Origin of the sequence: Microcoleus sp. S13C4, assembly GCF_036700865.1 — a bacterium.
GTDB lineage: Bacteria > Cyanobacteriota > Cyanobacteriia > Cyanobacteriales > Microcoleaceae > Microcoleus.
Window position 1 is genome coordinate 57,672 of record NZ_JAUBPS010000010.1, and the last position, 51,282, is coordinate 108,953.

30 protein-coding genes (1 of these 30 cut by a window edge) are annotated in these 51,282 nt (G+C 42.8%); 21 read left to right on the forward strand and 9 right to left on the reverse strand.

The genetic code is table 11. The features are described from left to right. Positions 1 to 342, forward strand: partial view of a DEAD/DEAH box helicase gene (locus QT996_RS06780; protein ID WP_333045413.1) — the 3' end only. Its footprint begins 1,086 nt before the window's first position; the window shows 342 of its 1,428 coding nt (coding positions 1,087–1,428); the start codon falls outside the window, past its left edge; the stop codon is at positions 340 to 342. Positions 343 to 806: 464 nt separating this feature from the next. Here QT996_RS06780 and QT996_RS06785 read toward each other — a convergent pair whose 3' ends face one another. Next, positions 807 to 1,025 carry a hypothetical protein gene (locus QT996_RS06785; protein WP_333045414.1) on the reverse strand — a complete coding sequence of 73 codons (219 nt, stop codon included), beginning with the start codon at positions 1,023 to 1,025 and terminating at the stop codon, positions 807 to 809. Between the two features lie 22 nt (positions 1,026 to 1,047). Here QT996_RS06785 and dnaN point away from each other — a divergent pair, with 22 nt between their 5' ends. The 3 genes from dnaN to holA all read left to right on the forward strand — a co-directional run bounded on the left by dnaN (position 1,048) and on the right by holA (position 5,523). Then, entirely contained in the window at positions 1,048 to 2,445 is a 1,398-nt protein-coding gene (gene dnaN, locus QT996_RS06790; RefSeq protein WP_333045415.1) for a DNA polymerase III subunit beta, read from the forward strand. 709 nt (positions 2,446 to 3,154) lie between these two features. Continuing rightward, complete coding sequence (gene dnaX, locus QT996_RS06795; protein WP_333045416.1) at positions 3,155 to 4,570, forward strand: DNA polymerase III subunit gamma/tau; 1,416 nt, start codon at positions 3,155 to 3,157, stop codon at positions 4,568 to 4,570. Then, positions 4,567 to 5,523 (forward strand): DNA polymerase III subunit delta, encoded by a 957-nt coding sequence (holA, locus tag QT996_RS06800; protein ID WP_333045417.1) that lies wholly within the window; start codon positions 4,567 to 4,569, stop codon positions 5,521 to 5,523. Before dnaX ends, holA begins: the two co-directional genes overlap by 4 nt. A gap of 353 nt (positions 5,524 to 5,876) precedes the next feature. Here the strand turns inward: holA and QT996_RS06805 are convergent, their stop codons facing one another. Beyond that, a complete protein-coding gene (locus QT996_RS06805) occupies positions 5,877 to 7,358 on the reverse strand; it encodes a transposase (protein ID WP_333045418.1) in 1,482 nt (493 codons plus the stop codon). Between the two features lie 67 nt (positions 7,359 to 7,425). Here QT996_RS06805 and QT996_RS28590 point away from each other — a divergent pair, with 67 nt between their 5' ends. The 5 genes from QT996_RS28590 to QT996_RS06825 all read left to right on the forward strand — a co-directional run bounded on the left by QT996_RS28590 (position 7,426) and on the right by QT996_RS06825 (position 18,014). After that, positions 7,426 to 7,569, forward strand: a complete 144-nt coding sequence (locus QT996_RS28590; protein ID WP_199300937.1) for a transposase — start codon at positions 7,426 to 7,428, stop codon at positions 7,567 to 7,569. A 174-nt stretch (positions 7,570 to 7,743) separates the two neighbouring features. Next, a complete protein-coding gene (locus QT996_RS06810) occupies positions 7,744 to 10,377 on the forward strand; it encodes a DEAD/DEAH box helicase (protein WP_333045419.1) in 2,634 nt (877 codons plus the stop codon). Between the two features lie 226 nt (positions 10,378 to 10,603). Next, a complete protein-coding gene (locus QT996_RS06815; protein WP_333045420.1) occupies positions 10,604 to 11,785 on the forward strand; it encodes a hypothetical protein in 1,182 nt (393 codons plus the stop codon). 194 nt (positions 11,786 to 11,979) lie between these two features. Beyond that, on the forward strand, positions 11,980 to 14,868 hold the full coding sequence (locus QT996_RS06820; RefSeq protein ID WP_333045421.1) for a CHAT domain-containing protein: 2,889 nt from the start codon (positions 11,980 to 11,982) through the stop codon (positions 14,866 to 14,868). A 1,070-nt stretch (positions 14,869 to 15,938) separates the two neighbouring features. Then, the gene (locus QT996_RS06825) at positions 15,939 to 18,014 is read left to right on the forward strand and encodes a CHAT domain-containing protein (RefSeq protein ID WP_445304544.1); all 2,076 of its coding nucleotides are present in this window, start codon (positions 15,939 to 15,941) and stop codon (positions 18,012 to 18,014) included. A gap of 115 nt (positions 18,015 to 18,129) precedes the next feature. Here the strand turns inward: QT996_RS06825 and QT996_RS06830 are convergent, their stop codons facing one another. Beyond that, complete coding sequence (locus QT996_RS06830) at positions 18,130 to 18,921, reverse strand: IS4 family transposase (RefSeq protein ID WP_333045423.1); 792 nt, start codon at positions 18,919 to 18,921, stop codon at positions 18,130 to 18,132. Between the two features lie 646 nt (positions 18,922 to 19,567). Between QT996_RS06830 and QT996_RS06835 the strand changes: the two genes are divergently transcribed. The 7 genes from QT996_RS06835 to QT996_RS06865 all read left to right on the forward strand — a co-directional run bounded on the left by QT996_RS06835 (position 19,568) and on the right by QT996_RS06865 (position 32,860). Continuing rightward, positions 19,568 to 22,561 (forward strand): CHAT domain-containing tetratricopeptide repeat protein, encoded by a 2,994-nt coding sequence (locus QT996_RS06835; protein ID WP_333045424.1) that lies wholly within the window; start codon positions 19,568 to 19,570, stop codon positions 22,559 to 22,561. 47 nt (positions 22,562 to 22,608) lie between these two features. Beyond that, positions 22,609 to 25,272 carry a metallophosphoesterase gene (locus QT996_RS06840; protein ID WP_333045425.1) on the forward strand — a complete coding sequence of 888 codons (2,664 nt, stop codon included), beginning with the start codon at positions 22,609 to 22,611 and terminating at the stop codon, positions 25,270 to 25,272. Positions 25,273 to 25,406: 134 nt separating this feature from the next. Next, positions 25,407 to 26,513 (forward strand): hypothetical protein, encoded by a 1,107-nt coding sequence (locus QT996_RS06845; protein WP_333045426.1) that lies wholly within the window; start codon positions 25,407 to 25,409, stop codon positions 26,511 to 26,513. Beyond that, positions 26,498 to 27,448 carry a MoxR family ATPase gene (locus QT996_RS06850; protein ID WP_333045427.1) on the forward strand — a complete coding sequence of 317 codons (951 nt, stop codon included), beginning with the start codon at positions 26,498 to 26,500 and terminating at the stop codon, positions 27,446 to 27,448. The genes QT996_RS06845 and QT996_RS06850 overlap by 16 nt, the downstream gene beginning before the upstream one ends. Beyond that, positions 27,445 to 28,656, forward strand: coding sequence for a hypothetical protein (locus QT996_RS06855; protein ID WP_333045428.1), 1,212 nt, complete (start codon positions 27,445 to 27,447; stop codon positions 28,654 to 28,656). Before QT996_RS06850 ends, QT996_RS06855 begins: the two co-directional genes overlap by 4 nt. Continuing rightward, on the forward strand, positions 28,644 to 32,498 hold the full coding sequence (locus tag QT996_RS06860) for a CHAT domain-containing protein (RefSeq protein WP_333045429.1): 3,855 nt from the start codon (positions 28,644 to 28,646) through the stop codon (positions 32,496 to 32,498). Before QT996_RS06855 ends, QT996_RS06860 begins: the two co-directional genes overlap by 13 nt. A gap of 8 nt (positions 32,499 to 32,506) precedes the next feature. Continuing rightward, positions 32,507 to 32,860: a hypothetical protein gene (locus tag QT996_RS06865; protein WP_333045430.1), complete on the forward strand. Its 354-nt coding sequence runs from the start codon at positions 32,507 to 32,509 to the stop codon at positions 32,858 to 32,860. 331 nt (positions 32,861 to 33,191) lie between these two features. Here the strand turns inward: QT996_RS06865 and QT996_RS06870 are convergent, their stop codons facing one another. After that, positions 33,192 to 37,517 (reverse strand): ATP-binding protein, encoded by a 4,326-nt coding sequence (locus tag QT996_RS06870; RefSeq protein ID WP_333045431.1) that lies wholly within the window; start codon positions 37,515 to 37,517, stop codon positions 33,192 to 33,194. Positions 37,518 to 38,296: 779 nt separating this feature from the next. Here QT996_RS06870 and QT996_RS06875 point away from each other — a divergent pair. The 4 genes from QT996_RS06875 to QT996_RS06890 all read left to right on the forward strand — a co-directional run bounded on the left by QT996_RS06875 (position 38,297) and on the right by QT996_RS06890 (position 42,607). Beyond that, positions 38,297 to 39,481, forward strand: a complete 1,185-nt coding sequence (locus QT996_RS06875; RefSeq protein WP_333045433.1) for a caspase family protein — start codon at positions 38,297 to 38,299, stop codon at positions 39,479 to 39,481. Between the two features lie 49 nt (positions 39,482 to 39,530). Further along, on the forward strand, positions 39,531 to 40,997 hold the full coding sequence (locus QT996_RS06880; protein ID WP_333045434.1) for a hypothetical protein: 1,467 nt from the start codon (positions 39,531 to 39,533) through the stop codon (positions 40,995 to 40,997). A gap of 79 nt (positions 40,998 to 41,076) precedes the next feature. Further along, positions 41,077 to 41,772 carry a hypothetical protein gene (locus QT996_RS06885; RefSeq protein ID WP_333045435.1) on the forward strand — a complete coding sequence of 232 codons (696 nt, stop codon included), beginning with the start codon at positions 41,077 to 41,079 and terminating at the stop codon, positions 41,770 to 41,772. Positions 41,773 to 41,929: 157 nt separating this feature from the next. Further along, complete coding sequence (locus tag QT996_RS06890; RefSeq protein WP_333045436.1) at positions 41,930 to 42,607, forward strand: response regulator transcription factor; 678 nt, start codon at positions 41,930 to 41,932, stop codon at positions 42,605 to 42,607. Positions 42,608 to 42,952: 345 nt separating this feature from the next. Here QT996_RS06890 and QT996_RS06895 read toward each other — a convergent pair whose 3' ends face one another. Then, positions 42,953 to 44,116, reverse strand: a complete 1,164-nt coding sequence (locus QT996_RS06895) for a hybrid sensor histidine kinase/response regulator (protein WP_333045437.1) — start codon at positions 44,114 to 44,116, stop codon at positions 42,953 to 42,955. Continuing rightward, positions 44,113 to 46,167 (reverse strand): type IV secretion system DNA-binding domain-containing protein, encoded by a 2,055-nt coding sequence (locus QT996_RS06900; RefSeq protein ID WP_333045438.1) that lies wholly within the window; start codon positions 46,165 to 46,167, stop codon positions 44,113 to 44,115. Before QT996_RS06900 ends, QT996_RS06895 begins: the two co-directional genes overlap by 4 nt. An 84-nt stretch (positions 46,168 to 46,251) precedes the next feature. On the opposite strand from QT996_RS06900, the gene QT996_RS06905 reads away from it, so the two are divergent. Further along, positions 46,252 to 47,316, forward strand: a complete 1,065-nt coding sequence (locus QT996_RS06905) for a DUF5895 domain-containing protein (protein WP_333045439.1) — start codon at positions 46,252 to 46,254, stop codon at positions 47,314 to 47,316. Between the two features lie 3 nt (positions 47,317 to 47,319). On the opposite strand, the gene QT996_RS06910 is transcribed toward QT996_RS06905, so the two are convergent. The 3 genes from QT996_RS06910 to QT996_RS06920 all read right to left on the reverse strand — a co-directional run bounded on the left by QT996_RS06910 (position 47,320) and on the right by QT996_RS06920 (position 50,983). Beyond that, entirely contained in the window at positions 47,320 to 47,955 is a 636-nt protein-coding gene (locus QT996_RS06910) for a hypothetical protein (RefSeq protein ID WP_333045440.1), read from the reverse strand. Positions 47,956 to 48,352: 397 nt separating this feature from the next. Then, complete coding sequence (locus QT996_RS06915; protein WP_333045441.1) at positions 48,353 to 50,440, reverse strand: hypothetical protein; 2,088 nt, start codon at positions 50,438 to 50,440, stop codon at positions 48,353 to 48,355. A gap of 321 nt (positions 50,441 to 50,761) precedes the next feature. Next, positions 50,762 to 50,983: a hypothetical protein gene (locus QT996_RS06920; protein ID WP_333045442.1), complete on the reverse strand. Its 222-nt coding sequence runs from the start codon at positions 50,981 to 50,983 to the stop codon at positions 50,762 to 50,764. Between the last annotated feature and the right edge of the window lie 299 nt (positions 50,984 to 51,282).

The window sequence follows — 51,282 nt, forward strand, 5'->3', positions numbered from 1 at the left end:
AAAGAAAAGCTAAAGAGTGCTAAACGCAATGGATTTCTTTGGAGGAAATATTACTGGTTCAAAGATGACTTGTTTGCTGAAATTAACAATTGCTTTGCTCTGACTATTCACAATTCGCAAGGCAGCACTTTTGATGAAGTTGGCATTGACGGAAGCGACCTTTTCAGCAGATTGTTAATCGGTCAAGATTTGAGCAGTCAACAGAAACTTAAAGAGTACCATCGACTTTATTATGTCGGTGCAAGCCGCTGCCGATATCGGATATTATTTGTTGCCCCCAATGACTCGTACTCAAACAATAAAATTCTCAAGTACAATGTAAACTTCTCAACCAAGAGGTAAAGTCTTCAACCAAGAGGCACATACGTTTGTAGAAAACAGTCAGTAACACTCAACTTTCAAAAAGCTTCTCCATCGGGACTTAGGCTGCATAAATCAATTTTTACACTATCTGTAGTAGTAACGTGTGCCATCAGCACCTACAAGTACAGTCCTGGGCGCAACTGGCACAATTAGTAAGGTGCGCTACTATCCCAAACCCTCGATAATCGCCTTATAACGAAAGTCTGACGCACCCTACAAATCGATTGGACTATGCCAGTTGCGTAATTCCTAAAGTAGAGTCTGTGCGTAAGTCCTATTTATAAAATAAGGCGAACAAGGAAACGAAAGGGCAAGGGGAAAGAGAAGATAAAGATGGAGAAAAAAACTTTAGTTGTGGGTTGATAGCAACGCTCAAAAAATCAATAATTGTATCGATACCCACCGAGTTAGATACAAAATGTCTACCCTTCAATCCTATGTTTTTAAGCGTGGGTTCCTTCTCTTTCTCCTTTTCCTTCTCTTTCTCCTTCTCCTTCCCCTTCCCACTCCTCTTTCTCAACAACCTGAATAAGTGCTGCTACCGCAGCGGCCAATCGCACCCCTGACACCAGACTAATTATGGCAAAATCTCGACTAACAGGAACACCCCCTAAAGAGGAAAATTTGGAGAGAACAGTTAAGAAAAAACGCTCGAGTGCCACAGCACATAATTCTGCCAAAACTGTGAAGAAATCAGTCAAAGCAACAACTGAAACTGACTCGGTTTGCGAACCCTTAACAATCTCTCCACAAAAAGTAGAAGCCTCGCAAACTTGCACAAATTTTGCAGCACTTCCAGCCGTCGATGCTCCTTCTCTAGAAACATTGTCAAATGAGGCAATATTGCCTTCCCCTTCTACTCTCCCATCAGCTATTGAAGTTGCCTGCAATTCAAGAGAATTCAACGATTATATACAAGCCCTGAAAGGCATCATTCCCAGCAATAGCAGCCATCCCATTTTGTCCAATATTTTGATTGAAGCTGATGCAGAAACTCAACATTTGCATCTAACTGCCTACAACTTAGAATTTGGAATGCAAGTGAGCTTTGGTGCGAATGTCAATCAATCTGGAAAGCTTACCCTCCCCGCACCCATACTTGCTGACATTCTGGGAAAATTTCCTAACGGCAGCCTTACCTTAAAGAGTTCTTCTGAAATTATTAAAGGAAGCCACGTTCCATCAGTCAGTGCCACTCTGAGTGCGTCAAGAAGCAAGCACGCCATTCGCGGGCTAGCTGCGGACGAATTTCCGGCTATCCCCAGCGTTCAACAGAAACTTGTAACGCTTCCTGCTAGCGTGTTAATTTCTGTCCTAAAAGCTAGCTTATTTGCTGTAAGTTCTGAGGAAAACAAACGCATTTTAACAGGAGGGAATTTTCAACTCAGTCACGACGCAGACAGAGGACTCGATCAACTGAGAGTTTGGACGACAGATGGGCATCGGATAGCAATGGTTTTAGGATTGAACGAAAGCGGCAATTCCTATCTTTTGAGCCGTCAAGTAGTTAATTTTACTGTCCCTGCTAAGGTACTCCGGTTATTGGAGCGTTCTTTGAATTCTGCTGACAAAGTTACGATTTACTATGAAGGTTTGCCAGAGGAACCTAGTAATTTTGTCGCATTCGAGTGGAATAATTGGCGGTTGACAACGAAGTTGCTAGAAGGGCAATATCCAATTTGTGACCAAATTATCGCTCCCTATCGGCATCAATTTAGCCATCAAGTGGTGGTTGAGAGGCTGAGCTTTTTAAAAGCCTTAGAGAGGTTAGCTTCTCACAGCGACAAGTCTCACCTAACAGCTATTTTAGAATTCGATTTAGATGCCCAACAAGTGCGAGCATCACTCAACAATACTCTCAGTTCAGGAACTGAGACAGTTGATGCCAAGCTATGGGGTTGTGAGTTTTGTCTCAAGTGTGACATCCGCTATTTGATTGATACAGCCAAAGCAATTTCCAGCTCTGATTTGCGGGTGTTAATGGCAACTCCTACCGCTCCCCTACTGATTGCACCGTTTGGAACGCCTGCGTCGGGTACAGAGGCTTTAGAGTGCGAATATATTGTCGCTCCGCAAGAATAGTCGTGCATGTGGGAGTGGCATCTATATTTGATGCCCTCTCCTGCAAAAATTCGGAGCCTATTGCTGTAAGTAGTTGGACAGAATTAATTACACAAAATAAAATCTAAAATTTTCTTCCTGTGAGCCTTACAAAATTATATCTGGGTAAATATTTCTGTCCAACTACTTATAAATTAGGAGGGTTTAAGTGGTTTTTGCCCATACCACAGTAAATTGTCTACAAACACCACATATATTTTACTACTTTTTTTTTAGCTAAGCAACGATTTTGCTGGTAAATTAGTGAGTTTTAATGTCTCTCTCCATTGGTTTAAATAAGCTCGCGACAGCCGACAATTGGCATCTTTAAAACTCCCTACATCGCAAGTAAGCGGGGTGTAAATTGCCCCAGTATTGGGATCTGGAATCAGTTTCCACTCGCTCAAACCTTTTGCTTTCGATTTTTCCTTCATGCCGTGCTTTTTTGCTGTATCTCAGCAGCAGATGGTTTAGCAATTTTTTCTTGCGGTAGTGTGTTCGGCGCGCCAACGCCAACAACTGAGCCAGGACTTACGCAAAAAATACTTGGTAACACTATTGGTAGCGGTAAAATGCACAATTTTTATACTACAGATAGAGCTTATGCGTAAGTCATATGAGTTTAACTTCAGGCACGGCTCACGGCTCCCCTATCGGGGAATAGTTACCAGAAGTATTCTAACGACTCAAAATGTACCAACCACTGCACCTCAAATACCGCCCCAAAAACCTACAAGAATTAGTGGGTCAAGACACCATCAAAACAACCTTGACCAATGCCATCACCTCCGACAAAATTGCTCAAGCTTACCTATTTACTGGCCCCAGAGGAACAGGCAAAACTTCAACCGCTCGCATTCTTGCTAAATCCCTCAATTGTTTGAATAGCAAAAAGCCAACCGCCACTCCTTGCGGAGAATGTTCAAGCTGCAAAACCATTGACTCCTGTTCAAGCTTAGACGTAACTGAAATCGATGCTGCCTCTCACAATGGCGTGGATGATGCCAGAGAATTAATACAACACAGCAACTTTGCTCCAGCGCTGAGCCGCTACCGCATCTGGATTTTAGACGAGTGCCACCAACTCAGTACCAGCGCTCAAAATGCTCTCCTCAAATGCCTTGAAGAACCTCCGGCTCATGTGGTATTTATTCTCTGTACGACTGAAGCACATAAAGTGTTGCCGACAATTATCTCCCGCTGCCAAACTTTTAACTTCCGAGCCTTGTCAGTTGATGCTATTGTCGGACAATTGCACAAAATTAGCTCCACTGAATCTATTGAGATCGCAAGTGAGGCCATGCGGGTGATCGCTCGCACCTGCGACGGAGGGTTAAGAGATGCCTTGCAATTACTCTCTCAGCTTTCACTGCTAAACTCAGAGATTACCCTAACTCAAGTTGCAGAAGTATCTGGCAGCATCAGCGAGCAAGACTCGATCGCCCTTCTCAAAGCCATTCATTCTGGCGATACCTTAAGCGTACTGCAATCTTCGAGAACGATCATTGACAGCGGCAAAACCCCTAAACTTATTCTCAGCAGCTTGCTAGCAGCAATGAGAGATTTGCTCATTGTCAAATCAACGCGCCACTGCCAGAATTTAATTGCAGGGCCAGTAGGCTACTCACAACTGCGCTCGCTCGCTCTTCATCTCGATTTTGAAACAATTGATGCGGCTTGTACACAATTGCAAAAATCAGAATTTCAATTGAGAACTAGCACCAATGCTGCTACTTGGTTAGAAGTCTGTCTGCTGAACTTGATGCTGTCAAGCAAACCCGCTGCCCCCGAAACGCGATTGCCGGCAACTTTCCCATCTAATCAGCCTGACAATTTTGATAAAACCCCTCAAAAAATAGAGGCAGATTCTCCTGACTTTGAGACAACTTGGGCGCAAGTAGTAGCAGCAGCGAAACCAGGCAATCGTAGCCTCTTAAACCGCGCTCAAATTGCCGAACTTTCGGCTGATTCATGTGTGTTAGCAGTAGAAAGAAAATACGCGAACAAGTTTCAGAGTCACCTTGAATCCGTGCAGCGGATCGTTACTAAAGCTTTAGGCCGCTCTGTTACTGTAACTGTCAAACAACAGGAGGAATTAGCAGCATGATTAGCATCCTAATTGGGAATGATACCTACGCAATTGAACGAGAAGTTGAAAATTTTAAGACTCAAACTCATCCTCTATGGCGAGATTTCAACATCCACCGCTTCGATGCTTCTTCCCTGGATGCAGCCCTCTCTGCTGCTGCTTCAGTTCCTTTCGGCGGTGGAAACAAACTTATTGTCGTTGAAAATTGCGATTTCAAGCAATTTGGAGAAATGGGGCTAGAATTGCTGCAAATTTTGCCCCAATTACCTGTTACAACGCACTTAGTCTTCACTGCTGCTGTTATCGACAAACGGCTCAAGGTAGTCAAGCATTTATTGGTGTTTGGTAAACTTAAGGAGTTTACTCTCATTCCCCCTTGGCGTACTGATTTGATTGAAAGTGCGATCGCTACTACTGCTAAACAAAAGAATCTCTCAATTGCCAGAGATGCTGTCAGCTATCTAGCAGTAGCAATTGGCAACGATTCTGCTAGAAGAGTCAGTGAACTAGAGAAATTAGCCATTTATGCAGCAGGCGCTCGCATTACGAAAGAAGCTGCTAAAATCCTCGTTCCAGCTACCACAGCCAACTGTTTCCAACTTGCCGAAGCTCTTTTAAAAGGTCAAGCAGTGGCGGTAATTAAGGTGCTTGATGAATTGCTATCTCGGGCCGAGTTTCCTTTAGCAATTATCGCGACTCTTCAAACTCAGTTTAAAACTTGGTTGTGGGTAAAAGCTACTCTCAATTCCGACCAACAACGTTCTGATAGCGAAATTGCTAGTATGTGCGGAATTAGTAACCCCAAACGGCTGTATTTCCTTAAGCAGGAGGTTAAGGAAGTATCTGCGAACTTCTTAAGTCGATCGCTCTCCATTTTGTTTGATTTAGAAATCGCTCTCAAAACAGGAGATAAGCCTGACTCGATGTTGCCTGCTTTGCTCAGCATCACTCAACTCACTCACCTTAAATAACAGGAAAGCGCTGCCGAGTTAATTCGGCAGTCTTTCATTAACAATCTTGGAGGCAAAAACTGCTTTGCAACACTATTGGTAGCAATAAGGTGTGCGGCGTACCCTACAGATAGACTTTATGCGTAAGTCTTAATTAACTGTAGTGATAAAGAAGTTGTTTTTCTCATTAATTTATCAAAGAAGTTTTTGAGTTTATTTATCGCACTAGGTCGCTATTTTTGTTTAATAACAGCTCATCTTTCCTGCATCATCCAAACGAGAAAGCCCAAGATTTGCTCAACAGGAGGTAGTGGATAATCTGTAAGTTGACACTCCCACCGCTAAAGGGGATGGGATTCTTTAGAGATTTCGCTCTAAATATCCCAAAGAGACAATTGCTTGCCCTGTGGGTTCTCGCCCACACGCCGTTTGCCTTTTAAAGGCAGCGTGTTAACTGACGAGCGTTCGTACAATTCAACCTCAAAGAGATTCAACTGTACTGGTTTCGACGAGTCCCGCCGTACCATTTTCGATTTAATCTTTTTGACAATATTCAACTTGTAGGTTTCTATCGCCTTAACTTTCACATTCCTTGCAGCTTGCAAATTTGCATCATCAATATGCCCACAATTGGTACAGATAAACTTTTCACCATTGCGGCTATCTTTATCAATATGCTTACACTTGCTACAAGTTTGACTGGTATGCCTTGGGTTAACTCGGTACAGCTTCTTGCCTGACTTCACAGCCAAATATTCAAGTTTTTGAGTTAACGCATACCAACTCGCATCAGCGATAGAACTATTTAAACCACGTTTAGCCGATTGACCGTTGGGGAGAAATCTACCAGATTCAGATTTAACAGGTTTGCACCGCTTCATCATGTTTTGTATCTGTAAATCTTCAACTACAACTGCATCGGATCTTTTAATAATCCGATTAGCTACATCCCACTGGTAAGATTCGCGACGCTGTTGAATTTTATTGTGCAGCTTGCTCACTCTAAGTTGAGCTTTACTGCGATTCTTACTACCTTTTTGCTTACGGCTAACCCGTCGCTGTCTGATTCGCATCAAACGCTTAGCTTTCTTGTGGGTAGCAAATCGCGGATTATCAATGGCGCTGCCATCAGAGAGATAAACCAATTTACCTAACCCCATATCGCAGCCAGTGATAGTTTTGATTTCACTATCTGGAATTACTGGGAAGCCTGGTATATCTTTGTTTTCTATCCTGACCGAGATATACCATCCATCAACTTTCTGTCTGATGGTTACGGTTTTAATCTCAAATCCTTCGGGGATAACGCGAGAGTTGTAGAAACGCAGCCACCCAATTTTAGGGAGGTAAACTTTGTTACCTTTAATCTTGATTCTTCCTGGTTTGTAGCTAAACGATTTGAAATCGTGACGGCGCTTAAACTTCGGAAACCCTGCGCCCTTAAAAAACTTATTAAAGGATTCATTAACTCTGGCTGGAATTGACTGCAATACTCCAATATCAATACTTTGATACCAAGGTCTTGCCTCTTTTAACTCTTGCAGATTTGCATCTTGCATTAATGATGCTGACCGCTTAGGAGATGTATCTTTATATCCTTCTTTTTGGGCTTTACCGCCGCCCTCCTTCCAGGGGTTGGCGAGTTGGGTTCCTTTAGTAATACCGCAAGTCAAAGGCGTTATTTCTACCTGAGTCCTCAAGTCGCAATAATCACCGCAAATAAACTGCTGATGCCAACCATCAATCCTGTCACGCAAGCACCAATTGTAATTCGCTCTCAACATATCGAGCCACTGGATTAGTTTTTGGGATTGCTGCTGATTAGGTCTAAGTTTGTATTTGAAGCTTAAAAGCAAATTGCACCACCTCCTTAAATTATTGTACGAGGTTATTGTAGATGTTGACGACTTAACGACAATCAATATGCAAGATAAATACAGACTAAAGATTACATCAGTAACGCTTATTAGATACCATTTTGTTTGGATTCCAGCTAGACGCAAGAAGGTGTTGATTGGTGCAGTGTCCGAACGCTTAAAACAACTACTGACAGATAAGTGTAATTAGCTTGTTGTAATCGCGCAGTGAGGTGGAAGTCTACCGCTTTGTTGGTTCCTGAACCCAAACCCATAATTGCCACCAAATTCAGTCCGACTCCCAGTTTTTTTATTAATTTCCTCTCTCGTTCTTTTTCCTACCTATCGGTAGTAAAAGAGAAAAGATTCATTCTTAGAGTGACAAATGCCTCCCAATTATATCAACCTTCTTTCCCAACTAATAGCCAGACATGATTTTCACCCAAATAACTTTCCAGAAGCAAGCCATTTGCAGCCAACTGCAACAGCCGATTTGTGTGAGTTTTTAGGCGAAGAGGTTATTTATCAGACAATCGCGACTGCTACAACTCCTAAGCTCTACAAAATTCCTCAAGACTTGCCGCCTTCAATAATTTCTGCTTTGCACAGCCAAGGCATTCAACGGCTTTATTCGCACCAAATTAAAACACTCAAAGCCGTGCGCCAGGGCAAAGATGTCATCCTCAGCACAGCAACAGCTTCTGGCAAATCTTTAAGTGCGTACTTGCCTATTTTAGAGGGCATTCTCCAACATCAATTTACGGCACTCTCTATTTATGGCTTGAAAGCTTTAACAGCCGACCAAAGTCAAAAACTTGCCGATTTGCTCCAACTGATTCCTGAGCCTGCGCGCCCGCGCCTTGCCCTTCTAACTGGAGATACTCCTCCCAAAACCCGAGAACAATTATTAGCTGCAAATCCTAGCATAATCAGCGCCACACCAGAGTTAATTCACTATGCGCTGAAAGGCGTTCACTGGAGTCAGCCTTGGCAGCACTTTTTAAGTCGCCTCCGCTATATTGTCCTAGATGAAGCTCACACTTTTAACGGAGTTTACGGAGCTAACATGGCTAGCTTAATTCGCCGCTTAAAATTGGCAGTAGACGAGCGCGGGGGTTGTTCTCAAAAACTGCAATTCCTGATGTTGAGTGCTACCGTTGGCAATCCCGTTAAATTAGCGAAGTTACTATCTGGTAGAAGTCGAAAGCGAAATATCAATAAACCCGAGCGGTTAGTTTGGATTAACTCTAGCGGAGCTGCTGTCCCAGAACGGCAATTAATTGTTACTAAACCGACTCATGATGCTAATTCCGATGTTGCTCGCATCATTATGTTTTTGTTGCAGCAGGGGCAAAGTGGAATTTGCTTCGGTAACGGCAGACAAGCAATTAAGAACTTGTGGGCAACTTTTAAGCAAGAAGCTGTAACTCAAACTAACTCGGTAATTGAGTCGCAAGTAGCAATTTTCTACGGCAGTTTAACAAGCGAGCGCCGCATGGAAATTATTAACTCTTTGCAGTCAGGAACAGTTAAGTGTATCCTCAGCACTAGCGCTCTCGAAGCAGGAATTGATTTGCCTCAACTTGACTTTGCTATTATTAGGGGATGGCCGGGAAGCTTGCAAGCTTTTAGGCAGAGGGCTGGCAGGGCTGGTCGCGCAAACTCCGGTTTAATTGTCTTCATTCCTATTGCACAATCACCTTTGGATAACTATTTTGCCGAGCGCCCTGAATTGTTGGTGTCAGCCGAATCTGAATTGGTGAGCTTTAATGCCAATTATCCCATAGATATTGCCAAACATTTGATGTGCGCGGCTGTCGAAACAGGCATTCGGGCCAGTAAGCTCAAGCACTACTTTGGCAAGAGCGCTCCTCAAATTGCAACGGCTTTAATTGAGCAAGGTGTTCTTCACAAAAGTCGGGATAAATTATGGGCCAAGGGCTTTCCCCATAAAGATGTAAACTTTCGAGGGGGAACGGGTGCTAGCACGATACAACTGGTGGATGCGGATACTCAAGAAGAGATTGAAGTCCTCAGTGCGGAGATTGCTTATCGAGAGGTATTTCCTGGTGCTATTTACCGCACGCAAAACTCAGACGGCTGTTTGGTGACTTATACTTCCCGCTCGCTCTTGAATGGCAAAGCTATTTTGCAAAACACCCCTGAAACTCGACTGTTTACTGTAGCGATTAGCTACACTGATACCAGCCTCAAGCAGAATTTGAGTTTGCCTCAACAAATCCCGTTGATCATTCCAGAAATTGAAGGAAATGTTCAAACCAATTCAACGGATAGTAAGGCAATTCCAGCTCAAGCTATTCTGGAACTGGTTTGGGGAGAAATTAGCCAACTCGTCACTGGTTATCAATTATTAACTCGCAATTACGAGTTAACTTGTCTCAATAGAAAGTGTGTCAATTACAAAGAGCATTTACCAAAATGTACTGCCTGTCCTGTTTGTGGCAAGAGAACTCGCTCTGCTGAGCTAACATCGGTTCTTAATGAGGTAAACTTTGAGCAACCTTACGAAATAAAATTTGCGACTCCTGTACTGCAAATTAGTTTTAATTCCCCGGTTGAATGTTATCTGCAACAGGTAGTAACAGCTACTCGCCAGGAATTGCTTCAATCTCAACAGCAGATGGAGCCCGGATATCAGCAGTTGTGGGAGTACCCCGCGAATTTGTTGGCTATTCACAGTTTCGGCCATCAAATTTTAGCAGCTTTACCTCTGACTATTTTGGCTTCACCTAATGATGTGAATTTTCTGGTAGAGAAGAGAGGTGCAAATGACTATGCAGGACTCTTTTACGATTTAGCAGAAGGGGGTTCGGGAACCTCGGAAGCTATTTTTCGTTCTCTCCCTCAATTAGCTCATGCGGCTGCTGAGTTAGCCCGCAGTTGTTCTTGCAGTTCTGGCTGTCCTAAATGTTTGATTCAGTCGGGATGCCCTGATGGTAATAAAGCTTTACTCAAGCAGGTGGGGCTGCTGCTGTGCGAAGCATTTTCTACTCCTTAAATATCAAAAAATTGGTGGAATAGACGGCTGAGAAAGGGGAATAGGGAGAGAGAAATAGGGAAAATGGGAGCGGGGAATACAGTGTAGGTTTTTTCAAACAAAAAAGCTACACTGTATTCCCAATTTTTTTTACTGTTTTTATTAAACAAGACGCTGCTTGCATCAACATAGAATTGTGCGAACCGCTACTGCGGTTTTTAGGGGTGCATTTTTCGGACTTGTACTCATGAAAAACCAGCTTTTATTACCAGTTATTGACTCCAAAACTAGAGAGTCAACGCTGTTACATTTCAGAAAGCAACCCTATAAACCAAAGAAAAAGCAAGCTTTAATTCCTAACCTCAAACGAGATTTAAAGCATGGCTGGCTTTTAACAATTCTCGCACAAATAGACCGATGTTTATGGGGAAGGTGGGATTATTGGGCTTTGTGTCAAGCTGTCCCCGCTCATGCCTGGATGCGGTGGAAGATGGAACCAATGCTAGCCATTCTGGAGAACAGAAAACCAGAAATTTTACCCAAATTTGTAATTGAGGAAACTTTGCCAGCAGAACCGATTCCCCAAATCGAATGGCAGCATTCTCCTACCGCAGAAGCCATGCTAGATAACACTCTCAATTGCATTCCTCAACATGGAGAATGGAAAACTTGGTCAGCTTGGGACTATTTGGAGTTTTTCTTGGACTGGGTTTTGTTCGCATTCGGACATCCAGCTTACAAGATTTTACCCAAAGAACCGGCCGGCTGTGAAGGTGCATCAATGCGTCTCTATCAGATGTTTGACCTGTCAATTCTCATGCTGTATCCTGAAGATTACATGGGCCGGCTGCTACCCCAAATCTGCGGAAAGAGTGCTCAAAAAAGTTCAGGCTTTTATCCGACACCTTTAGCTTTGTGTCAGTTGATATCTAAGTTAGTCAGTGGTGATAAGACAGAGCGAATTTCCAGCTTCAATGAACCCGCTTGCGGTACGGGAGCTTTAATGTTAGCACAGTCAAATTACTGTTTGAGCGGTGTCGGTCAAGATGTAGATCGTACTCTATTAAAATGCGCTCTGTTCCAATTTTATATGTTTTCACCTTGGCTGGCTGTTCCGATTTGGTGGTTGGGTCAAACTGATTTGCTCCTTGGCAATACTTTAAGTAGTGATCGACCCCAATCAATGAACGTCACTTATTGGTACAATGAGTGGTTTGAACCTGTTGATTCACTAGCTAAAAATCATACTAATTGCCCAGGTGAATGTGAAATAATTTCAGGAGAAAGTTCAGAAGTTATTGAGTTGAATGAGATGATATCAATTCCTTCAAATCCAGTCGTTCAAGAAGTTTTAAAGGGCAAACGCCGACCCAAAAAGAAGACAACATCACCTCACCAATTGACGCTGTTTAATTGGGACGATTTTTAGCACAAATCTAGCACCCTATATAATTTGCTAATTTAGGGTGCAAGACCGATCGCATACTCCGCACACATTGAGTCAATACACCCTAAACTAATAGAGTGCAAGGAGGCTGAAGTTTTTACCAAAGCCTTATGTCTTGTACAATTTTTAATATTAGCTTATTAAATCGCTATTTTATTGGGTACCATAGGTTAATTATGAACTTTAAACTACCTTCTAATCCCGAAGCCTATCTTGACTTCCTCCAGTTGATTCTCAAAACTGTGCAAGAGAGCGATCGCAACCCCCAGATCATCTACTCCCTGTTGCAAGCAAATTTGGATAAACTGGATGAGTTTCTAGCACATATCTTGCAAGCTTGGGCATTGTCAACCTTGCCTCAAGCAGACCCAGAGATTGCCAGAGCTATTACTGAAGTAATCGTCAGCTTTTGTATCTTGCTCAGGCAGTTTCCGTTAGGTGACAAAGCCAGCCACCTAGAAATTATTATTACCGGACACGAAATTGCGAGTAATGTCTTTACCCGCAGGGAATTTCCCCGGGATTGGGGAATTGCTCAAAACAATCTGGGTAACGCCTACCTCTACCGCATTCACGGCGATCGCGCTGAAAACTTAGAGATGGCGCTCGCTTACTTTCGTAGGGCGTTGCAAGTCCGCACTCCAGAGGCTTTTCCCACAAGTTGGGCAATTACTCAAAACAATTTAGGTGAAGCTTACCGCAATCGTATTCTAGGCGACACCGCAGAAAATTTGGAAGTGGCGATCGCGGCTTTCCAATCTGCGTTGCAAGTCTTTACTTTAGAGGAATTTCCCCTGGATTGGGCAACCGCTCAAAATAATTTGGGAAATGCCTATCGCAACCGCATCTTAGGCAACCTGGAAGAAAACCTCGCTCAAGCAATACAATGCTTCCAGCACGCCTTACAGGTGTTTACCCCAGAAACCGCGCCTCAAGATTGGGCGATGGTTCAAAATAATCTGGGAAATGCTTACCTCTACGGCGTTCGCGAACACTACAGGCAAGATTTGCCAAAAGCGATTCGGTGCTACGAGCAAGCTTTAACTGTTTACACCGAAGAGGATTTTCCTTTGGGTTGGGCGCTTGCCTATAACAATCTAGGCATCGCTTATCTCTGTAACTCCGAAGGGAATTTAACTGAGAACCTAGAGCAAGCCATCCATTGCTTTCAACAAGCCCTCCGAATTCGCACTCCAGAAGCATCTCTCAAAGACTGGGCAATGACTCAAAATAATCTGGGGGCTGCTTATCGAGATTTGGGTAAGGTTGACGAGGCGATTCACTGCTTTGGGCAAGTTCTGGAAGTCTATCAACCCGGTGATTTTCCGGTTGAGTGTTTGACAGCAGGGCGTAATTTGGGCAATTTGGCGTTTGGGGCGAACCGATGGAAGGAAGCGATCGCAGGTTATAGTGCTGCTATTGAGGCTGTAGAACAAAGTCGCAGTTGGGCGAATACCGACAAACGCAGGCAGGAAATTTTGTCGGCGGCGATCGATGTCTATGCCAAGATGGTGCAAGCGTGCATCAATACCGACCAGACCGATCTCGCTTTGGAATATGTCGAACGCAGCAAAGCCCGCAATTTAGTTGAACTTCTAGCTGCACGCGACCTGTACCCTAAAGGTAACGTTCCGCAAACAGTCATTGAGGAATTGGATCGGCTACGGCGAGAGATTGTGACGGAACAACGCCGGATTGAAATGCGATCGGGAGTCGGTGAGATAGCCAATCTGGAGACGTTACCCGCTCTAGCTGCGTTTCGGGAGTCTCGCACCTACCTGAACCAACTCCAACAAGAACTGGATGAACTGATTCATCGGGACATCCAGCCCTATGACCCCACCTTCAACCTAACTCAAAGAGTTGAACCTGTCACCTTTCAGCAAGTACGAGATTTGCTCCCCAATTCCCAAACGGCACTAATTGAGTGGTATATCGCTGAGGAGACATTTCTTGCTTTTATTGTCGCACCGCACAGTCAAACTCCCTTTGTCTGGCAGTCATCCACCCAAGACTATCAAGCACTGATGGTGTGGATTAGCACCTATCTGACGACATACTACGATAACAAGCAGCAGTGGCAAAGCACTCTAAATGAGCAACTTCAGCAACTTGCTACCATCCTGCACTTGGATTATCTCCTGTCTGTTATCCCCTCGGACTGTTCTCAACTCATTCTCATCCCCCACCGATTTTTGCATCTGTTTCCGCTTCATGCCTTGCCTGTAGGCGAGGGGCAATCGCCAGTGGTAAGTGAGAAGCAACCTTCTGACACTCTGTGCTTGCTTGATAAGTTTCCCGGCGGCGTGCGCTATGCTCCCAGTTGTCAGCTATTGCAGTTAACTCAAAGCTGGAACCGCACCAACTTCAGCCATCTGTTTGGGGTGCAAAACCCCACCCTGGATTTGACATACAGCGATATCGAGATGGCAATTGTCCGACAGACTTTTCATCCCCACGCGGAGATTTTGGTGAAAGCAGAGGCACGCAAAGAGGCGATCGCCAACCAGCGTTTGCAAGCTGCTCATTGCGTCCATTTTGCCTGTCACGGCATTTTCGATCTAGAATCTCCTTTACGCTCTGCCCTGGTGCTGGCAGGTGTGGATCTGAAGGCTCTTGAGTTAGAAAGTTGTCTGACGCTGGGGGAAATTTTTGGACTAAATCTGAGTCAGTGCCGTTTGGTCGCGCTTTCGGCTTGCGAGACAGGTTTGACCGATCCGACTTCCCTCAGCGATGAGTACATTGGTTTACCCAGCGGGTTTCTGTATGCAGGAAGTCCCAGCGTCGTCAGTTCGCTCTGGACGATTAGCGATATATCTACGGCATTCTTGGTAGCCAAGTTTTACCAGAATTTGCAACAGGGGTCATCTGTGGCAGTAGCACTCAATCAGGCTCAACGCTGGTTGCGAGATGCTACTGGCGATGAGTTACAACAGTGGATGGAGGAACAACAGTTGCCGTTGGCTCCAACGCTGAAGATTTCACTGGCACGACGGTTCCGGCAGAATCGACAGCCGTTTCAATCTCCTTTTTATTGGGCAGCCTTTTGTGCGATAGGTCGGTGATTATGGATGAAAAACGGCGAGAAGATTACTTAAAGTTGATTAATGCGCTACGGGCTTGTTCCAGCAGTCAAGTGTCAGAAATTTTGAACGCTAATCCAAGCTTGATTGATGCCGGGTTAGTGAAAACTATAGAACAGGTAGTAGATGTACTGGTAGAGCGAGGCGATCACAACGTTGCTGATTTTTTATTAAAAATATCTAGTCAGCTAGCTGAACATCTGGGACTATCAGTATCTTATAAGACTATAGCCAAAAGAACAAAAAAAGCCAATTCTTCAGAAACTCCGCTAATAGAGACTGCTAATTTTTTAAGGCATGCACTAACTTTAAGTAGTAACAGTGATGCTAACACACAAAAATTGCATCTTCTACTGCAAGAAAACCTAGATAAACTTGATGAACAGTTAGCAAGATTTTTAAATAACTGGCTGACACCTACCTTGTCAGCAATGGAGCCAATACAAGCACAAAGCATGGCAGGATATCTTGCTAATTTCAGTAACCTAATTCGGAATTTCCCACTGGGAAGTAGAGCAGATAATTTAGAAATTGCCATTACCGGTTATGAAATAGCTGCAAACGTTCTTACTCAAGAAGCTTGTCCGGAGAAATGGGCAGCGCTCCAAAACAATCTGGCAATTACTTACTGCGATAGGATTCGTGGTACTCGATCTGAAAATATAGAGAGGGCAATTGCAGCTTGCCAGTTAGCTTTGCAAGTTTATACCAAAGAGGCTTTTCCGGAGCAATGGGCAACAGTTCAAAACAATGTGGGATCTGGATACTATGACCGAATTCGCGGCGATCGCGCCGAAAATATAGAGAAGGTAATTTCAGCTTGCCAGTCAGCTTTGCAAGTTTACACTCAAGAAGCTTTTCCGGAAAAATGGGCTACGCTGCAAAATAATTTGGGTGATGCTTACCTTGACAGAATTAATAGTGACCGAGCAAATAATCTGGAGTTAGCTATAGCAGCTTATAAGAGAGCTTTGCAAGTTCGCACTTGTGAGATGCTTCCTCAAGATTGGGCAACAACTCAAAATAATCTAGGTAATGCTTACCGCAACCGTATGAAAGGCGATCAGAGCGAAAACATAGAGGATGCAATTCACTGCTACAAAAATGCACTGCAGGTGCGTACTCAAGAAACTCTTCCAGAAAAGTGGGCTGTAACTCAAACTAATCTGGGTAATGCCTATCTTTATCGAATTAAGGGCGACAGGCGACAGAATCTGGAAAAAGCCATTTTAACTTACCAAGTTACTTTGCAAGTTTACACCCGTAAGGCATTTCCTCAAGATTGGGCTACGCTCCAAAACAATTTAGGCTTTGTCTACCTCAATCTAGGGCAGGCAACCAAGGCAATCACTTGTTGTAAATTAGCTCTGGAAATTCAAACATCTACTGACTTTCCTATAGATTGCCTGAGAAATGGACGTAACCTCGGTGATGCTGCTTTACTTACAAGGCAATGGGCAGATGCAATTGAGGGTTATAGCATTGCTATCGAAGCAGTAGAACAAAGCCGTGCCTGGGCTATTACAGATGCAAGGCGTCAAGACATTATTTCAGCAGCGATTGATGCTTACGCTAGCGTAGTCCAAGCCTGCATTAATAATAACCAGTCAGACAAAGCACTTGAATATGTCGAGCGCAGCAAAGCTCGGAATTTAGTTGAACTTCTTGCCAGCCGTGACATTTACCCTAAAGGTGATATTTCTGAAACTGTCCTCAACGAACTAAAGCGATTGCGTCGAGAAGTTGTAGCAGAACAACGTCGCCTAGATATAGCCGAGCACAATCGTTCAGGCGACATAATTTCTGGTACTGGTGAACCGACGCTGGATTCAGCAGCTTGGCTAAAAGACCGCGACCGCCTCAATGAATTGCTTCAACAGCTAGATAATTTGATTGCTACCGAAATCGATCCTATAGACCCCAACTTTAGAGCTACCCGACAAGTTAAACCTATCTCCTCTAACGAGATTCAAAACCTTATAGACGATCGCGCTGCTATTGTTGAGTGGTATATTACCGATAATAACTTCTACACTTTCGTCATCACCCACCAATCTCAGCATCCTCAAGTCTGGTCATCCTCTGCTGAAGAACGGCAAGCTTTCTTAGATTGGCAAGAGGAATATTTGCAAGACTACCAGCAAAACCGAGAACAATGGATTCAGACACTTTTGGATCGTCTTTACCGCCTCTCCGAAATCTTGCATATTGATGACATTATTAATAGTCTCCCAAGTGACTGCGACCAAATCATCTTAATTCCACACCGCTTTTTGCACCTGACTCCTCTACACGCTTTGCCTTTGTCTGGAAGAGGTTGCCTTCTAGACCGCTTTCCTAGGGGTGTGCGTTATGCTCCTTCCTGTCAGCTATTGCAACTAACTCAAAATCAAGAGAGACCGAATTTTAAACGTTTCTTAGCTATTCAAAACCCTACTAAAGATTTAGGCTATACAAGTGTTGAGGTTAGGACTATCCAGCGTTACTTCTTCTATGCTAATGTTTTTGTTGAAAATGCTGCCAAAAAAGCAACCCTTGTAGAAGTAAAGATTAAAGATGATGGGACGAGAGAGGCGCTCCAAAACTCCCAATTCAGTTTGGCAAACTGCGCTCACTTTTCTTGTCATGCTGAGTTTAATTTTGCATCTCCTCTAGACTCAGCACTGTTATTAGCAGATGGGGAACACCTTACCCTGGGAGAAATTTTTGACCTAGACCTTTCCCAATGCCGCCTTGTTACCCTTTCTGCCTGCGAAACAGGTCTAACTAATCACAAAATCCTCAGCGATGAATATGTTGGGATTCCTAGTGCTTTCCTCTATGCAGGGAGTCCTAGTGTTGTCAGCAGTTTATGGGCAGTTCAAGATGTATCAACAGCTTTTTTAATGATAAGGTTCTATCAAAATATGTCGTTATCTGAGCCGGTAGCGATCGCTCTCAATCAAGCTCAACTTTGGCTGCGAAACCTTACTAAAAAGGAACTGCAAGAATGGATGTCAGAAAATAAAATCTCTCTAGATGCAACTCTCAACATAAATTTGCGTCGCAGAATACATAAAATGTCAGATAACGAGCAACCCTTTAAATCGCCCTTTTACTGGGCTGCATTTTGTGCGATCGGACAATGACAAATTCAATTTACCCTGAACCCGAAGAAACAGATAGCGCTGAGGAATAACAGTGGGAAACGCTGTTATGAGGCACAATAAGATATCATTGTTGCTGGGGGGGTAACAAAGAGGTCTAAGAAGTAGACCCAATAAGGGTTGCAGCCCGCATACCAAGCTGATAAAAGCAACGTTTATTTCGAGTTAACTTCATTAACTCTTGGACTGTTTCGGAATATTGAGCGAGATAATTAACCCACTGCTCTCCATCTAAACCCACACCAAATATACTTCGTCTGCGGTATTGTTTTCTGGGTTCTTTCGAGCGAGATACATATTTTTGTATCTGCTTTTTTTGAATTTCAGTACCCTGAAATACTGCCGAACTGTAGGCGATCGTTATCAGCAAAATCATGTTAATTAGGCGGTCTCCTTTGAGGCTAGTTCCTTCAATATTGTAACCTCCTGTTTTACAATCTCGGAACATCTCTTCAATTCCCATCCGTTGTTTGTAAGCATCGAGCGCTACGGGCAATGAGCCTAAATCTGTAAGAATAAACCACGCTTCATCAACCGTCCATCCCCGATAGTTCTTTTTCCATTTACAGGCAATATCAAACCCAGTTGCTGGCTGAGATTTTCTGACTCTGATTCCTTGAAAGTATACAGAGGTACCCGGTACTATTCCTAATTCATCTAGCCGTTGCCCAACTAAATGTTCTGTTTCGATACAATGATTCTTTTTTAACCTCAAACAAAAAGACACACCGCTTTCCTTGAGCCAATTTCCCAAGTCTACGGAACAAAATTCACGCTCACCTAAAATGATGACTTTATATTCTGTAAATAATGGTAAAACTTGCTGTAAAGCTGTAGTTTGTTCCGATAAGTTACTGTTCCCGAGTTTGGGTAATAGTGTCCAGTACAATGGAATGGCTCTGCGACGCCAGATTAGGCTGACCATGAAGAGATTAAGTAGTAGGACACAATTAATTACACAAAACTATGGGCTACAAGCCTTGTATAGCAAAGAATCCGTGTGTAATTAATTCTGTCCATGTACTTAATACACCCCCATTGACTGCGGTCGATCGCTATTGACAAGGTTTGCCCAACACGGCAATAAGTGGTTAACCAATAAGTAATTAAGGGGAACCAAATTCCTGCGATCGTTAATTGAGGCAAGTCCAGAAATCTTTGTAACTTCCGCCGCCGACTTTCGGTTGTAATGGGGTAAGGAAATACCCGGGAGAGCCGTTCTAATCTCACTTGTTTTTCTGATTGTATCAAAGAGAGCAAGATTATCATCAATATCAACTGAGCATGAGTCAGTTGTTTTTGTAAGTGAGTCTGATAGAATGTGGGTAACATTATTTTTTGGATAGGAAGCGCGTGTAACAATTCGGCTGCCTATCTTTTTTGAGCAGCGGATTGGCTAAATCTTTACTCCGTCTGGGTTTCAGACGGGTTGTTACCCCCCAGTCATTGTTGTAGTCAAAGCTAATAAAAGCATATTCGGTAGACCTCCGAGAAAAAATAGTGAAGGCACATTTGGCCGAAAAGATGCAATAACTATGAATGAAGAACGCCATCAAAGCTATCTAAATCTAATAAATTTGTTGCTAACCTGCACCCTGGGTCAAGAAATAGAAATTTTACAGGCTCACCCAGACTTACATGATGCCAGATTAGTAATGACGATGTTACAAGTTGCATCCGATCTGATAAAGCAGAACCATTTCAACAACGCTAATCAGTTGATGAATATTGTGGGGTTAAGGTTCGGAGTTTATTGCCATTCCTTAGCAATTTCTAAAAGAGAAGAAAGTGACAGGCTGTTTGACCACGGGGAGCAACAATTTCAGGAGGGTCAATTGGATGTAGCCTTACAACTATGGCAACAAGCACTAGCTATTGATTGGGTAATGGGAAACCGTAGAGGGGAAGGCGCTTGCCTTAATAGCCTGGGGCAGGCTTACTATTCACAGGGAGAGTACAAAAAAACCATCGCCTGTCTTCAACAAGCTGTTGCGATTGCTAGAGATATCGGTTATTGCGAAGGAGAAGCAAAATCGCTTAGTTTTTTAGGATGTGCTTCTGGGTCTATAGGCCAGTATCATAAAGCAATAAAATATCATCAAGCTGCCTTAAAATTATTTCAAGATATAAAAAATTATAAAGAAGAAGCGCATATTTACAATAATTTGGGTAATACTTACCGCTCTCTAGGAGAATATTTATTAGCAAGAACGTATAATATCCAAGCATTAGTTGCTTCTAGAAAAATTAAAGATAGCGAATTAAAGGCAGCTTCTTTAGCAAATTTAGGTTTAACGTTAGATGCAAGTGGGAAATACAAAAAGGCAATCAAATATCACAAACAAAGTCTTGAAATAGCCCGAATAGTTAAAGACTACAAATTAGAAGCTGCGGCATTGGGTAATTTAGGATGCGTTTATAAATCATTAGGAGAGTATCAGAAAGCAATTGAATATCAGCAGCAAGATTTAGAGATTGCTATAAACAACAAAGATCGTAAACTAGAATCAGGTGCTTTAGATAATCTCGGGATTATTTATTATGTTTGTGGAGAGTATAAACAGGCGATAGAGTATAGTCAAAAGTCTTTAGTAATTTCTCAAGAAATTGCAGATCGGCAAGGACAGTCGAATTCTTTGATAAACTTAGGGCTAAGTTATCAAGCTTTAAAACAATTTCAACAATGCCTTGAATTTTATCAATTAGCTTTAAGTCTTAAACAAGAGATTGGAGATCGTAAAGGGGAAGCGATTTGTTTAGGTAATTTAGGTAATTATTACTATTTTATTAATCAATATGAGACTGCTATTGAGTATTATCAACAAGATTTAAATATTGTAAAAGAAATTGGTTATTGCCAAGGTGAAGCTGATGCTTTGTCTGTTCTAGGATCTGCTTATCAGGCTTTAGGTGATATTGATTTATCTTTAAACTATTATCACCAATCTCTAGCTATTGCAAAAAAAATAGGAGATTTATCTGGAATTGGAAATTGTTTAAATAATATAGGATCTGTTCTTTTCTCGTTGGGTATTTTAGAAGAAGCAAAAACTACGTTTTATCAAGCTGTTGATGTTTGGGAATCTCTCCGGTTAGATTTAAAAGATCCACAAAAAATATCAATTTTTGAACGTCAATCCACAAGCTATCGTCAACTACAAGAAGTTTTAGTTGCTTTAAATAGACAAGAAGAAGCCTTAGAGATTGCAGAACGAGGACGTACTAGAGCATTTGTTGAACTGTTGATAAAGCGTCTATTTGAGCCGGATACTAAGCCAAATCTAATTGATTGCCTATCTAGCCAAAAAATTCAAGAGATTGCCGATAATAGAAATTATACCCTGGTCGAATATTCAATAGTTGATTCTGGAATGAAGCTTTTGATTTGGGTTGTTAGCCCTACTGGGGGCATTAGTTTTTTCCAAGAAGATATTAAAATGCTCCAGCAACAAAACACTTCTCTCTTCAACTTAGTTATTGAAGCCCGCAAATCTCTTGGTATTATCGAAAGCCACCACGATGCCTCAATTTCTGCTAGCCCTGCTCCCCAATTAAATGCACATTTGACATATCCGCAGCTCCACCAACTCTATCAAATTTTAATTGAACCGATCGCACACCTCTTACACACCCGGTCTAATACACCTGTTGTCTTTATCCCCCAAGACATCCTATTGCTAGTTCCCTTTTCATCTCTCCAAGATTCTGAAGGCAAATTCCTTATTGAGAAACATACAGTTCTCACTGCTCCCTCGATTCAGGTATTAGAGTTAATCCAAAAACGGAGCATAGAAGCACAGGAAACTCCTCTAGAAGCACTGGTAGTGGGAAATCCCTGGATGCCAACAATTCCCCTAACTGAACCGCCCCTACAATTACAGGAATTACCTTGGTCAGGAACCGAAGCAAAAGCGATCGCCCCCCTCCTGCAAACCCAACCCATCACGGGTGCAGCCGCCACAAAAGTTAATGTTGTAGAGCAAATGCCAAAGGCACGGTTGATTCACCTGGCAACTCACGGATTATTAGATGATATCCGGCAGCTAGGCGTACCAGGGGCGATCGCCCTTGCTCCCAGCGATGAAGACAATGGCTTCCTCACGGCTGGCGAAATCTATAATATGAAGCTAAATGCTGAACTGGTTGTATTGAGTGCCTGTAGTACCGGACAGGGTAAAATTACAGGAGATGGGGTGATTGGTCTGTCCCGCTGTCTGATTGCAGCAGGAGTTAAGAGTGTAATTGTGTCTCTGTGGTCAGTAGGCGACTTGTCTACGGCTTTCTTGATGGTGAAGTTCTACCAAATTTTCCAACAAGGAGTAGTCGCCAGCATTGCTCTCAACGAGGCTCAACGTTGGCTACTGGAAGTCACAAAAATGGAACTGGAAGACTGGATAGAAGCCAATCGCAGTCTCTTGAGTCCCACTTTGAGAATGCGCTTACGCCGCCGATTGCATCAACTGGATGATAATTCCAAACCCTTTCAACATCCCCGTCATTGGGCAGCATTTAGCGCCATTGGTCAGTGATGAAGAAAGCTGGATAATAGATCTTAGGCAGTCTAAGCTATCCAAACATGAACGAAATACCCCACAACTGGGGGCTGCGTAGCCCCAGTCTGACCCTCTATGCCTTCCATCTACGAAACAGCATCAACCAGGGACTAGAGCCGACTGTACCAGAAGCACCTCGGTTATGGGAACAGTTGGTAGATTTGGGAAATAAGCTTGACATTCGAGAACTACAAAATCTACCACAACAACTGATTAGCTATCAAAATAACGAGTATTTTCCCGAAGCAGAAGATAACCAGGCAAGCGAATATTGTACTTTATTACTAAATCGAAAAGTGAGTTTAAATTTTCAAATAATTGCTCAATCAAATGACTTCTTATTTGAGGGATTACTCTGCCCATACCGATTACATGATAGTTATGCGATCGATTTAACCCTGTCTTCTCAAGAAAGATTTTTTCTGTCTCAATTATGCAAACTTAATCCGCAATACCTACTACTACCCTCACATATTCAAGCTTCTTTAGGGCAAACATTATTATTGTTTGGGCAACCAATTGAATTACAGGAAAACTACCAAGGTTTAGCAGATGCTTGTGTTGTTCAATTAGTCCCAAAAACAGATAAATTTGAGCTAATAAATACAGGTTACTTATTAGGAAATCCGATTTTTGAGTATGAAATGCGACATAAAAATCCAAGTAAGCAACTCCATATTTTAGTTTGGGTTAAATGCCAAAGTATGGATACAGACGACATGGATAAGGCATCTGAGTTATTGCTTTATCTTTTGTGGTGTCGTCATAAGATCCAGTATGTTTATCACGAATCTCGTTGGTGCGATCGCCAGCTAAAACAACTGTATAACCGCATAGAACAGCATCGGAACAGTTTCAGTCAAATTTCCCAATCACCAGAGCGACAAAGGCAATTTCAGCAATTGTTGACTGAGTTACGGGAGATAGATATTAAGTATGCTGGCTACCTGGGAGACCTGGATAGCCACGAAAACACCATTGCTATCAACGAGCAGAATTACAGGGCGAAGCTGGAAAAGCTAGAGGCGCTACCTGAAACTGACTTAAGTGCGTGGCAACAGTTTTTGGATTATGTCCGTAATAAACTGCAACGTCAAATTCAAGCCGATCGCCGCTTCCTAGCTCCAGGGCGCGATCGCCTGCAACATCTCAAAGCTATACTAGAAGAAAGCCTTACTAAGGACTTTGTAAATAACGATATGCCAGGAATTCCCGCTCAACTCTATAATCGATTATCTGAAGCTCTATCAAAGTGCGCTCAATTTGAAAGTAATGAAGAACTAAGAAGCTTATTTAAAGGCTACGATCCACTTTCCCCCTGGGCTAATAGTCTGCCCCAGGCTAATAATACGGCTCAACGACTAACACAGGTAATTGCTTTTTTAGTAGATCAGTATCGTTACGATACTAAGGAGAATGTACTGATTATTTTAGTACGGTTGCTGAGTAATATAATTGACCCTGTAGATAGTCGGCATCAAACTTTATCTGAACTAGCAGATGAACTTAATATTGTTCTTAACGGAAGTGGATCTAATCCAGACTTAGCAGATAGAGGTACTAGAACTTCAATAACAATTAACCCCCACGTTCCTAATCCAAGAGTAAATCCAAGTAATAATAGCTTTAGTTGGTTACACCTAACCGACTTTCATCAAGGCATGAGAGACCAGGATTGGCTCTGGCCTGGTGTAAAAGAAATATTTTTTGAAGATTTAAAGAAACTCCACGATGAAAGTGGACCGTGGGACTTGGTTCTATTTACTGGTGACTTGACTCAGCGTGGCAGCGCTGAAGAATTTGAAAAGGTTGACCGACTGTTGGCGCAACTATGGGATTATTTCGCTCAATTGGGTTCATCTCCTAAGCTGCTAGCAGTACCGGGAAATCACGATTTAGTCAGACCTAACACAAAAGATCCTGCGGTAAGGCTGCTCCAGCGGTGGTTAGAGGAACCGGATGTACAAGAAGAATTTTGGCATAATGCACAATCGCCCTATCGCCAAGTCGTTACAAAAGCCTTTGAAAACTACATGGTATGGTGGGAAAGGCAACCCTTTAAGCCAGAAAACTTAAAAGCTGGTGTTTTAGCAGGCGATTTTTCAGCCACTATCGAAAAAAATGGCGCAAAACTGGGAATTTTAGGTTTGAATACAAGCTTTCTTCAGCTTACTGGTGAAAACTATGAGGGCAAGCTGACTATCCATCCCCGCCAATTTCACCAAGCTTGTGACGGCGATGGCCCAGCTTGGGCAAGACAGCATCATGCCTGTCTGCTACTAACACATCATCCGCCAAGTTGGTTGATCCCCGATGCCCAAGCGCATTTGAATGCAGAAATTACCGCCCGTGGTCGTTTTGCCGTTCACTTATGCGGTCATCTGCATGAAGCTAATTCTACAGAGATTGTCCAAGGCGGTACTGAAGCTAGGCGAATTTGGCAAGGGCGATCGCTCTGTGGGTTAGAATACTATGAAACGAAAACAGGACAAAGCCTCAATCGTCTGCATGGTTACACGGCTGGTAAAATTGAACTTAGTGAAAACAAGGGGAAGTTAATGTTTTGGCCTCGTGAAGCACGCGTGCAAGGGGGACAAAGAAAAATTGTCCCAGATTATTCGTTTGACTTGGATGATAACCAGCACACTTTATCGAGAGATTTTGAATTGTTTCAACGGTATGAATGAATTATCCTGTTATTTGCAAGAAGTCTTTAGTAGGGAGACTGAGCAAGAGTTTCCACTGTGGGGACGAAATTATCAAGATGGTGTCCAGGCATATCAGCGATTACTGGGCTGTTACAAGCTGTGGGAGATTGATTGTGAAAGCGCCACCCTCTGAACTCTATCAATTATGCAGAGAACTTCTTTTGGAGTGTGAACAGTTTGAAAGCTGTGAAAGTCTGCGTTCGCTTTGCGTTGTTGATGAACTTTCTTTTATAAGATTGCAACTAAAAGATGCTAAGAGTCCAATAAATTTATTTGACTTCAACTTTAAAGTTTTGTTTTGCTCAGAGCATCGATTATATGGTTGGATATTTCCAATTTTTTTGAAACAATTAAGAGATTGCCAGCATCCAGATGATATGCTCTGGACTAAGCTTGATGACTTATGCACCAAGGTTGAAGCATGGAAGAACCAGCCTCAAGCTTGTCAGCAACAAGTACCTCAATCTGAACATAGACTTTTTAAATCGCTTCTCCGTATTGACTTTGACGAGCAGGAAGAAGCCGTGATCGAAGTATTAGATTCGCCAAGTTACAACAAAACAGCAGCTTTCCTGGTTCATGGCGAAGAAAAATTCGGGCAAGAGACTTTGGTTACCCGACTATCTCAATTATCTAAGTTACGAAATGGGCGACGAATAAAAATTAAAGTTGGTGGCATGGAGGACATATCCAACTTATGGAATGAAGTTGGCAAACACTTACTGGATAAGAACCAGACTAATTGGCGGCCAGCAACTAAAATAATAGATCAAATTTTTGAGCTTTTGCAAACTCAACATTTAATTTTTATCTTTTCAGATGCCCACCGTACTTATATAAGCTTTTTACCAGAGTTAATTCAGGAATTTTGGCAACCATTGGTACAAAAAAACAATCAGCGAGAAACATATTTAGCCATGTTTTTGGTAGATAATAAAGGATATATATGCAAATCAGGGCTTTCTTTAGCTTGGCAAGTTAATCACCCAGATTTACCTAGAATTCCTCTTTCTTTACCTCCTGCTAGTCGATTTCCAGTAAAGAAGCTTAATGAATGGGTGGGCATGGCAGTAGCCGCAGAGGTAGTACCTGAAAATTTATGTGTTGAGACATTACTGGCAGAGTCTCAAGGAGGCGTTCCCGATTTGGTTTATCAAAGAATTTGTTACTACTGTGGTTTTAGCTGGGAAGGAGGATTGGCAAAATGGTTGATTCAGTGATACCTCGCGTCTATACGGGCGAAAAGCAACCCTCCCCAGAGGAGTGCGAACTTGATGGACTTGAACCTTATATACCTTCACCAGAATTGGTTGAAGCAGTTAATCTCACCATTTTTTTAAAGAAACGTCCTTTATTGCTCAAGGGTGAACCTGGTAGCGGTAAAACCCGCTTGGCTCGTGCTGTGGCTTATGAACTAGGCTTACCTTACGAGTCTTGGTATATTCAGTCTACAACCAAGGCAAAGGATGGTTGTTACACTTACGATGCGATCGCTCGCCTCCACGATGCCCAATTAGCACGTCTTGACGAACAGAAACTCTCGAAAGTTGATAACCTCTGGAATTACATCAAGCTGGGGCCATTAGGTCGTGCTTTTGAAAATTCGCAGCGTACTGTAGTTCTAATTGATGAAATTGATAAAGCTGACCTTGATTTTCCTAATGACTTACTCCAGGCGCTAGACGAAAAGCGGTTTACCATACCGGAGATAAAAGTTAAGGAAAAAGAAGCAGAGAAAGAATACGAAATTAAGGCAAAAGAACCCCCGATTATATTCATTACCAGTAATGACGAAAAAGATTTGCCGGATGCTTTCTTACGTCGTTGCCTATTCCACTATATCGAATTCCCTGATGAATCCGAATTGGTTAACATTATTAACGCTCACTTTCCGAAGACAGCTTCAAAAGTTGTTGCAGCCGCAGTAACTAGCTTTAGGCTGCTAAGAAGCGGGATGGAGAGGGACAGTGGCAGAATTGGTAAAAAGGTAAGTACCAGCGAGTTAATTGACTGGTTTACGATACTGCGACAATATCCTGAAGATCAAGTATTAGCGGAACTCCAAGGCAAACTTCCGTTTGCTGATGTTCTACTTAAGTCTCGTTGGCAAGATTATCGAGAATATCTACGCGCCCCACAGGAGGAAGAAAAATGAATCCTGTCAATTCCATTGAAGAAATACCTTTGTTGAAGGTTTTACTGCATCTTTTCAAGAGTTTGCGCCAGTGTGGTTTTCCCTTGGGACTTGCAGACTATATGTTGGCGTTGGAGGCATTACAAGGTGGATTTGGGATAAGCGATCGCGCCTCTTTAGAAAGACTATGTTGTACTCTGTGGACAAAATCTAAAGAAGAAGCTCGCCAGCTACATCGACTTCTAGATCAAATAATAACCAATGAATCTCTCTCTACTAAATTACCCCAACCTATCCAAGATAAATCGAATCCATCTCAAACTAGACCTTCAGCAAAGGAGTCTGACAAACCTATCCAGTCTTCTTCATCACCACCTATAGTTAAAACATCGGAGCAACTTAAAGAGCAAATTTCCTTAAAAGGGTCGGAACAACCTATATCCGAACCAACTCCAACGGCTGATATCCCCATAGAAATAGAAGAACCAGAGCAGGTCATTCAAGCTATCCGGTATCATAAGCCCAATAGTTTAGATATGATTTTTTACGGCCAAGATTCAGCCGCTCAATATCTGCCAGTAACCCCTCGGCAAATTAAGCAAAGTTGGCGTTTTTTCCGTCGTCCAGTGCGCCAAGGTACATTAGAGAAATTGGATGTAGAGGCTACCGTAGCAAAAATTTGTCAGCAGGGCATCTTAATTGAACCAGTGCTGATGCCGCGCTATGTAAACCGAGTAAAACTTGTGCTACTGGTTGACCAAGGTGGATCAATGGTGCCTTTCCATCATTTATCCCGCCAATTAATAGATAAAGCTCTACGGGGTGGAAACCTTACCCAAACAAGTGTTTACTATTTTTATAACTATCCTGAAAAATATTTTTATACCGATCCAACTCGCATCAAAGCCCAACTAACTACTGATGTTTTGAAATCGGTTGATGAAAGAGCAGGGGTATTGATTGTCAGCGATGCGGGAGCAGCTAGGGGTAACTATAACCCAGTGCGAGTTGAGTACACGCAGAAGTTTATTGAGCAACTTCAGCAGTCAGTGCGTTATTATGCTTGGCTCAATCCCATGCCAAATGATAGCTGGCAGTACACTACTGCTGGCGAAATTGCTCGTTTTGTGCCAATGTTTGAGATGAGTCGTCAGGGACTCAATGCAGCTATTAATACTCTGCGCGGTCGCTATGTTTACTGGGAGCGTCCCTATCAGTGGATGTTGTAACAATCATTATGAATGGAAGTAAAGCAACACATTCGGAAATAGCTATTGAGCGAGTCGTAGGATTTGCCCAACAATTCGATCGCGCACACCTCGACTTAGCTTGCCATGCAGCATTTCCACAGACACTTACTCCAGACTTGCTTTACCAAATTTGGCTTCGCTTTATACCCCAAGCACCTTGGACAGCAGTTGCTCGCATACTTTTGTCTCGCTTGTGCCGCGAGGTAGGCTATGAGCTTTACGAGATGGATATGGCTGTCCGAAATCTATTGTTGGAAGAACTAAAGGAAGATAAGCGCTTTGGGAAACCACGCTTAAAGGAACTAGCTGATTTCTACACTAAGTATGTAAAACAGCAGCTTGAGAGCAACGATTCCAAAGTAGGAGAATTAGCCCAAGCAGAGTATTGGATATCCCTTGCTTGTACCCAGCCCAATGAGCTTAATCGCCAATTAGCACAGTCTATTGAACAAAGATTAAAGCAGAAAAACTGGAAAGACTTGTTTCGGTTAGGGCTATTGATAGAAAGTTTTCCAAACGCTTTGGCAGAATTTGAACCACCACTGATTACCTATGCGCGTGGAATGGTATCTTTTACAATAGGCGATTTAGAAGGTGCAACAGAACAATTCAGCAAGCTACCCAGGCAGGAACGTCAGGTTGAAATTGCTGGAGTAACTTTGTCAATTCCTGATGAAGTTAATCTCATCTCGGTTGACTTATCTTTTATAGAAGAATCACTACAGTTTGTTTGTGATAATGATGAGAATCCTCAATCAATTTATTCATTTTTAAGCCAAAATTTAGAAAAGCTAAATGAAGATTTAATTTTGTTATTTAAACAATGGTCAAGTGATATACTATTAAATCTAGAACCAGAAAAATTATATGAAAAAGCAACAAGTGTAATTAAGTTAAGTAGTTTATTAGAAGAATTTCGGTTAGGTAATAGAGCAATTAATTTAGAAATTGCTATTACTGGATATCAAATTGCTTGCGAAGTTTTTAGGCAAGAACAGTTTCCCGAAAAATGGGTAATTATCCAAAATTATCTAGGTGTTGCTTATATTTATAGAATCCAGGGAGACAGAGCAGAAAATTTAGAATCTGCCATACATTATTTGCAGGCGACGTTGGAACTCTACTCTCACTCCATCTTTGCCTTCCCAGAACAATTGGCACTCACTCAAAATAATCTTGGTGTTGCTTACACTCAACGTATTCGAGGCGAAAAGGCAGAAAACTTAGAGTTGGCTATCCGCTGTTTTAACGATGCTTTGCAAGTACGCACTCGCGAAGCTTTTCCAGAACAATGGGCTATGACGCAAAAGAATTTGGGAATGGCTTATAGCGATCGCATTCGAGGAGAAAAAGCTCAAAATGTAGAAATGGCTATAGACTGCTTCCAAGCAGCTTTGGAAGTAAATACTTTACAAAATTATCCTCAAGAGTGGGCAGACATTCAAAATAATCTTGCAGTAGCTTATGCTGAAAGACTTAGAGGCGATCTAGCAGAAAATTTAGAGCTAGCTATTAGTTGTTTCCAAAATGCTTTGCAGATTTATACTCGCGAAACCTTCCCCTACAATTGGGCTATGACCCAAAACAATTTAGCATTAGCTTACAGGAAACGCATTAGAGGTGAAGAAACAGAAAATTTAGAACGCGCAATTAATTGCTGCCAGAATGCTTTACTGGTGTGTAGTCACGAAGCTTTTCCAATGGATTGGGCGAATACCCAACTCAATTTTGGAAATGCCTACCGCGATCGCATTCTAGGAAATAGGTCAGAAAACTTGGAACAAGCTATTACTTGTTTTCAGGCGGCTTTAACAGTTTACACTCGCGAATCTTTTCCTCAACAGTGGGCAGAAACTCAGAAAGATCTGGGTATTGTTTATCGCGATCGCATTCGAGGAGAAAAAGAAGAAAATTTAGAACAGGCTATTAGTTGTTTTGAGCGTGCTTTAACAGTTTACACTCGCGAATCTTTTCCTCAGCAGTGGGCAGAAACTCAAAATGATTTGGGTATTGTCTACTGCGGTCGCATTCGAGGAGTTAGGACAGAAAATTTAGAACAAGCTATTAGTTGTTTTCAGGTAGCGTTGCAAGTTTACACTCGTGAATCTTTTCCTCGTAATTACTTAGAATGTCTATTTAATCTTGGTTTGGCATACCAAGAGGCGCAAGATTTTACGAATGCTTACAATATTTTTGCTGACAGTATTGATATAGTAGAATCTTTGCACCGAGGGAAAACCTTGTTTAACTCAGAAATTGAAAAAGGCAAAGAAAACCTTACGAAACAATGGAATAAGCTCTACCAAAGTATGATTGAAGTATGTCTAGTTTTGGGTTATCCTGACCGAGCGCTTGAGTACGTTGAACGTAGTAAAGCACGTAGCTTAGTAGAACTGCTTGCAAATATTGATATCTACCCAAAAGGCAATATTCCAGACTCTACCATTAACGAATTGAAACGTCTACGACGAGAAATAGCACTGGAGCAGAAAAGATTTAAAATTCTAGGAAGCAATCGGTTTATTGATGATGATTTCATTTTTAATGATGAGAATTTTTTATCTGACTCTCAGCCAATCCAACCAACTCAGAATCGGCTAAGTCAATTACAAAAACAGCTAGAGGAGTTAATTAAGCATGATATTTTGCCTCTCGATCCAGACTTTAATTTAACCCAAAGTGATCGATCGATTTCTTTTAATGAAATTCAATCACTTTTAGATGAACACACTGCCATAATACAATGGTATATTGTAGAAGAGGAATTATATACATTTATTGTCACCAGCCAATCTACTTACCCATCTGTTCTGCGATTTTCATATCAATCAGCGTTGATTGAATGGGCTAATCAGTATTTAGAGGATTACACACAAAACCAACCAGTTTGGCGCAAAAAATTATCAGTGCAGCTCCAAAGGCTTACTCAGCTACTGCATCTAGAGCAAATTTTCAACTATATACCTGAAGCCTGCCAACAATTAATTTTAATTCCCCATCGTTTTTTGCACTGGTTACCTCTTCATGCTCTTCCATTGGTCGGCGGTTTATATCTTCTAGATCGTTTTCATAGTGGAGTAAGTTATGTACCTAGTTGCCAATTTTTAAAAATACTCCAAAATAGACAACGGCCTAACTTCAGCAATTTATTAGCTATTCAAAACCCTACTGACGACCTACCATATGCTGATATTGAAGTAGAAACCATTAAAAAGTATTTTCCCACAACTAAGGTCTTTAGCAAAGAAAGTGTTAGAAAGTCAGCAATTAAAGAGCAAATACTACATATCGCAAGTCATGGTTTCCATTTTACTGGTCGAAGCAACTTTAATATTGATTCACCTCTCGAGTCCCCACTGTTATTATCTTCACATGAAACTTTGACTATACAAGAGATTCTTAATCTTAACTTGAGCCAATGTCGCTTAGTCACCCTTTCTGCTTGTGAAACAGGCTTAACGAACTTCAAAGAATTTAGTAACGAGTTGATTGGCTTTCCTAGTGCTTTTTTAGTTGCAGGTAGTAAAAGTGTAGTTGGTAGCCTTTGGGCTCCTAGTGATTTGTCAACAGCTCTTTTGATGATCAAGTTTTATCAAAACCTACAAACAAGTTCTATAATACCTATAGCCCTTAATCAAGCCCAACTCTGGCTTCGAGAAATCACAAAAAGAGAAATAGAGCAATCAATAGAGGAGAATCTTTGGTATCTAAATCCAACACTTAAAATGGTCTTACGTCGTCGTCTTCATAAAATGGCGAATGGTGACCAGCCTTTTAAAGACCCTTTTTACTGGGCTGCATTTTGTGCTATTGGCGTATAGGAGGAAAAATGGCATTATCTGATTACGAAGAAAATATCATAACTTTTGTCTATTTAGCACAAACAAAACCTGAGCTATTCACAGCAGAAGATCGTGCAGATTTAAAAGAGCTACTTGCAACGCTCCCAGATAATGTTGAAGAAATCTCTAATGCAATAGCCCTCTGGTGTGAAGAACGTCCGCAAGTTCTAGATGCTATACTTGACATACCGATTGATGATTTAGATAGTCTTCGAGCCGCTGGTGGTCGTGCTACTCCCCTCACAGGAAAAGAAAGCAAAGAGATGCTCGAAAACTCGGTGACTCAGAGCAGTCAATCCAAGCAACCACCGTCTTCTTCATCCAAAACGAAAAATGAATGACAAACTTTCAAACGGAGATAAGCGTTCTATGCACTCTCGACAAATAACGAATGTCACTCGACAAGATGGTGCTGGAGGTCGGATTACTCTAGTCACAAGGCAAGAAACTAAGCATATAATCGAAAATACAATGACTCAAAGCAGTCAGTTAAAGCAATCGCAGTCTTCTTCGTCCCAATCAAAAAATGAATGACATAAAACTTTTGGAGGGACTGCTTAAACTCAGACTCTATTTGTCTTTTGTCTAAATGTGACTGTATCAGCTAGTTTTATCAAAAAGCGATCGCTCAACTCTAAAAAGACAAGCGATCGCTTTTTCATTCCCTAAATGCTATGATGTTTCTCTTCGCATCCGCCGTCTTTTTGGCGACAGAAAAGTTACCTGATTAGGTTTCCTATCCAAAACTTCCAGAGCAACGCGAGCTTCTATGAGATTTAGAGAAAGTAATTTCTCAAATATATATAATCCCCTTTCTCGATAGATTTCTTGACGATGCAACGTTAAAGCAATATTTGTTAAATTTTCAGTTTCTAAAGGGAGAGAGGTAGTCGCATTATTAATATTTGAACTAGCAGCATCTAGTATTGCTTGGCAGACCTGTGATACAAGAGCGGGTTCTCTACCTGTCTCTGGTTCGAGTAACTCAATAAGATTGTAAGCTGCCTTAAGCAATACCGGTGGGTTCTTACACACAACTTGGATAACTTCTCGCATTTCTAAGTTGAGTTTGAAGTTGTTTTGGTTCCAACTAAAAACATTAGCTACAGCATCTTGAATAGAAGGAGAAGGGGATAACGCTAAAGTACATAGGATTGTTGTTGCTATTTGTCGACAAAATTTGTGTTCCCATAAGTAACTAGCAGCCTGTGCTAAACCATAAAGAATAATTTCATCGTTTCGGTCAGTTAAATGGTGATCTATTTGTTGCCTTGACCATGTATCTTGATATTGGCAGTAGTAAATTAGAAGTAATTCACCGTAAGCTTGAAGGCAAAAGCTAGAACCATCAACGAATAGTTTCTCTATCCATCCCTGAATCTTTTCCTTGGGTTCAAAATATCCAATAACCCTAGAAATACTATATAATGCAAATTTATAATGCAAGGCGGCCGGACAAGTTTGGATAACAGCGTCATAAAGCTGTGTGGCTCGCTCTCGATCGCTATTGAGGAGCGCTGGCATATTCACTAATGTAAGAACCCAAAGTTTGGGGTGCTGTTCTCGCTGCAATTGTTCCTCAATAATCCGTATCCAGTTCTCTAGATCAGGAAGCGGCTGATTGAGATAACCAGCAGCGATCGCAGGCAAAATTGAACCTCGCCCTTGTGGTAAGAAAAAGGTGCCACCTGAACCGAAAAAAATAGGTTCCTTTTGCTGTTCAGTTTTGTTTCTTGTCTCTTGTTCTTCCGTTGACAAAGTTGGTTCTACTTCTTCAGCTAACCACTTTTCCAAACAGGACAAGATTATACTAGGCAGACCATTATCGCAACGAGCCCGTTTTTCAAGAGCAGATGCAGCACTGGAACGAAAATCCACCGATGTAAACCCTTGACTTTCAAGGTCTTCAATGATATGAATTAAATCAGCGGTCGAGAAATCAGTCTCAGCTAATCCTTCTATAGCTGCGCCTGCACAAATTTCATGTTTACCGGATTTAAGGTACTGAATTAGGTTGGTGACGCGCTCGGGCGATCTTTTGGCTAGCTTACCAAACTCGCGAGACAATTCCACAACACCGCCAGCGCGGGACATATCTTCAGACCATGGCCTTCTGGGGTTGTCCCATGCCGTTTGATCTGGTATTAAGTCAAATAGTCGCAGTATATCTTCATCTGAAGCGTGAGCCATTTCGTCTACAGTTATACGCGCTCCTATAAAACCACCGTGCATACGGCTTGTATAATCATCAGTTTCAGGTAAAGCCCGTTCTTCTTCATCTCTCAGTCGCTTAGTTGTTGAACTCAAATAGTCAACAGGAAAGGAACGCAAAAGGCGCAGTCGGTTTTGCCGTTGGAATTTTAAAAATTGAAACTTTTCCTTCGCTGATAATTGTGAAGGTAGATAGTTAGAGTGTTTGAAAGCTATTACTACTTCCTCGATATGAGTTCGGTTTAATGGCGCTAGGTAAGGAAAAACTGACGCTATTAGCCGTTTTGTTTCTCTGTAGTGGTCTTCGTGGTCTCCCAAACGTAAGCGTCTTGGGTCGCCAATCAAATATTCCCACACCTGCTGTGGTTTTTCTTTAGCTATATATTCCAATCCACGAGCTAGCAAACGATGGACAATTAGCAAATCGGAACACAAATTTTTGTCCAGGAAATTCATAAAAGTATGAATATTTTGCTTGGCTAACTCCGAAACAGCAACCAATAACGCTCTCACAACAGCCCCAGGTGGAAATTTTCCTTGAAAAATATTATTTGTAGCACTATCGTCACGATAACCTACAAAAAACGAATTTTCTTGTTGATATGTAATTAAATTTATGGTATCCAGAAACCAAGGCCAGACAGAATCTAGGAAAGCTTTTGGCGTAGCTTCAGCAAAACCTTCTAACTTATAAAATGTTTTTTCGCCTTTTATTAGATATTCAACTTCCTTAAATGAACGATGAATATAAGTATGAACTGTTCGTTGCTCTTCAGTAGCATTCGATGGCAATTCTGGTAATGGTTCATTCGCTTTTGTTAAAGCCTGCTCTAACTGCCAATCTAGATAAGCTCGCCAAAGGTTGGGGGCAAGTTCTGGGCTATTTTCTGCTATTTGCTCTGCTAGTGCAGATATATCCCATTTAGAAGTTTGCGAACGTCTCACTATCTGACTCGCTAGAGTTACTACCCGATCAGTCCATTGTTGAAGATTCACCAGAATTCTAAAACTTAGAGTATCGTAGGCACGATTGCTCAACCAACACTCTTCTAAAAGTTCTAAAACATCTTCAGGAGAAAAGAGGATAGCCAAACTCAGTAGAGGTAGGCAATAAACCGCTTGTTCAGGCGATTTATCCAACCACTGCCTAAAATCTGGGCGATCGCGCAGGCGAGAAAACCAACCAGGACTGCCACTAACAGCAGCTAATAGCCGTTGTCCCTCAGTTTCCGACTTCAGAAGTGGCAAGAAAATGTGTGCTTCTGTGTCGTCGGGGTCTTTTTGCCCACCTACAAATTCAAGCAATAGAGTACGAATATGCAGTCGTAGTTCTGACTGTAACAATCTTTGTAATTGTATGTGATATTCTTTACGAGACGTTTCCCTTAAGTAATTGAGACTGCTCAGAAGAACGGGACGCACAAAAAGACCATCCTGCCGTTGTAAAACGTAATCTGTTAAAGCCACAGAACCCCGAGCAAAAGCACGAGCCTGGGTATAGTCGTAGTAAGTTTGATGTCGGAATCCAATAGTCAGACCGTTAGGACTTCGGGTTAGAATTTCCCCTTGTTCCAAAGCTCGACACGCTAATGAGTGAGTGTCCTCTGCGATCGCTGTTGGCAGCCAGAACTCTTCTTGAGTGCTAATGCGATCGGCAAGTAACTCTAGCAATTCGCGGCAGTCTGATGGACCATCTGGATCGACAACCCGTTGACTCCACAACTGATTGAGCAACGCTTGCAACGAATTAAATTCTTCTCCTGGCGCAGCCACTTCCAGAAAAAGCTTCAAATGAAGGGGCGTTTGCAACAATTCCCGCAACGGTTGCCCCATGCTATTAGGATTATGATTCCCTTGATCTAGAATAGGTGCAATCTGCTCCCACTTTGGCAGTTGTAAATCCATTCTTTCTGCTTTAATGCAAGACAGGCGAACATCATGGCGGAATTCAAATTCACGCGAAGTGGCTATAATATGCACGCCAGACGTTCCAGAAAGAGATTGGATTAGGTTTAACAAAATGTTCAGTCGTTCAGATTGGCGATCCAATAACTCAGAAACCGCATCAAGCTGGTCTATCAGAAGTACAACGGGTTCTTTTTTAGCTAAAATTCTGATAGTGTCACGCGGGTTGACAGTCAGGTAAGGTCTGCACAAATCTTCCAGTGTATTCACTCCTCGTCCCAACTGGTCAGCTTTAATCGCCCATAAGGAGATTTGGCGCTCGGCGAGGTGATGCCCCAGAGTTGCCAGTAATGCAGATTTTCCCGTACCTGGACTTCCTAGAATTAGGGTTGTAGAGCTTTTTTCTTCTTGTATTCGATCCAGTAATTGCTGAAACTCAGGACGCTCGATCTGCTGATTATTTCCCAGGGTGATTGGCCAGTTTAGCAATCCCTGCGATGCTGCGATAAATTCTTTCTGTAATTTCTCAAATTGGCTTTCTTCTGCTAAATTTGCTGAAGTTATCAAACCTGCCTGCACAGCTTCACAAAGTTCTGCCAGTTTCCCATGCAGTGCATCATGTTTGTCGTAGCGATCGCGCAATTGTACCAAAAAAATTGGTAAAACAGAACCCCCGTCACTCAAACAGTTTTTAAGCAGATATTCCAGGCACAAAGCTACCCGCTCTTCCTGACTATCCGCTGATTTTAACCTAGATTTGAATGGGGAAAGTTCAGAAGTGGTAAAAACTGCTCTAAGTAAGCTATCGCTATCAAATTCGCTACATTTCAAAAGAACTTGACGGCATTGACGCTCAATCTCGATTGGTAGGCTATTCATCATCGATTTGCCGACAAACCATGCTCTACTCCTTGCTGATTACATGACTTTAACTATCTCCCTAACGTAATTATAACTAATACCAATCACTACTGCTGCTTCTTTAATGGTCTTTTGAAGTGAAATTAACCAGACTAATTGCCAGCGACAGGCTTCTACTGGATTCAATTGCCCACCGATAACGGTGCTTAAGCTCTTCGGAACTTCAAATGAGGTTGTAGATGTGTAACTCTCGTCATTGCTCTATTGTGAAGCCCACTGTCCACTATCTGCAAGCATACTCTCAGCTCCAAAGCTTGGGGAAGAGCGAGGGAGGAAACTAGCGCTCGCCCGCCAAGGAAGGAATAGTGTTAGCTTTATGTCAACTATAATAATGCTGAGCTTGCTCCAGCGATGAGTAACTCCCACAGATAAGGGCATCGCTTGCTCGAATCTTCTCCCGAGTATAAGGGGATGGCTAAGCCGGATTCAGTATTATCGCTTATTCTACAAGCTTTTCAAAGATTTTGCTAAGTGCGAAAGGTCGCTGAGGAAACACTAGGTATATAATCGATCGGGGTTGTTTTCATATCTTAACCAAAAAAGGATGCAAAAATTAAGCTTGGGATTCAAAATAGGCAGTTCCACACTAGCAAAATCATACATAAACACCAACTGGAAATAGTTCTGCACTGCATAATGATGATTTCGTGAATTGCTTTGACCAGTTCTACTTATCTCCATATACTTCTAATAACACAATTTTCAATTTACCACTGCAACTAGACTTGTAAAAGAACAACATGGCTGGTATTCCTTTAGAATTGCACCGTCAATTGCGTAAAGCACTGCTAGATTGCGAACAATTTGAGAGTGATGGCAAACTCCGGTCAGTTTTTGCTTACGAGCCACTCAAGCCCTGGCTCAAAAGTTTGCCCGATGCTGATAGCTTTACCAGCAGGGTAGATGCTGTAATTGCCTTTTTAAGAGACAAGCATCGTGGCGATACCCAACAAAATGCGCTTGTCTTATTGGTTCGTCAGTTGAGCGAACTGATAGATGAAGATGATGAACGTCACCAACGTTTTGCAGACTTAGCACAGGAGCTTGAAAATGCACTAGGAAGCAAACTAACTACAAATAGTGATATACAAAAAACTAATCCAGAAACTAATATTAGGGGTAACGCACAGATAAGAAATACCGAAATACAAGAGCGTCATCCTATTAAGAATCGTTGGGCATTTTTGGTAGGTGTCAACCGCTATAACGATCCATCGGTTCAACTCTTGAATTTCTGCGTAGAAGATGTGGTGGCATTAGACGAGAAACTCAAAGCACTTGGGTATACAGTTGTTTGTTTACACGATCGCCTAGATTTGAGTGACCCCCGCTTCCCCACCCGCAACAATGTAGAGGCTGAATTAATTCAGCTTTGCAGCATGGTAGATCCAGATGACCTATTATTGGTACATTTTTCTTGTCACGGCAAGCTTTTGACCGATAAACAACCTGTGCTAATCGTCAGGGATACTCGTTTACCAACTTTAGCAAAAACAGGCTTGCCGTTAGCAGAAGTAAAACAACAGATGTGTTCTAGTAAAGCAAGACGGTTGGTGCTGACGCTGGATGCTTGCCACATGGGAGTCGAAACCGAACGAGGAATAGACGATCCGCAGTTCATTCATAATGTTTATGAGTTAGCTGAGGGGTTTGCCCTAATTGCAGCTAGCACAGCCCAACAGAAAGCTCGAGAATCGCCCGATCAAAAATCAGGACTTTTCACTTACTACTTGCTTGAAGGACTCAGTGGTAAAGCTGACCAGGGTAAAAAGGAATTTGTAACTGTGGACGATCTCAAGATTTACGTGCTGGATAGTCTGCGTCGTTGGAGCGTCGAAAACGGTGGGATAATCCAAGAGCCAACGGCTCAGACAGAAGGACTCGGAGACATAATCCTAGCGGATTATCGTAATAGTTCTAAATAGGTTAAGGTAGCATTGGAAACTCCAAAAAACCAGAATTAGGAAAGTTAGTATGAAGCGCGGTCAAAAAACTATAATGGGGCTGTTGAGCCTAACCCTCGGTTTGGTATTGGTAGCTCCTCCTGCCAAAGCCGAACCAGCAGTTACCGTAACACCATCCAGCGTTACAGTGGTCGGAACTCAATGTCCGATCTTTTTTAACTGTCCCCCTGTTAAACGCCACCTTCTCGTACAGACTAACCAAGCGATCGCAAACTTAAAAATACTCAGCCTCGACTTGAATCGAGCTGATGGAGCTACAGTGCTGCCAGCTACAGCCATACGTCCGATTTTAACTGCCACCTCAGTTCAACCCAATCAACCGCTGACTGTTCCAGTCCAGTTCGATTTAAGTGTTGCCCATAGCGGTGAATTTAGCGGTGTTTTGCTGGCTATTTATTCAGATGGACAATTGACTGTTCCAGTTATAGTGCGAGTTAAAGACCATTGGCTTTGGCCACTGCTAGTCTTGTTGTTAGGTGTTGGAGTAGGAATTGGAGTTTCAGCCTACCGCACCGAGGGCAGAAACCGTGATGAAATTGTGGTGCAAGTTGGTCGCATCCGCACCCAGATAAAGGCTGATCCTGAATTAGCAAAATCCTTCCTGGTGAAAATTGATGGGTATCTAATCGAGGTAGAAACAGCTTTAACAAACAAGCGCTGGGAGCAGGCGCAGCAAGCAGTAGCGCAAGCCCAAACGGTTTGGGATAAATGGCGTAAAGGTCGAGAAGACTGGCTAGCACTAATTAAGTCTCTCGCTTCGTTAGGTAATAGCTTAGAGAATTTGAATAATCCTGATGCACCTTATGTGCAGACAGTGCGTACCCAATTAGAGAATATTGAGCGACAAGTATCTGACAAAGAAAGTCCCCAACAGTTGAGTGAGGATTTAATTAATTTGCGACAACAGCTTGTCCGATACCTGCAAGGTCAAGCTAAAGTCAACCAATTCGACAACCTCAGAAATGAGTTGACTGAGTTAGCCCCTGAAGAGGATAAATCTTTAAGACGTATATCTAAAAGCTTACAGCAGGAGTTAGATAGCCTCTCTCCAACCGATCTAGAGGCTTTCAAAATATGGCAGCAGAAAGTAGAAGATGAGATCGATAGAATAGACCAAACGATTAAGCAACATGCAGGAAACGAGGGAGCTAGAGGTCCGTTGCTTATCACTGCTAGAGACTTCGATGACACATCACCTTCCCGGCTTCCCGATCCAGTGCCTGATGCTCGCCCTTTACAAGTTAATCCTGTACAAGCTACCCGGAATCTAATTATATTTAATTGGATCGGTTACGCGATCGCGGTAATACTTCTCGCGGGAGCAGGCTTTGGACAACTTTACGTTGCTCAACCAACGTTTGGAGCCAATCGCTGGACTGACTATTTTGCTTTGCTTGCTTGGGGTTTTGGAGCAGAGGCTACTCGCGATGCCATTACTAAAGTTGTGCGTGATTGGAAACTACCAGGATTGAGTTAAATCTTAACCTGAAATCGTAAACAAAACTATCAGTTCTGTGGCGATCGCCACCATTGCTCCGCCTTTTATGCTCTGAGCAATGTATCTTCTTACACTGTCCAACCTCAATCAAACTATTCATACTAGCCCACTACAAGAGCCACCTCTTGTTCCTTCCTATCTGCAAGAACGCTTGCAACTGCTTGTCAAGCAAATTTTAATGGGATTACCTGTCGAGCCAATTCTCAACAGTCACCCCCAGTTCCAGCAGTGGGTTTTCCAGCTCAAAGAACTATCGCCATCACTGTTTTTACCACAGCGAAAACTGTTTGTTGACATTCCACTTCAAACAAAACTAGACCGAACAAAAAGGGGAGTGACAGAAGAAAATTCTTCCCCTTCTCCTCCATTTAAAGTGATACAAGTCCGTACAAATGTGGGTTTAGTCAAAGGAACACCCAAACTATTTGAGTGGGCGATTCGCCATCCTGTACTGACTTGGCAAGACCGAGTTAAGTTATGGGTAGCTGCCGAATTCTTCGAGATCGAGCCTCACAAGCTACAACTGATTATTTTGGCACTGCACCCGACTCAACCTGCAGAAAAAGTTCTGTTTGCCTGGGACAGCAAGCAACACCGACACACTCAAAATTGGCTTTTGACTACCATTGAACCAGAGACAGAACAAACAGTTATCAAGCTTAATTGTTATCTAACACCTCAACCGAAGGAAGTAGCAACAGCTATCAATTTGGATGAAATCAATTTGGATGAAATCAACGAAGTGTCGATATAATCCGTTCACATTTTATTGTCATCCTCCTATCGAGAGATATCCACTTATTCCCGACGCAATCGCCCATTAATACTTTTCTTCTTTCCATAGGAGGATGACACTCTTTAATATGAGAAAAAACAATAGATATGGATAAAATGTAGTAGGAATCTTAGCCGTGACTGCAACTACCGCCACCCAACCAAAAACAAGCCAACTAAAAACCATCCTGATAGTTGAAGATGACCCGATGATGCAGCTCGGTCTACAGCATATCCTCAATCGCCAACCCCATTTAACAGTTGTCGCACAAGCTGTTAACGGCAACGAAGCCGTCAGTGCTGCACTGCAACACCAACCAGACATCGTGCTGATGGACATTGACTTACCCGGAATCGACGGTATTGCAGCCACGCAGCAAATCAGAGCCGCACTGCCGCATACTCGCATCCTGATGCTCACCCACCACAGCAATCCAACTCAGGTAATGGCGGCTTTGTCAAGCGGCGCTCACGGCTACTGCGTTAAAGGCACTAACGCAGAACAACTTCTAGCAGCGATTACGACTGTGCAAGAAGGTGGCAGTTACCTAGACCCTAAGATTGCCGACTGCGTGCTGCAAAATCTCAAAACGCCACTGCCCGATAGCTATGCGAATGACGACATCAAGCTGACAGAACGGGAAATGCAGGTTTTGCAGCAGCTAGTTGAGGGTAAAAGCAATAAACAAATCGCTGCTCAACTAGGAATGAGCGTCCACACCGCAAAAGGTCATGTAGAGATGATTATAGCTAAATTTGAAGCGAGCGATCGCACCCAGGCAGCCGTTAAAGCACTGCGTTTGGGCCTGGTTTAGTCGTTAGAGTTAAGAAAGTGACATTTTCCTACACCTGTAACCGGGTTGCTCAACGGTTCAAAGATTAATGTTGTAGTTGCCATTGTTCCCAAAACTCCTAGGGTTTCTGCCTATTTTAGAGTGACGGCAGTCCAACTGAAGGAAACGCTAATTTTGCGTATTTAAGAAGTGACATCGCAATCGAGATTAACTGTTCCTAGTGGGGGCAGCAGTTCTTCGAGATCATTTTTTGCTGGCGTGATTGTGAATAAATGGCGTCATTAGATTTCATTTCTAAAGTTTATCAAATAGGCGATCGTATTTGATAAACTTTAGTTCTCAAAAATTACCGTCTCTGACATCTTGTCAATCTTCAAACTTTGGCAATGTCAACCAAAATCTCGCTCCTTTTCCCAATTCGCTATCAACGCCAATCTCTCCGCCGTGAGCCTCAACAATTTGCCTGCAAATGTAAAGTCCCAATCCCAATCCTTGCCTTAAACTAACTCCAACTCCCCTCGTGTAAGGCTCGAATAATCTTGCACATTGCTGAAGAGAAATTCCGGCCCCATTGTCTGCAACCGTACAGCGAACCATCTCACCTTCCTTTTTAGCTTCTACCGTCAAAATAAACCCAGACTGATTGTATTTAACAGCATTGTCGATCAGATTGCCAAACACCCGCCAGAGCTGCTGGGCATCAGCATTGACTAAAGGCAAATCGGCTGCCAAAAGCTGCTTAACCTTGACTCGATGCTGGTTGAGAATTGGTAATCTTTCAATAAGAATATTTTGGACTAAAGTGGGCAGCGACAGCGGCTTCATGGCTAAAGAAGCACTTTTCACATCAAACTGTTGTGTTGCTGTTAGTGACTCAATCAACTGGAGTTGGCGCGAACAACTTTGCACCATAACCTCCATAGTCCGCCTATCAATAGCAATGTTGCTGCCAGCATCATTGAGGCGACTTCGCAGCAGCAGCGACATTCCTGATAGAGGCGATCGCAAATCGTGCGAAACAGCGTGCAACAGCATTCTTAAATTGGCTTCTGCTTGCTGTCTTTCTTGAATTTCCTGGCTGAGCTGAACATTTTGTGCAGCCAATTGCACGTTAGCGCAGCGAAGTTGCTGCTGCAAGCGCTGCATTTTAAGTTGGGCAGATACCCGCGCTAACACTTCAACAGGCTCAAAAGGTTTTATAATGTAGTCAGCACCGCCCGCCTCAAACCCTTTTACTTTGTCAAATACGTCATCTAAAGCGCTGATGAAAATTATAGGGATATCACAAGTAGCTTCAGATGCTTTAAGTTGACGGCAGACTTCATAACCATCCATACCGGGCATTTTTATGTCTAGCAAAATCAAGTCTGGCGCTTGCAACTCTACTGCTTTTAAAGCTCGCTCTCCACTAATCAACTTCCTGACTTTGTAACCGTTTTCAATTAGCAATTGAGAAAGTAGTTGAATGTTAGCGGGAATATCGTCAACAATCAAAATGTCAGCCAAAAATTGTTTAGTTTGCTCCATCATCTATCGCCACCAAAGGACAGAGTTTTGAGTTTTTTCCGAATATTGCCAACCGCTATTTTCTCAGCCGCGCTGTTCGCACCAGCAGCATTAACAGGCGACTTAACATCAGCCACAGTCACGGGTTCTTCTGGATCGTTCGGATGTGGCAGCAATTGGTAAGCGAATCGAATCCGCTGATCCAGCTCTTCATCTATATTGAGCAGTTTACCCGTCTGCTGCTCTACTGACAAAGCTTTCGCCCGCCTTTCAAGCTGCGGTCTGATGCTGCTGTCCCACAGTTGTTCAGACTCTTTAGCTCGCTTTATGTCGCCTATATTGAGCAGTTTACCCGTCTGCTGCTCTACTGACAAAGCTTTCGCCCGCCTTTCAAGCTGCGGTCTGATGCTGCTGTCCCACAGTTGTTCAGACTCTTTAGCTCGCTTTATGTCGCCGGGCCGCACCGGAATCTTGAGAGGGTAGGGAAATAAAGCTTCCGTCCCCGTTGCGTAGGCCGGTGAAGTGATGACGCACTTGCCTTGAGGAAACCTCAGAATTTCGTCAGGACTAATCAGCGGTTTCTTTTGCAACTGTTCGCTCCAGTTGACAGAACGGCTCGTTTGCTGCCCCGTCGAGCTGCCGGTCGATCGATTTTTTACCAGCACTTCCACTTCCCCGTACCGCTTAGAATATTTCTCGGCTGTCTCAAAATCGCCGGGGTTGAAGAGGACGTGAGTTGACAGAGCACTGGCGATCGCAGCCCCTTTTTTATCCCCATAGAGATTATAGAGTTGATTGAGTGATTGAATGCCAACAATCGGTACGCCGCCAGCAGAACGATATTCGTTAGCCCACTGATCCATTCTGTCGAACTTGAGAGACGGAAACTCGTCTAAGCAGTACAAAAATGGGTCAGAACGTACCCGACTCAAATTAGACACCACACATAAGTGAATAGCAGCAGCTAACAGCGGCCCCACTACAGTGCGTCTTTGGTCATCTAATTTGAAAATAATGCACTTTTTCCCTTCTAAAGCAATTGGAATGGTGCTGCGACCAATAAATGCCCCCAACAAATCTTTTTGAATGAAACTGGAGTAGGTTGCCTCTGCGGTTGCCTTTATGCCCGCCACAGTTTTTTCAGCATCTTTTGAACTTAATAACTGCGAAAAACTAGAGGCAATCCACCTGTCCATTTTGAGGGGATGACCGTCGGGTCGGTGAACGGCGTGGTCGATGCGCTTGACCAAATCAGGCAGTTGAATAATTGCGTACACAAAAGCTAAATCCGGGTAAGGACTGCTTTTTGCCAACTGCACTAAACCCTTGGCCATCAACTCGCCTGCTTTCTCAAAAAACTCATTGCCTTTACTCTCCCCCGGACTAGCATTTCGAGCAATAACTTGTCCAATTTCTGCTGCCATTACTGCATCTTGTGCATCTCTCATAAAATCCAGAGGATTGATAGTGCCGCTGTAAGCTTCCCCTGGCGCAAACACTTGCACATCGTAGCCATAGCGCACTGCAAGGGGTGCAAGCACTTTCATCTGGTCTCCTTTTTTGTCGTAAATAATGGCAGGAAAACCTTGCTGGAATGCACTTTCAACCATCCTGTCAATGACGCTGAATGTTTTGCCAGAACCCGGAGCACCAATGACTAAAGTTCCGCGTTCTGCGTGGGGAAACCAAACCGTCGGATTTGCACCTAATAGCGTTTGCAATCGAGCACTCAATCCCTGACAACCTTTAAACCAATAAGTCGGCGTACCGCTCCACAAAGTAACGGGCTGCCGTTTTTTTTCTTTCATTTGCTTGAGGGCAGAGCCTGTGGCTGCCAATTTTTCAGCCGTCCCGCATAGCCGCCCGGAGGTAATTTTACCTTTCCCGTTTCCAACTAATTTGGAAGCAATAAGTAAGCCTGCCATTAGCCCTAACATTGCCAGTCCCTCTGGCTTCATAAACTGACCCAACAACCCGCCAAAATCTATGCTAGTTAACGAACGTTTAGGAGGTTGAACTGCCATTGGTATCAAGGTAGCTTTGTTAATTTTAGGCAAAAATTGCAAATTGTTCATTTTTTTTAGCTCTTAAAAAAAACTAAATGTTTCAGATAGCGGCTATCGCCTCAAGGGGGAGACTATGACAAAAATAGGTAAACAATGGTAAGAAGCAATAACGCGAAATCTCCCAGTAAGACAGTACAGAATTCTAGTGGAAAGTCCAACCCGCAAAAGAACAAGAGTGCTGATTATTACGAGATAGATCCGGAGCTATTCAACAGTGATTACAACCAAACTCGCAAGCCTTCTTTGCCCTATGGAATCGTGATTAACGATAACCCAGCAGGTATTTTGCTCCCGAACGACCAGCTTGTCAAAGCGGAATGGCACGTAATGCCTAATGTTGAAGAATTGACAACGGTCGAACTAAGCGAAGAAGTGACAGGCTTACTGCTCCCAAAAGCGAGAATGTTGGTATTAGCTTGTGTGCCTGAGTACATCCGCTACAAAGATATTGAAGAAAATGGAGAATTAGCAGGTACTTTTATTGGGCTTTACGACGAATATCGCGATTCCCTCGATAAAAAGACGCAGGAAGTGTGTTCCGAACACGCTCTCATCTTTCTAAATCCCAAAAACCAACCCCTGCATCAGGTACCGATTGTCGTCCGCTTCAAGAATGTAGCCCTCTGGAGCTTTAAAAGCGCTAGAGAAGAATTTTACCGCAATTTGGAACGGGCATTTGCTGATTGCTTTGGGAGAGATTACAGCGGTAAGAATGACAAGTGGCGCTCTTTGGGAGTGTTAAATGTCGAGTTTAGAGCTCTCAAAGAAGGGGAAGGCAAAAATAAATCCTTTTGCTGCAAAACTCACAGCATTACTCAGCCAACTGATGCTAATTTTCACAAGCTATTTCTCGGTCAAAAACCACAAAAGAAATTGATTTGGGGACTGCACAATAGCATTGCTGGGTTCATTGACGCTAGCGAGGCCGGGTTGCCAGCTATAGCTGCTGGTGTCGAACCTGAAGTCCAGGCCTTGCCAGAAAGCGTAACTAACCGCAAAAATCGAGGTAAATTGTCACCCCCTCGCAAAATTGCACAAGTTGAAGGAGGAACAGACTCAGAATTAGAGGAGTTAGATGAATTTTCCGAGGCTGCTGAGGTTGAAGTTGAGGTTGATTCAGAAGAAGATTTTGACTTCGATGAACCCGCAGACTACTAAACACTAACTACTGAAAAGCTGGCTGTCAGCAAGTTGATAGGTAAGGCCGTCGTAGCAAAATTGAAGCTGGCGGCGGCCTTCTTTGGAAAGCTGATTCACTCCTAGACAAGGCAAACCCTCGTGTGAGGAACTGTCAGCCTTAAACAAAGGAGTTTTCTGCGGTTTATGGGGGTCGAGATAAGCTGCAAATACTTCTGTTGGCATTTGACTTGAATCATTAGGAATTAAGTAGCCAACATAAAGGCAGCCTTTTGTGCCGCACAGAGTGGAATTATTGAAATCATAAAGGTTCAGCCGTCCTACCGAGCCATTAACTTGCCACACTCGCATTCTCTTAATTGCTTCCGCCGCTGCACTTTGCCCAGCCGCTACTTTGAGTTCTGGAAGGCTGCTGTGTTCCTTTACGATTAGGGTTAAAGTTTCTTTTGGAGTGACTCGCAAAGCTTGTTGCCAAGAAGCTGGTGCGGTTGTTGCTGAACTAGAATTCGTGCAAGCAACTGTCCCCAATAATAGCGACAGGGCGGTAAAAACTGTCAAACCAATGCGAAACCAGTAACCAAGTTGATTTAACCAAACCGGGGGGTTGACAATCTTTTTGGTGCCTGCTGTTTGTTGCTTAACTCTATTTTGTTTAACCATTTGTTACTTCACTCCTACAAAATACAAGAAAAAACAGGACACTAAAGCAGAATAAAAAGACAATAAAAGAGAGATTTTTTTGCTGAACTAAGCTGTTGTATGTCTAAATCTTACAGTCAATTTTTATGACTGACTTCGGGGAATACAAAACGACTCTACAATTTATATCCTGAACAGCTTAGAAGTCATATCTAATCAGTTGACATCGGAATTATGCATCTCTCTCTTCTCTTTCTCTGTGTCCTCTGTGCCCTCTGTGGTTTAATCATTCCGATACCACCAATTTTGATATCAATGCCATAAAATTAATGGTTTCAGCAATTAAAAACGTCCTGGTTGTAGAGAAGGTTGTTAGACTTGTTAATAACTTGCTTTTCCACCTCCTCTTTCCCCTGGTTCAATGGGAGAGTGCAGCCGTGCCAAAACTAATTGCTAGTCCCAAACCGATTAGTATCAGAAACATTTGCTGCTTTCGCTGATGAAAAAGTCGAATTAAAAACCACATCCCCCCCAAAAAAGAGCTAATGAACAGCGCCTCCTTAATACTCAAACTAGCATTTAAAGTAATGCCGGAGCCGACAGAGTTGGTGATGCCATTGCTGTCACCAGAATTAGCTTGGCAATTGTCGCTGGTATTGTGGTTATAAAGCTCTCGAACTTTTTCCCCGTACTGTTTGAGAGAGTAGCCGCCTAAAATGTTGGAATAGCTGGCATCAATTTTACTGCCAGAACCCCCAAAGTGTTTTTGCGCTACTCGCTCAATTAAGCGATCGCCCTTGAACACCTGCCCAGTTTTAGGGTCAATTTCCTGTTGCCTGCTGACTAAGTTCTCAGCTAGAGAATTTTGCAAGACTTTATCCTGAACAGCAGGAGGAAAATATTGGAAGAGTTCCTCTCTTGTAGGTTTTTGGCCTTTGTTGACGTTCAGGATAAAGTTAGCCCCCCCTGGAATTGAACTGACAGCACGCTGCACGTCTTCCCGGTAACTCATCAACTGATAGCGACCGATCGCCCGCCCGCAGTTGCGAGCTCCTTCAGTACAAACCATCTCGCCAATGGCTTCGTAGTCGGCACTGGCTGCATTTTCCAAATTGGCGATTCCTTCGGAAAGCTTTGCTAACGCCTCCCCTAATGAAGCTACATCCACACCGTTAACGTAAGTTGCGGGGCGCGCGCACTCTCGCTTGGATTCAGGTAGAGGCTGAGTTGGTAAAGGGCTTTCTTTAGTTTGATTTGAACTCAGCGGCTTTGAAGGTTTTGTTTCAGATGCGACGCCTTTTGAACGCGAAATACTGTTAGAAGAACCGCCCTCCAATCGACCGACAAACATAGGCGAATTAACGCTGTAACTGAGAAACGGAACCGGACCAATAATGTAAGGCGATTTGCCGCAGGGCAAACTAAACCTGAAGTACAGAGCCGTGTCAACAGTATCGCTGGTTTCTGACGGTTCCATTACCACTACTTTAAACACTTCCCCAAAAGGATGCCGGCCCGTCGGTTCCCAACCGCTCAAACAGCCAGAACCGCCTCGTACTTCCTGATATTTGCCGCTAATCCACTGCTTGCCTTCTAGCGGCCCTGTGGCGCGGCGACCGGCGTTTTCCATGTCGTCGAGTTCGATATAAGCGCAATCTTTCTCGCAGGCTACCGCAAATCCTTCTACATCTGAACCGGAAATTGTGTTATTGCGCTTGCTCTCGTACCGACTGTAAATCATGTCAATTCGCATGATTGTGCTGCCAATGGACGCAATAGGAACCGGAAAATTAGAAAGCGGGACTTGACTCAGCAGTGGAATATGGCTGATGAGTTCCTCTGACCAGCCAGAGAACTGTTCTAAATTTACGCTATTAAGATTGGGAATTTGGGCGAGCGCAAACTCAGATAGGTCAATTTGGTTGAGTTTTGCCTGCGCTAGTTGCGGTACTTGTTTTACAGCTTGACCAATTGGTAATTGGTTGATGTTAGGGTTCACTCCGGCTATTTGAGAAGATAAAGAAGCAATTGGAGGAACATCGCTTAATTGAAATTGGCTAAGATTCGGAACAATTTCAGCCAAGTGACCGACAGTTTGCTTACCAGCTAAGGGAAACGCGGACAAGCTGATATTCTCTAAATTGATATCCCCTAGTGCTAATTGTTCAATTGCTTGCAAAGACAGAATTTCAGGTTTTACATCGTTAATGTCCCCCAGCTTCAAGATGTTGTCAACAGAAGTGTCGGCTTGCCAGCTTCGACCGCCAGAACTTCCAGAACTAGCAACGGCGGGCAGGGAACTAAAGGTAATCTGGCTCCAATCTGGCAGCAAAACTCTAGATTGTTCTTTTTCCCAAATTTTAGTAGGTAAGGGACTGGCGCTAGCAATTAATGGAAAGCTTAAGAAAGTAATGCAGATGAAAGCAAAAATTAGGCAGAGTGTACTGGCAGCTATTAAAGCCGAGCCTACCTGGCTTATTTTTTTTAACTGCTTTGGACTGTTCATGGGAATCCTATTGATGTTAACTAAAATTAGGCAAAAAAAACTGCTCTATTCTTTCTAATTTGGAAAAACTTTAAACGGTTTTTAAAACATTACGAAAAATAGAGCAGTATTGTAGAAATTACCCATCAGCTAAATCTCCCTCTCCCCCTCTCCCCTCTCTCCCTCTCTTCCTCTACCTCTCTCCCTCTCCATTTTAGGAATTACCCAAAAACCCGGTCTTCCTATGTAATTCCGTCATTTTAGGTTGAACATGAGAACGAGAAACTGGGTTTTTTAGGTTGATGCGTCCTAGACTGCATTTCTCCATCTTCGCTTTTTTCTTTAATCAAGCTCCAGCTCAAGCTGTGGATTCGGGCGGACTGCTGAATCTGTCCAAGCAGTATCTGCTAGGTTGGACAAGTCATACACATTTTCTTGGTAAGCGTTGTCAAAATTACCTTGACGAACTTCTTTAGATGACGAGTAACCGACAGTCAAATCGGGTTCCGATTCGTAACCGGAGTTGTTATAGCCAGAATTAGGTTCAATCGATGAATTATGCATGGTTTTTATGAGTTCATGTGGTGAACAATTCCAATTTAAATCGCATCGAGTTCCTGCAACTTCATTCCTATGAGCGATTTTGTTCAGTAAAAATTACCCCCTCCACATGGAGGGGGCAGCTCTATGAAAGTTACCTAACGGCTCTCAGCACTGGGCAATGCTATGAAACCTGTAAAAATGTCTTTTAAGAGAGAGTAGGAACTAAAAGCTAAAGAATACCCAGGGAGCATCCCGGTTTTGCAAAAGCCTCAAATGGCCAAGAGATCGTTGAGGTAAGCACAACGAAGTTTTAGCATTTG

Bases quoted from the DNA above. Each gene is read 5' to 3' on its own strand.
- dnaX (WP_333045416.1), top strand. From the start codon at position 3,155: ATGTACCAACCACTGCACCTCAAATACCGCCCCAAAAACCTACAAGAA.
- holA (WP_333045417.1), top strand. From the start codon at position 4,567: ATGATTAGCATCCTAATTGGGAATGATACCTACGCAATTGAACGAGAA.
- QT996_RS28590 (WP_199300937.1), top strand. From the start codon at position 7,426: ATGCAAGATAAATACAGACTAAAGATTACATCAGTAACGCTTATTAGA.
- QT996_RS06810 (WP_333045419.1), top strand. From the start codon at position 7,744: ATGCCTCCCAATTATATCAACCTTCTTTCCCAACTAATAGCCAGACAT.
- QT996_RS06815 (WP_333045420.1), top strand. From the start codon at position 10,604: ATGAAAAACCAGCTTTTATTACCAGTTATTGACTCCAAAACTAGAGAG.
- QT996_RS06820 (WP_333045421.1), top strand. From the start codon at position 11,980: ATGAACTTTAAACTACCTTCTAATCCCGAAGCCTATCTTGACTTCCTC.
- QT996_RS06825 (WP_445304544.1), top strand. From the start codon at position 15,939: ATGAAAGGCGATCAGAGCGAAAACATAGAGGATGCAATTCACTGCTAC.
- QT996_RS06835 (WP_333045424.1), top strand. From the start codon at position 19,568: ATGAATGAAGAACGCCATCAAAGCTATCTAAATCTAATAAATTTGTTG.
- QT996_RS06840 (WP_333045425.1), top strand. From the start codon at position 22,609: ATGAACGAAATACCCCACAACTGGGGGCTGCGTAGCCCCAGTCTGACC.
- QT996_RS06850 (WP_333045427.1), top strand. From the start codon at position 26,498: ATGGTTGATTCAGTGATACCTCGCGTCTATACGGGCGAAAAGCAACCC.
- QT996_RS06855 (WP_333045428.1), top strand. From the start codon at position 27,445: ATGAATCCTGTCAATTCCATTGAAGAAATACCTTTGTTGAAGGTTTTA.
- QT996_RS06865 (WP_333045430.1), top strand. From the start codon at position 32,507: ATGGCATTATCTGATTACGAAGAAAATATCATAACTTTTGTCTATTTA.
- QT996_RS06870 (WP_333045431.1), bottom strand. From the start codon at position 37,517: ATGATGAATAGCCTACCAATCGAGATTGAGCGTCAATGCCGTCAAGTT.
- QT996_RS06875 (WP_333045433.1), top strand. From the start codon at position 38,297: ATGGCTGGTATTCCTTTAGAATTGCACCGTCAATTGCGTAAAGCACTG.
- QT996_RS06880 (WP_333045434.1), top strand. From the start codon at position 39,531: ATGAAGCGCGGTCAAAAAACTATAATGGGGCTGTTGAGCCTAACCCTC.
- QT996_RS06885 (WP_333045435.1), top strand. From the start codon at position 41,077: ATGTATCTTCTTACACTGTCCAACCTCAATCAAACTATTCATACTAGC.
- QT996_RS06895 (WP_333045437.1), bottom strand. From the start codon at position 44,116: ATGATGGAGCAAACTAAACAATTTTTGGCTGACATTTTGATTGTTGAC.
- QT996_RS06900 (WP_333045438.1), bottom strand. From the start codon at position 46,167: ATGAACAATTTGCAATTTTTGCCTAAAATTAACAAAGCTACCTTGATA.
- QT996_RS06905 (WP_333045439.1), top strand. From the start codon at position 46,252: ATGGTAAGAAGCAATAACGCGAAATCTCCCAGTAAGACAGTACAGAAT.
- QT996_RS06910 (WP_333045440.1), bottom strand. From the start codon at position 47,955: ATGGTTAAACAAAATAGAGTTAAGCAACAAACAGCAGGCACCAAAAAG.
- QT996_RS06915 (WP_333045441.1), bottom strand. From the start codon at position 50,440: ATGAACAGTCCAAAGCAGTTAAAAAAAATAAGCCAGGTAGGCTCGGCT.
- QT996_RS06920 (WP_333045442.1), bottom strand. From the start codon at position 50,983: ATGCATAATTCATCGATTGAACCTAATTCTGGCTATAACAACTCCGGT.